This window comes from Sporosarcina sp. NPDC096371 (assembly GCF_044762865.1).
In the GTDB taxonomy this organism is placed as follows: Bacteria; Bacillota; Bacilli; order Bacillales_A; family Planococcaceae; genus Sporosarcina.
In genome coordinates, this window is the sequence record NZ_JBIWFE010000007.1 from 173,014 (window position 1) to 219,228 (window position 46,215).

General features: G+C 38.9%; 41 protein-coding genes. 35 read left to right on the top strand and 6 right to left on the bottom strand.

From position 1 onward, the window contains the following. Window positions 1-362 precede the first annotated feature (362 nt). From ACIQ0H_RS17485 to ACIQ0H_RS17525, 9 genes are all read left to right on the top strand, one after another. Complete coding sequence (locus ACIQ0H_RS17485; protein WP_403417498.1) at window positions 363-1,178, top strand: phytanoyl-CoA dioxygenase family protein; 816 nt, start codon at window positions 363-365, stop codon at window positions 1,176-1,178. Between the two features lie 300 nt (window positions 1,179-1,478). Next, window positions 1,479-2,498: a Gfo/Idh/MocA family protein gene (locus ACIQ0H_RS17490; RefSeq protein WP_403417500.1), complete on the top strand. Its 1,020-nt coding sequence runs from the start codon at window positions 1,479-1,481 to the stop codon at window positions 2,496-2,498. Window positions 2,499-2,591: 93 nt separating this feature from the next. Next, entirely contained in the window at window positions 2,592-2,786 is a 195-nt protein-coding gene (locus tag ACIQ0H_RS17495) for an amidohydrolase family protein (RefSeq protein ID WP_403417502.1), read from the top strand. A 387-nt stretch (window positions 2,787-3,173) separates the two neighbouring features. Further along, the gene (locus ACIQ0H_RS17500) at window positions 3,174-3,608 is read left to right on the top strand and encodes a beta-galactosidase small subunit-related protein (protein ID WP_403417504.1); all 435 of its coding nucleotides are present in this window, start codon (window positions 3,174-3,176) and stop codon (window positions 3,606-3,608) included. A 32-nt stretch (window positions 3,609-3,640) separates the two neighbouring features. After that, window positions 3,641-5,377, top strand: a complete 1,737-nt coding sequence (locus ACIQ0H_RS17505) for a phospho-sugar mutase (RefSeq protein ID WP_403417506.1) — start codon at window positions 3,641-3,643, stop codon at window positions 5,375-5,377. 22 nt (window positions 5,378-5,399) lie between these two features. Next, complete coding sequence (locus ACIQ0H_RS17510; RefSeq protein WP_403417509.1) at window positions 5,400-6,695, top strand: glucose-6-phosphate isomerase; 1,296 nt, start codon at window positions 5,400-5,402, stop codon at window positions 6,693-6,695. A 154-nt stretch (window positions 6,696-6,849) separates the two neighbouring features. After that, window positions 6,850-7,740: a PucR family transcriptional regulator gene (locus ACIQ0H_RS17515; RefSeq protein WP_403417511.1), complete on the top strand. Its 891-nt coding sequence runs from the start codon at window positions 6,850-6,852 to the stop codon at window positions 7,738-7,740. Between the two features lie 135 nt (window positions 7,741-7,875). Continuing rightward, the gene (locus ACIQ0H_RS17520) at window positions 7,876-8,973 is read left to right on the top strand and encodes an ABC transporter ATP-binding protein (RefSeq protein ID WP_403417514.1); all 1,098 of its coding nucleotides are present in this window, start codon (window positions 7,876-7,878) and stop codon (window positions 8,971-8,973) included. Between the two features lie 109 nt (window positions 8,974-9,082). Continuing rightward, window positions 9,083-9,835: a hypothetical protein gene (locus ACIQ0H_RS17525; RefSeq protein WP_403417516.1), complete on the top strand. Its 753-nt coding sequence runs from the start codon at window positions 9,083-9,085 to the stop codon at window positions 9,833-9,835. Between the two features lie 45 nt (window positions 9,836-9,880). Here ACIQ0H_RS17525 and ACIQ0H_RS17530 read toward each other — a convergent pair whose 3' ends face one another. The 3 genes from ACIQ0H_RS17530 to ACIQ0H_RS17540 all read right to left on the bottom strand — a co-directional run bounded on the left by ACIQ0H_RS17530 (window position 9,881) and on the right by ACIQ0H_RS17540 (window position 12,843). Beyond that, window positions 9,881-10,678 carry a S1C family serine protease gene (locus tag ACIQ0H_RS17530; RefSeq protein WP_403417519.1) on the bottom strand — a complete coding sequence of 266 codons (798 nt, stop codon included), beginning with the start codon at window positions 10,676-10,678 and terminating at the stop codon, window positions 9,881-9,883. Window positions 10,679-10,870: 192 nt separating this feature from the next. Further along, a complete protein-coding gene (locus ACIQ0H_RS17535; protein WP_403417522.1) occupies window positions 10,871-12,070 on the bottom strand; it encodes an ABC transporter permease in 1,200 nt (399 codons plus the stop codon). 155 nt (window positions 12,071-12,225) lie between these two features. Next, on the bottom strand, window positions 12,226-12,843 hold the full coding sequence (locus ACIQ0H_RS17540; RefSeq protein WP_403417524.1) for a YesL family protein: 618 nt from the start codon (window positions 12,841-12,843) through the stop codon (window positions 12,226-12,228). Window positions 12,844-13,234: 391 nt separating this feature from the next. On the opposite strand from ACIQ0H_RS17540, the gene ACIQ0H_RS17545 reads away from it, so the two are divergent. The 4 genes from ACIQ0H_RS17545 (at window position 13,235) to ACIQ0H_RS17560 (ending at window position 17,496) form a co-directional block, all read left to right on the top strand. Next, entirely contained in the window at window positions 13,235-14,530 is a 1,296-nt protein-coding gene (locus tag ACIQ0H_RS17545) for a sugar ABC transporter substrate-binding protein (RefSeq protein ID WP_403417527.1), read from the top strand. 273 nt (window positions 14,531-14,803) lie between these two features. Beyond that, window positions 14,804-15,733: a carbohydrate ABC transporter permease gene (locus ACIQ0H_RS17550; protein ID WP_403417529.1), complete on the top strand. Its 930-nt coding sequence runs from the start codon at window positions 14,804-14,806 to the stop codon at window positions 15,731-15,733. Window positions 15,734-15,765: 32 nt separating this feature from the next. Continuing rightward, a complete protein-coding gene (locus ACIQ0H_RS17555; protein WP_403417532.1) occupies window positions 15,766-16,572 on the top strand; it encodes a carbohydrate ABC transporter permease in 807 nt (268 codons plus the stop codon). A 42-nt stretch (window positions 16,573-16,614) separates the two neighbouring features. Next, window positions 16,615-17,496, top strand: coding sequence for a Gfo/Idh/MocA family protein (locus ACIQ0H_RS17560; RefSeq protein WP_403417535.1), 882 nt, complete (start codon window positions 16,615-16,617; stop codon window positions 17,494-17,496). Window positions 17,497-17,548: 52 nt separating this feature from the next. Here the strand turns inward: ACIQ0H_RS17560 and ACIQ0H_RS17565 are convergent, their stop codons facing one another. Next, window positions 17,549-18,907, bottom strand: a complete 1,359-nt coding sequence (locus ACIQ0H_RS17565) for a hypothetical protein (RefSeq protein WP_403417538.1) — start codon at window positions 18,905-18,907, stop codon at window positions 17,549-17,551. Window positions 18,908-19,143: 236 nt separating this feature from the next. On the opposite strand from ACIQ0H_RS17565, the gene ACIQ0H_RS17570 reads away from it, so the two are divergent. The 13 genes from ACIQ0H_RS17570 (at window position 19,144) to ACIQ0H_RS17630 (ending at window position 34,409) form a co-directional block, all read left to right on the top strand. Beyond that, window positions 19,144-20,160, top strand: a complete 1,017-nt coding sequence (locus tag ACIQ0H_RS17570) for an NAD-dependent epimerase/dehydratase family protein (protein WP_403417540.1) — start codon at window positions 19,144-19,146, stop codon at window positions 20,158-20,160. Beyond that, window positions 20,161-21,216: a dihydrodipicolinate synthase family protein gene (locus ACIQ0H_RS17575; protein WP_403417543.1), complete on the top strand. Its 1,056-nt coding sequence runs from the start codon at window positions 20,161-20,163 to the stop codon at window positions 21,214-21,216. 12 nt (window positions 21,217-21,228) lie between these two features. Beyond that, window positions 21,229-22,227, top strand: a complete 999-nt coding sequence (locus tag ACIQ0H_RS17580; protein ID WP_403417544.1) for a zinc-dependent alcohol dehydrogenase — start codon at window positions 21,229-21,231, stop codon at window positions 22,225-22,227. A gap of 61 nt (window positions 22,228-22,288) precedes the next feature. Beyond that, window positions 22,289-23,341 (top strand): Gfo/Idh/MocA family protein, encoded by a 1,053-nt coding sequence (locus tag ACIQ0H_RS17585; RefSeq protein WP_403417547.1) that lies wholly within the window; start codon window positions 22,289-22,291, stop codon window positions 23,339-23,341. Continuing rightward, a complete protein-coding gene (locus ACIQ0H_RS17590) occupies window positions 23,342-24,916 on the top strand; it encodes an FAD-dependent oxidoreductase (protein WP_403417549.1) in 1,575 nt (524 codons plus the stop codon). It begins immediately after the preceding gene. Then, window positions 24,913-25,755, top strand: a complete 843-nt coding sequence (locus ACIQ0H_RS17595) for a sugar phosphate isomerase/epimerase family protein (protein WP_403417552.1) — start codon at window positions 24,913-24,915, stop codon at window positions 25,753-25,755. Before ACIQ0H_RS17590 ends, ACIQ0H_RS17595 begins: the two co-directional genes overlap by 4 nt. Before the next feature lie 13 nt (window positions 25,756-25,768). Continuing rightward, entirely contained in the window at window positions 25,769-26,479 is a 711-nt protein-coding gene (locus tag ACIQ0H_RS17600) for a hypothetical protein (RefSeq protein ID WP_403417554.1), read from the top strand. Then, a complete protein-coding gene (locus tag ACIQ0H_RS17605) occupies window positions 26,476-27,450 on the top strand; it encodes a Gfo/Idh/MocA family protein (protein WP_403417557.1) in 975 nt (324 codons plus the stop codon). Before ACIQ0H_RS17600 ends, ACIQ0H_RS17605 begins: the two co-directional genes overlap by 4 nt. A gap of 50 nt (window positions 27,451-27,500) precedes the next feature. Then, window positions 27,501-29,207, top strand: a complete 1,707-nt coding sequence (locus tag ACIQ0H_RS17610; RefSeq protein WP_403417559.1) for an alpha-glucuronidase family glycosyl hydrolase — start codon at window positions 27,501-27,503, stop codon at window positions 29,205-29,207. Beyond that, complete coding sequence (locus tag ACIQ0H_RS17615) at window positions 29,197-30,792, top strand: FAD-dependent oxidoreductase (protein ID WP_403417561.1); 1,596 nt, start codon at window positions 29,197-29,199, stop codon at window positions 30,790-30,792. The genes ACIQ0H_RS17610 and ACIQ0H_RS17615 overlap by 11 nt, the downstream gene beginning before the upstream one ends. 17 nt (window positions 30,793-30,809) lie before the next feature. Beyond that, the gene (locus tag ACIQ0H_RS17620) at window positions 30,810-31,760 is read left to right on the top strand and encodes a GNAT family N-acetyltransferase (protein ID WP_403417564.1); all 951 of its coding nucleotides are present in this window, start codon (window positions 30,810-30,812) and stop codon (window positions 31,758-31,760) included. Between the two features lie 14 nt (window positions 31,761-31,774). After that, complete coding sequence (locus ACIQ0H_RS17625) at window positions 31,775-32,878, top strand: GNAT family N-acetyltransferase (RefSeq protein ID WP_403417566.1); 1,104 nt, start codon at window positions 31,775-31,777, stop codon at window positions 32,876-32,878. Between the two features lie 106 nt (window positions 32,879-32,984). Continuing rightward, entirely contained in the window at window positions 32,985-34,409 is a 1,425-nt protein-coding gene (locus tag ACIQ0H_RS17630; RefSeq protein ID WP_403417568.1) for an MATE family efflux transporter, read from the top strand. Between the two features lie 79 nt (window positions 34,410-34,488). On the opposite strand, the gene ACIQ0H_RS17635 is transcribed toward ACIQ0H_RS17630, so the two are convergent. Together ACIQ0H_RS17635 and ACIQ0H_RS17640 are read right to left on the bottom strand one after the other, a co-directional pair. Beyond that, entirely contained in the window at window positions 34,489-34,785 is a 297-nt protein-coding gene (locus ACIQ0H_RS17635; RefSeq protein ID WP_403417571.1) for a YxcD family protein, read from the bottom strand. Window positions 34,786-34,788: 3 nt separating this feature from the next. Then, the gene (locus ACIQ0H_RS17640; RefSeq protein ID WP_403417574.1) at window positions 34,789-35,217 is read right to left on the bottom strand and encodes a hypothetical protein; all 429 of its coding nucleotides are present in this window, start codon (window positions 35,215-35,217) and stop codon (window positions 34,789-34,791) included. A gap of 427 nt (window positions 35,218-35,644) precedes the next feature. Here ACIQ0H_RS17640 and ACIQ0H_RS17645 point away from each other — a divergent pair, with 427 nt between their 5' ends. The 9 genes from ACIQ0H_RS17645 to ACIQ0H_RS17685 all read left to right on the top strand — a co-directional run bounded on the left by ACIQ0H_RS17645 (window position 35,645) and on the right by ACIQ0H_RS17685 (window position 46,126). After that, window positions 35,645-37,747, top strand: a complete 2,103-nt coding sequence (locus ACIQ0H_RS17645) for a transglycosylase domain-containing protein (RefSeq protein ID WP_403417576.1) — start codon at window positions 35,645-35,647, stop codon at window positions 37,745-37,747. Window positions 37,748-37,851: 104 nt separating this feature from the next. Then, window positions 37,852-38,154 (top strand): YunC family protein, encoded by a 303-nt coding sequence (locus tag ACIQ0H_RS17650; RefSeq protein ID WP_403417579.1) that lies wholly within the window; start codon window positions 37,852-37,854, stop codon window positions 38,152-38,154. Between the two features lie 256 nt (window positions 38,155-38,410). Next, a complete protein-coding gene (locus ACIQ0H_RS17655) occupies window positions 38,411-39,277 on the top strand; it encodes a YitT family protein (RefSeq protein WP_403417581.1) in 867 nt (288 codons plus the stop codon). A gap of 65 nt (window positions 39,278-39,342) precedes the next feature. Further along, the gene (locus tag ACIQ0H_RS17660; protein WP_403417583.1) at window positions 39,343-39,498 is read left to right on the top strand and encodes a DUF1540 domain-containing protein; all 156 of its coding nucleotides are present in this window, start codon (window positions 39,343-39,345) and stop codon (window positions 39,496-39,498) included. Window positions 39,499-39,772: 274 nt separating this feature from the next. Continuing rightward, window positions 39,773-40,759 (top strand): YecA family protein, encoded by a 987-nt coding sequence (locus ACIQ0H_RS17665; RefSeq protein WP_403417585.1) that lies wholly within the window; start codon window positions 39,773-39,775, stop codon window positions 40,757-40,759. Between the two features lie 147 nt (window positions 40,760-40,906). Further along, window positions 40,907-41,473: an RNA polymerase sigma factor gene (locus tag ACIQ0H_RS17670; RefSeq protein WP_403417586.1), complete on the top strand. Its 567-nt coding sequence runs from the start codon at window positions 40,907-40,909 to the stop codon at window positions 41,471-41,473. Beyond that, window positions 41,451-43,070 (top strand): DUF4179 domain-containing protein, encoded by a 1,620-nt coding sequence (locus tag ACIQ0H_RS17675; RefSeq protein WP_403417589.1) that lies wholly within the window; start codon window positions 41,451-41,453, stop codon window positions 43,068-43,070. Before ACIQ0H_RS17670 ends, ACIQ0H_RS17675 begins: the two co-directional genes overlap by 23 nt. A gap of 514 nt (window positions 43,071-43,584) precedes the next feature. Beyond that, window positions 43,585-45,387: a glutamine--fructose-6-phosphate transaminase (isomerizing) gene (gene glmS, locus ACIQ0H_RS17680; RefSeq protein WP_403417591.1), complete on the top strand. Its 1,803-nt coding sequence runs from the start codon at window positions 43,585-43,587 to the stop codon at window positions 45,385-45,387. Window positions 45,388-45,730: 343 nt separating this feature from the next. Then, window positions 45,731-46,126, top strand: a complete 396-nt coding sequence (locus tag ACIQ0H_RS17685; RefSeq protein WP_403417594.1) for an NUDIX hydrolase — start codon at window positions 45,731-45,733, stop codon at window positions 46,124-46,126. The last annotated feature ends 89 nt before the right edge of the window (window positions 46,127-46,215 follow it).

A 46,215-nucleotide genomic window follows, 5' to 3' on the forward strand; every position in this document is an offset into this window, starting at 1 on the left:
AAACGATAAGGTAACATCTTCAGGCGTAGTAAAACATTGATTGTTGTAAGGAACGGGCTGATTGATGATATATTATGAAACTTGAAGTTGTTTGATGGTTTTACTTACTATATTTAGAGAACTTTGATGATACGCTTCAACAATTTTGATAGTCAAGACGGAATTCCTGTCATCCGAATAAAAGAGGTAAATAGCGGTTGGTAAATCCCTTTTTTGAGTAGGAGAAGGGTGCGAAATATGAGGTTATTAGCAAGATCGTTATAGTTTTCAGCTATTTTGTTACTTCAACTATTTGTTAGAGACTCATATAATAATACTATGGAATTGATTTAGATATATCGGAGGAAAGGAAGATGAACATAATGTTAACTGGTTTAAAAACAGTTTCTAAGAAGCAAAAAGATCAATTTGAAAAAGAAGGATATTTAATAATTAAAGGATTGTTTTCTAAACAAGAGATAGCAGAAATCGACCAAACCTTTATGGAGATGAGTAAAAAGACGATTAAAGGTTGTTTTGAACCGATTATGGATCAATCATCAGAAGTTGAGGACCCTCTCAAACGATATCCAAGAATGATGCATCCGCACCGTGTAAATGATGTGGCTATGAAATACATGCTTCATCCGAAAGTTATGCTCATCTTGTCGGATTTGTTTAATGAAAATGCATTAGCTGCTCAAAGCATGTTTTACTTTAAGCCACCACTTGCAAGGGGGCAAGCTTTGCATCAGGACAATTTTTACTTAAAAGTAGAGCCGGGAACGTGTATTGCTGCATGGACGGCAGTAGACAAAGCTGATCTAGAAAATGGTACGTTACTTGTTGTTCCGAAAACGAATAATGATGAAATTTACTGCCCGGAATTAGCTGACTCTAAAGAATCGTTTACAAATCAATACGTTAAAGTGCCAAAAGGTTTGAAAGCGGTACCAGCTATTATGAATCAAGGAGATGTCTTGTTTTTTAATGGGAATTTAATTCATGGTTCTTATCGAAATAAAACGAAAGATCGATTTCGAAAAGCATTTATTTGTCATTATGCAGGAGAATCAACTACAAAAATAAGCGGTTTTTACAGCCCTTTGTTCAGGGAGGATGGGAGTAAGGTTGAACCAGAATTAAATCCAGATTCTGGTCCATGTGGAAATGAGTTTGACACAGTTTACCCACATTAATCTTTTAAAGTAAGTGTAAAATAAGCGCCAACTTATCAGGAGGCGCTTATTTTATGCTTTATTTGGTTTTATTTGGGGTGTGGCAATCTATCAGAAGAGTCTTCGAGGATGACCCCTTGCTGTAATAAATGCACATTAGATAGCAATAACTTACCCTTCTTTTTTGTTTTATTCCTATTGTGCTACCTCATTATTCAGACTATGATGATTATATTGCCATTTATAAATGATAATTCGTCTAAACAACCGATTAAAGTTAGCGGCATATGAATAAGTAGGAAAAAGTAAGAAGTTCAGGGCATGACAATGGATCATCTGATAGCGGGAAAGTGGGGATTCACATTGACCATAAAAATAGGGATGATAGGAACAGGTTACTTCAGTATGTTCCATGCGAAGATTTTATCGGAATTAGTCGATGTTAGGGTAACAGCCATATATGGTACAAGTTTAGAAAAAGCAAAATCAATGGCATCAAGGTTTACATACGCAACTGGATATGGTGACTTAGATGAAATGCTAGACGCCGATTCCTTGGATGCTGTCTATATTTGCGTCCCACCAATGGCACATGGGCAGATAGAGTTGGAGTTAATTAAGCGAGGAATTCCATTTTTTGTAGAGAAACCCTTGAGTCAAGATAATGATATCCCTTTAAACATATTAAACGAGATTAAGAAAAAGTCATTGCTCACATCAGTGGGCTATCATTACCGCTACAGTGAGTCGATAGCACAACTGAAAAGCATGCTAACTGACCAAAATATTGGTATTGTGCTTGGACAATACATGAGCAGTATGCCTAGAGTGCCTTGGTGGAGAAACCAAGGTAGTTCAGGTGGACAATTTATTGAACAGACAACCCATATTGTCGATTTACTGCGCTATATTTGTGGAGATGTAGAAGAAGTTTACGCAGCATTTGCTAACCGTATTCTTTCTACGCGGGATGAATCGATTACAGTAGCAGATGTAGGAACTGTAACGATGAAGCTTCGTAATGGCATTGTCGCTAATATATCAAATACTTGTATTCTCCCTGATGGTATCGGGAAAACTGGAATCACTTTATATACAGATCAGGGTATGCTTGATTGGACACCAAAGCGTTTAGAACTTACAAAAAGCGGTGTATTATCAGAGTTTAACGACGTGAATAATCCTTACCAACTAGAAAATGCAGTATTTATCAATGCGGTACGCACGGGCGACTCATCAGGGATTTTATCTGATTATGAGGATGCCTATCAGACACATAAAGTGACTTTGGCTGCATTAGAATCGGCAATGAAAGGTTCTCTTATCAAATTGGACCTATGAAATCAGGAGAGTTGTCATTTGTTAGGGAAGTACTAGAGTGATGGCAAATATCTATTAACATCTACTCGTTCGTTAGCCGGAAGTATCGAAATAATGAATAATGCTCGCTTACATCTTGACAAGTGTCTTAACTTTTCTATCCATGAACAACTACAAATTACTTCGATCAATCAGGCAAAGCGATTAGGACAGTGCGACCGAAAAGGGACCATTCAAGCTGGGAAAAATCCGGATATTGTTGTAATTGGTCAAGATGGTGAAGAAGAGTTGACGACGTATATACGCTAAGGTCAATTTGATTGTTTGAGAAGGAAATCATAACAAATGAAATATCGAGATGTTGAAAAATAAAGGGATAGTTTGGAAATTGAGATAGCTAGTTATTCGGATTTTGAATAACTAGCTATCTTTTCTTTTACTGCAGTAAGATGACTATGGAGAATTAAAAAATAATTGACACTATTGGAATTGCAGTGGATGTGATATCATTTTATTAAGTTAATTAACTAACTGAATATGTTGGACAATTGACTCTAACTACTCTCCAACGAAGACGCCTTACCGCGGGAGGCATAGGGAAAGGATGCAGTTCAAACTTTCCTGAAGTGCGTAGCGTTGTTGGTAAGATTCTTTATTCAACATATATAAGTTAAGAGTAAGTAAGTCACAGCGTAGATGAAAATAGATTGTCACGGAGAAAAATATAACGAATTAATCAAATATGAAAAAGCGGTAGACGAATTGTTTACGAACTATGTTCATCTTCAAGAAAACGGTAATCGAACAGATACGCATTGGGCAAGCTTAGTGAATCGCAATGGTGTAGGTTTACTAGCAGTTGGCCATCCAACTACATTTAATTTTGGGGCTTCTTATTATGAAGTGACGGATCTAGAGAAGGCGAAGCACACAATTGATTTACAAAAAAGGGATTACATCGTCTTGCATTTGGATGAAAAACAGAATGGGTTAGGTTCTAATTCATGTGGCCAAAGTCAGTTAGAAAAGTATCGCTGTAAATTTAAAGCTTTTACCCTTACAATGAAGTTATCCGCATATTCTACGAAAGAGATTAGTGCTAATATTAAGGCAAAAGAGCAAATACAATAGTTTTTCAAACTTATTTTCCGGAGGTAATTCATGTGAAATGGCAACTGGAAGCAGAAAAATGGTTGATGCAAGAGAATTTAGATACAACATTAATGCAACAACTAGTAGCGGCTGAACAAAACAAAGAATTATTGGAAGACAGTTTCTATAGAAATCTAGCATTCGGAACAGCTGGTCTACGTGGCGAACTTGGTTTTGGCACAAATCGGATGAATATTTACACCGTAAGGAAGGCGGCACAGGGGCTTGCTTCTTATATTATAAGCCATGGTGAAGCTGCCAAAAATCGAGGTGTTGTGATTGCATATGATTCTAGACATCAGTCAGCAGAATTTGGCCTTGAAGTCGCAAAAGTCCTTGGGAGTAATGGCATTCGTTCTTATTTGTTTGATGAACTTCAATCCACACCGTTACTATCTTTCTCAATCCGAGAACTGAATTCATTTTCGGGAGTCGTGATAACTGCAAGCCATAATCCTTCAGAATACAACGGCTTGAAAGTATATGGAGAAGACGGTGGTCAAGTCGCATTTGAAGCGGCAAATGCGATTACAGCTCATACGGAAAATATCGAAGATCTTTTTTCGGTAGAGGTCTTGGAGGAGGCTTCTCTTGTAGAAAATGGATTACTCACTTATCTAGGTTATGACATGAGCAACCGTTATTTAAAACAGTTGGATAGCATTCTATTAGGTGGTGAGCTTGATAAACAGTTATCGATTGTCTATTCTCCACTTCACGGTGCGGGTGGAAAACTAGTATCTAAAGGGCTAGAAGTTGCTGGATTCAAGAATGTAACCATTGTGAGTGAACAGGCGATTCCAGATCCTGATTTTACGACGGTCAAGTATCCAAATCCTGAAGAAGCACAAGCTTTCGACATGGCGCTTACATATGGACACAACGTGAATGCAGATATACTTATCGCTACGGATCCAGATGCAGATCGCATGGGTGTGGCTGTTAGGGATAGTCAAAAAAATTATGTTTTTTTAACAGGCAATCAGATTGGTGCATTACTCGTACACGCATTATTGGAAGATAAGTCGAGTAACGGTACCATTCCAGAAAATGGTGTTGTGGTGAAGACGATTGTTACGTCAGAGTTTGGTCGCGCAATTGCAGACAGCTATGGTGTCAAAACGATTGATGTTCTGACAGGGTTCAAATTTATTAGTGAAAAAATATTAGAGTTTGAAGAATCTGCCGCATCTACTTTTTTATTGGGGTATGAGGAGAGCTATGGCTATTTGATTGGTGATTTTGTGCGGGATAAAGACGCTGTCCAAGCTGCTGTCCTTATTGCTGAAGTAGCAGCGCGTTATAAGGTAAACGGCCAAACATTATTAGAAGGCTTGTACGATTTGTTCGAGAAATACGGTTTTTATCAAGAAGGATTAAAGTCTATTGAGCTAAAAGGGCAGACAGGAATGACTAAAATTGATGAAATTTTGAACTATTTCCGTTCTGCATCATTTGTCGGTGACTTTACACAACCGCTTGCTGTCATTGAGGATTATGCAGCTGGTCACGCTGTTGATGTGGAATCAGGACATAAGCAGCCACTTGACTTACCTATCGCTAATGTTCTGAAGTTTAGATTAGTAGACGGTTCATGGTTTGCAATTCGTCCCTCTGGAACTGAACCAAAAATCAAGTTTTACTTTGGTGTCAAGGCCGATACACAAGTGGCAAGTGACGAGCTTTTATTGACAATAAAAGAGGCTGTCATGACAATTGTAGAAAAAATCACAGCTGAATCTTTATGAAGAGGAAATGGGGAATGTTGAAATGGTATCACCTATAATAATCAATCAGTCGATACTGACGGTAAGCGAGTTAGATAGCGTTTTTGGGAAACGAGTGGAAAAAATTCATAATGAAATGGTTAACGGGACATCTATAGGTGCTGACTTTTTAGGATGGCGTAATCTTCCAGAGGAAGTACTAGAGAATGAGCTAGAAAGCGTCTTGGCAGTAGCTGACAAGTTACGGAAATCAGCTGAAATAGTTGTTGTCATCGGAGTAGGTGGTTCTTATTTAGGGGCAAAAGCCATACAAGATGTGCTTTCTCCTTATTTCGGACAAAACACAGGAAATCCCGAAGTCATTTTCGCGGGACATAATTTAAGTGGAACGTATATGAAACAATTGCTCCAGTATATTAGTGATAAAGAAGTTGCGGTTATCGTTATTTCAAAATCTGGAACAACAACGGAACCGGCAATTGCTTTCCGAATCTTGTTGGAATATATGGAGGGACGTTACGGGTCTTCCACTAGTGAAAGAATTGTTGCGATTACGGACAAATCAGTAGGTGCATTGAGAGAATTGGCCAATCGTTCAGAATTTGCCTCCTTTGTTGTGCCAGATGATGTAGGTGGACGTTTTTCAGTACTTACACCTGTAGGACTTCTGCCATTAGCAGTAGCAGGAGTTGATATTGAACAGTTACTAAAAGGTGCTAAGGATGCTGTAGCTGAATTTTCTACTGCGGATATTGCCTCAAATAGTGCTTATCAATACGCTGCATTACGCAATCACTTGTTAAATGAAGGATTTGATATTGAAATCTTAGCAAGCTTTTCTCCACGTTTTGCGACATTCCATGAATGGTGGAAGCAGCTATTTGGAGAAAGTGAAGGCAAGGATGGCAAGGGGATCTTCCCAGCATCCGTTGCATACCCTACGGATTTACATTCTATGGGGCAATTTGTTCAAGATGGAAGACGCGAGCTATTCGAAACGTTCGTTCAATTTATAGAATCCATGGGAGATAATGCAATCCCATCTACTACTGATAATTTAGATGGACTTAACTATCTTTCCGATAAAACAATGAATGAAATTAATGAAGTGACATTGCATGCGACAATGGAAGCACATGAAGCGGGCGGTGTACCTCTTATTTTGCTTAAAGTTGGCAATCATGATGCCTATCATATTGGTTATCTAATTTATTTCTTTGAGATTTCCTGTGCCATGAGCGCGTATTTGCTCGGCGTCAATCCTTTTGATCAGCCGGGTGTTGAGGAATATAAGAAAAATATTTTTAGAATGTTGGAGAAACCAGGGTTTGTTGGGTGAATTTTAATCCAAAAACATCATTGTGATGTTCATACAAAAACGCCAAAGGGAAAAGCCCCCCTGGCGTTTTTACTTTATTATATAAGGTAAACAAAAATAAAAATCCTTGCATCACGATAGATTAAATGGGTTTTTTAGAGGAAGTGCTAGTATAATGATCAATCAATTACGTAAAATCTATCCTTCACTAATAATATATTCCGAAGGGCAGCAACAAATAGATCGTACATATAAATGGTTTATTATGAATGATAATGAGATTATTGGCATTCATCAAGAGGATCTAACGGCTAAAGATACGTCATTATTAGCTACTTTTTTAGTACCCTATAACATCCATTTTCCGATTCCTACTGATGAAGAGCAAAAATGGAGTAACGCCATTCACGCAACTAAATCAACTGCCTCCGTTGCGTTACAATCGGCTAATCCTTATCGATTTGTCTATTTCTCAATTAAAAAAAATGAAATTGATCCTACTGTGTTTAAAAGTGCAATCCATGAGCTTTTCGCTAAACAAGTACCCATCCTATGGGTGAACGGCTATGAAGGGATTATTATTGAAGAACAGACACTAGCAGAAGAGGGTACCTCTTATGAACAGATTATTGATATATTAATGAGTGATTTATATGTCAAGATCAACTTTTTTGTGGGCTCATATAGGGAAGGTTTAGAGGGAATTAGTCAGCATTATCATTCATTAATCCATGCAGCTAGGAGCGTATTTGTCTACTCGAATAAGGCTGTTGTCACCTATATCGAAGCCATTCCTTATTTACTTATTAACCAAACAAAAAAAGATTTCCGCTCTGATATTAGTAAAACCGTTTTACAAGAATTTATCGACGATGAAGAAACATTGAAAATGATTGAAACGTTTGTTCAATGTAATTTAAACTTATCGGAAACGTCAAAAGCATTGCATATGCATCGCAACAGTTTGCAATATCGATTGGATCGTTTTTTGGAGAAAACGGGCATTGATATACGGCAATTTCACCAAGCGATGACAGTGTACTTAGCTCTTTTAGCAAGAAAATAACGCCATTTTTGGTTCATATGTAAATATGCACGAAGACTAACCTAATCTTTGTGCATATTCACCATTACTCAAATAGTTGAACTATTATATACTATTACTAGTTAGTGAAAGCACTTACATACTGGAGGGAATACAATGGCAGATTTGCAACTAAAGAATATTAGAAAAGTCTATGATAAAGATGTTGTTTCCGTAAAAGATTTCAGCTTGGAAATTAGAGATAAAGAGTTTTTAGTACTAGTAGGTCCGTCCGGTTGTGGGAAATCTACGACACTTCGAATGATTGCTGGTTTGGAAGAAATATCTGATGGTGATCTTTTCATTGGTGGCAAAAGAGTGAATGATGTTCCTCCAAAAGATCGCGACATCGCAATGGTATTCCAGAACTATGCACTTTACCCACATATGAACGTTTACGATAATATGGCATTTGGTCTAAAGCTTCGTAAATTGAAAAAAGATGAAATCAAAAAACGTGTGGATAATGCAGCAAAAATTTTAGGATTGGAAGAAATGTTGACGCGTAAACCGAAAGCACTATCAGGTGGTCAACGCCAGCGTGTTGCTTTGGGACGTGCCATTGTTCGGGATGCTGAAGTATTCTTAATGGATGAACCATTATCAAACTTGGATGCGAAGTTACGTGTGCAAATGCGTGCGGAGATTCAAAAATTACACCGTCGCCTACAAACAACAACAGTCTATGTAACGCATGACCAAACGGAAGCGATGACAATGGCTACACGTCTTGTTGTTATGAAAGATGGTATTATCCAGCAAGTTGGGGCTCCTAAAGAAGTGTATGATAAGCCTAATAATGTATTTGTTGGTGGATTTATCGGATCACCAGCTATGAACTTCCTAAATGGTAAATTAGAAGGCGAACATTTTGTCATGGGCAAAGTGAAAGTTCGTGTTCCGGGAGGGAAGTTGAAAGCACTTCGTGATCAAGGCTATATTGGTAAGGAAGTCATCCTAGGTATTCGTCCAGAGGATATTCATGACGAACCATTATTCATCGATTCTTCACCAGAAACAAAGATCACAGTGGCAGTTGAAGTAGCTGAATTAATGGGTGCAGAGATCATTCTTTATTCCAAAGTGGATGACCAAGACTTTGTTGCACGTGTGGATGCGCGTTTCAACGTAGCTGCTGGCGAAACTGTAGACTTAGCATTTAACTTGAATAATGCACATTTCTTTGATAAATCATCTGAATTGCGAATTGAATAACAGCGATCAGTAAATGATAAACCGCTAAGGGAATTGATTTTCCTTAGCGGTTTTGTTTTTGTGATAAAATAATAGGGAAAAGTAAAGGTGAATTGGGGATGATGACTTCATGGAGGAGTTAAAACGACGTTTAACAAGGGAGCTACAGCAAGATATTAATATTAAAATCCTAGATTCTCAGTCGTGGAGTTTTCCCATTCATTCCATTGAAATTGCATATCAGACGGTAATGCGAACTCAAATGGATATCCTGATGAAAATGATGTTGATGGCTTTCCAAACAGGAGCCATTACCGATGCGGAAGAACTAAGTGAAATATTATTAGTTGAACAATTGTTTATCAATGATTTGATCGATAAAATGTCAAGAACCGGCGTCATTGAAAAGCATGGACATTCTTTTGCATTGACTGAGGCTGGGATCCAGCAGCTTGACAGCGGAATTTTTGTCCATGAACCAGAAAACGCTGTCAAAAAGGCTTTATTCAGTCCATGTCATCAAGTATTTCTGAAGGGAGACTTGGAAAGTCTTTCAGCGGAAGAGTACGAAACGTATCGCTATCAACAAAAATTTGCCGATTGGACAGTCAAATCACTTGCGAAAACAGATGCAATCACTGCACTTCAATCGCTTGGGGTGGAATCTAATGAGGGAAATATTCAAATTGTCATATCGAAAATTGTATCCGCTACAACTGTTCAAACGGATGACGTGCCGTGCCTCGAATTTAGGCTGTACAATAACGCGGAAGATGTAGTGTATGCACGGGTTTGGAATACGTTAGTAGGGCATTGGGATGAAACACTAGAAGAACAATTAAATGCCGAGGAACGGAAGAAATGGCGAGAGGATTATTTATGAAAGGGGTAAAGGGGCTTCTCTAAACGAGTTGCCCCTTTTTATTTATTAATCTTCTTGGTGACTGTAATACGCATCTATTGGTACAAACAATCCGACTTTCCCATACGTCTCATGCTCCAATGTTGCAAATACGACTCCGATAACTTGCCCACTGAGATTGAGTACAGGGCTGCCGCTGTTACCACGATAAACGGGCGCTTTCATCATCACAACGGGTTCATCCCAATCTTTTAATTGGAGATAGTCGATAATGGTCCCTTCGTTGGCAATCCCCGTAAATTTTAATGGATTGCCAATAAAATAGATGGACTCATCATCTGTAAAAGTTGTATGATCAGCGAGTTCCAGATAAGGTAAATCTTCTCCTTCTATTTCCAATACAGCAAGATCGATGGAAGGATATGTATGGACAACATTGGCGGTAAAAAGTCCTTTGTCAGGGAAAGAGACTGTTACCTTCTGATTACCTTCGATCACATGATAGTTAGTTAATATGCTTCCGTCACTAGAGATAGAAAATCCAGTGCCCTTGCCATCGGTGGTTGTAATCACGACAATGGATTTTTTATAAGCAGCAATGTCTTCTTGTGCTGACAATCTCGCTGAAGTTTTTACAAATTCAATAGCGGGGATTGAAAAGACTTCGAAAAATACAGCAAAAGTATTGACGATCATCATGCTAGCAATTAGCCAGAAGAGCCACTTTGGAAAAGGGTGTTTAGCTTTTTGTTGGTCTTGCTGCGACTGAGATAGCGCCTGTCGTTGTGCTTCTAAGACAAGTTCCTGTAGTTCATCATCATCTATTTCTTCAATTATATCATTCTGTTTATCATTTGGATTCATAGGCACACATCCTAACTGTCAAACTTATGGTGTACTCTTCCATTATACACGAGCTTTACCTCAATTGGTTTAGTATGTTAGGGTGAAAGATTAAAGGAATGTAAGATTGCGGAAAATCTAGATCAGTCGACTAGCTGATTACCCATACTCCCCTAGGGAACGCAGCAATCCTTCACTAGCGTCGAAATAGATTCAATGGAATGCCTCAGAATTTTTATTGAAAATACGGTTCGCTGCAAAAATATAAACGAACCAATACATATATAGTATTTCAATAGAAATCATACCGACAACTTTTAAAGGGCTGACATGAATAAGTAAAGCCGAATTCAACAAAACCAATTGTATCAATGATAGAATGACCAGCATTTTTTTGAAAGAGTTCCTCATCGTAGCAACTGAAATAGGGTACGTACGAGAAGTGTCAGTGAGTGAATGTTGTAAAGGTAGCAACTGATAACCGGTGAAAAATACTACTGGGAAACTGACTAGCCATCCATAAGCAGGCAAGACATAAATAATCGCGCATCCAATGACGGTTAATCGAACGTACAAATAATAAAATTCATTAAACCGAACAAATAAATGTGAAAATAAATACGTGTAGGTAGAAGATTGTTTATGGAGGATGGCTTTTTTTATAGCCCATCCTAAAGGCTGTCGATGCTTGAACGAATATTTAAGATGGGGAACATCGAAATAAAAATTAATAAATATATAAAATTTTTCTGCAGCTTTTTCCTCTTTCTGTATTAAGAAATCCCAATTCACAGCTGTCGTCTTTTTATTCACTCCAAAGAACCAAAGAATAACTGCAAACAACAGTAAACCTCCTGCAATTTTCCAAAAGCCGTGAAATAAAAAGTAAAGAATGGTACCGAATAATAAAAATCGAAAAGCACTATGCGCAATCCGATGAAATGGAGTTGCTAGCCATTGTTCAATCCAAGTCAGGCGAATATTCAGGAAGATTAAGCCTAAAAAAGTAATAAGGTAAGTAATGGTGGATATCTCGGTTTGTCGAATCATAGGACTAATGATGATGAATAAAATAACTATTTGTATTGCGGTGATACACGCGCTATACAGCATCGCTTTCTTAAAGTATAAAGATAATCTAGCTTCTGCTGGCATTAAAAAAATTAGATCTGCTTTTTTCAAAAACGTTCGAATGCCCGTAGCTAAAAATAGTAAAGAGACAGAAAGTGCTGCAACTAGTTCAGCGGGAAAAGACGAAGGCATCCATTTTAGAAACTTCAGGTAATAATAAAGGAAAATACTACCGAAGATAATAATGGAATATAACACACTCATCGTAATGACAGAATAGTACCTAACGATTTCACTGTAAAACGCCTTTAAACGTTTGTCCCAAATTGAGTTAATATCCATTTACTCACCTCGATTTCAATAATAATGGCCAGTACGGCAATTATTTATCACTTTCTCGAAATACACTTCGCGATTTGAACTTTGTTTTCATTCAAGTAGTTAAAATAACCCACTGTATGTTTTGATTAAGCATACAGTGGGGTAATTTTGTATGTTCATAATTGCACATTTTGTCGTTTTTCAATCCGCGAAAATGCCCTGTAGCTAAATAATGTTGCCGCATAAGCAAATACACTTCCTGTGAATAAAGGGATAATACCGGGAAAAATTGTTGCAACGAAGTAAATGAATACAGCTAATGTACCTATAGCAATCACTTCAACAGGTGATGTAATGGCTATGAAGAAAGATTGTTTGAAGTACTGAAAGAACCTTAAATTAAAATGCGTATAGACAGGAAAGAAAAATAATAACGTAACAATTCCCGAAATCATTATAAAAATTAAGATAGGAAATAGGAATTCTAATTTACCACTATTTAATTGCAAGAAATAAAAATCAAAATAAAAGAAGTAGGCGATTACGATAAAAATCAGACCAAATCCATTGGCCTTAAAAAAATCGGATCGAAATGACTGCCAAAACGTAGGGTAAATTTTGAAGTTCTCCTCTTTTTTAATTAGTTTACGAATGACTGTAAACATTGCTGTCGTCGCCGGGAAAACCCCGAAGGCGACTAATCCAATCAGTGTGAATAATAGCCAGAGAATATTAATATAAGCAAGCTCTATCATTCTATATGCAATTCTATTAAATTTTTCCCACCCTATCAAATGTCTCACCTCATAAAAGTAACTATATATTGAAAATGACTAAAATTGCAACTACAGAATTTAAAGAAATGAAAAGAAGCTACAAAATGGATAATTGCTTGTCTCTAATTAAAGACACTTTAGAGACTTGTCTCTTGATAAGGAATAATGTAATCTGAAAACAGGCAATTTAAAGAATTTATAATTTTTGTGTGTTGAGTAAGTTATTGATTGGGTTGGGAAATAGAAGAAATGACAGCGCTTCAATTCACTTGGTACCAAAGTTTAAAAATATAGTATAAAAGATGAAAAAGGAAAGATTGTCTACTAGTTAGGGAGGTGCAAGTCCTATAGTACTAGTTCAGCAGATTGGTGGCAGTCAAATTCATAACAGTTGAGAGGGGTCATGTAGATGAAAAAGTTTTGGTTTTTTCTTGTACTTATTTTACTTGGAGCTTTAATAGCGGGATGCACAGCTAGTGAAACAGGAACTGAAGTAGATGAGACCGAAGGAGGTGGCACAGAAGAGCAGGGGAAAGAGGATGGAGCAAAAGAAGGGGAACTTTCTGGAGAAATAACGGTTTGGGCACATCCGTTCACAGGAGATCAAGAAGTTGAAGGGGCTATGTGGAAAGAAATCATTGCTTCTTATGAAGAACAAACAGGGGTCAAAGTAAACTTTGAACAAATTCCATGGGCGAACCGCGATCAAAAAGTACTGACAGCTTTAGCTGCGAATAATGGTCCGGATGTTTTCTATGTAATTCCTGATCAAATGCCACAGTATGCGGACGCAGGTATGCTTTTAGCGCTAGATCCTTATTTAGAAGGCTTCGATATTGATGACTTCGTCGATACAGCATTGGTGTCTACTACTTGGAAGGATGAGTTATATGGACTTCCAATTTTACAAGAAGCATACACGTATATTTATAATGTTGATGTAATTAAAGCAATTGGTGAAGATCCAGAAAAATTACCAGCAACTTGGGAAGAGTTTGAACAATGGGCTAAAAAAGCAAAAGATAAAGGTTATTATGCAACAAGTTTCCAAGGTGGGGGCTCTATGAATGGAACATTATATCCATTCTTATGGCAAGCTGGTGGAGATGTAGTAACGGATAATAACGAAGTTTTAATCAATAATGAAGCTGGTGTAGAAGCATTCACATTTATCAAAAAAATGTATGATGAAGGTTGGATTCCAGCGGATTCAATTACTGCAATGGAGCATGATGCGATTTGGGACAGCGGAAAGATGTTAGCTGTTCAAGGATCGGGTATTTCAGTTAGTCGGTTATTGAGCAATGAACTTTTTGATTTTGTCATTGCACCGCCGATGAAAAATAAAGAGCAATTGACATACGGTACAACGGGCATGTTCGTTGCGCCGATCAATACGGATAATCCAGCCGCAGCTGCAGAATTTATCAAGGTGATGACAAATGCAGAAAATCAAAAGAAATTTAATACAGTTACTCAATATATCCCAACTCGGGAATCTGCCAAAGATATCTTTACTGATCAAAAATATCTTGACCAGTTGGCTGGTTATACACAATACGCATTACCAGGTGTAATCCATCCGGAAGGTCGTACGATTATGCCATTAATTCAAGCGGAACTTCAAGCAATGCTAGAAGGCAAAAAAACACCTCAAGAAGCAGCAGATGCAGCTGCAGAAGCTATTCAGTCCAAGATGAAATAACCAAAGCACAAGCCGTAATTGATAAATGGAGTAGTCCAGCAAAGAGCTTGATCATTAACGATCAAGCTCTTTGTTACTAATGCACCGAATCAATTACGTCTCGGCGTAATCGCGTCCGAATTTTGAATTGCGTTTGCGCAATTAATTCCCTTCAAAATTTGTGAAATCCGCCGGAGGCTTCACTTGAATCAGTAGGGTGCTTAGGTACCCTCTGATTTATAAGAATCAGCCTAATAATAGAAGTGGGGGACTTCTGCAGAATCAAGTGAAAGGGTGAGTAAGCTGACTAAAGCAATCAAAAGTAAACTACCTCTCGGTGAACGATTGAAGCGCGAATGGAAGCGCAATGCGATTGTCTATATTGTTTTAGTACCCATTATTATTCATTTTATTATTTTTCAAGTCTATCCGTTTTTATTAAGTTTTTATTTAACTTTTATGGACTGGAAAGTGATTGGTGATCCTGAATTTGTCGGACTAAAACATTGGAAGTATTTATTGACTGATAAATTAGCTTGGAAGGCTATTTGGAATACAGTCATGTTTTCGATCTATTATATTGTGCCAACGATGGCTCTGGGGCTTATTCTCGCACTTGTTATTAATTCGGGGGTTAAATTGGCAGGTTTTTTTAAGGGGATCTTCTTCTTACCAGTGGTTACGTCATTTGTTATTGTTGCGGGAATCTGGGGCTGGTTATTTAGGGGTACAGAAGCAGGAATGATTAACTACATGCTTAGCTTTATAGGAATCGAACCGCAATTGTTCTTATCGAATTCTAGCCAAGCCTTAGCAGTTTTAGCGGGTTTAAGTATTTTTAAAGTTGCTGGAACGACGATGATCTATTATTTTGCGGGCCTTCAGTCCATTGATCGTGGATTATATGAGGCGGCTCGGATAGATGGTGCTTCGTCGTTTAAGATATTTTGGAATATAACATTTCCACTATTAAAGCCGATTCACTTTTATGTCGCGATTACAACTACGATTGGTTCTTTTCAAATTTTCGATTCGGCCTATTTATTAACAGGTGGTGGACCAAGTTACGCTACGACGACAATCGTCTATTATTTATATGAACAAGGGTTTACTAGCCTGAATTTAAGTTATGCTGCTGTACTATCGTATGTATTGTTTTCTATTATTTTGGTTATTTCATTGGTTCAGCGAAAATATCTAGGTCAGGAATCCAAACATTATTAAATTGCAAATGTGCGTAGAAGGGAGACTGAAAAATGATTAAAAAAGTACTTACGTATATAGTGTTATTCGCTTTAGGATTCTGTTTCTTGTTACCATTTGCAATTATGATTCTCGGCTCGTTTAAAGATGTTCAATTTGCACAATTAGACCCTCTATTTTGGATACCTGACAATCCAACGATGAAAAACTATATCTATATTATGAGAGATGGCATGTTTTTAAGATGGATTCTCAACTCTGTCATTATCACAGTTATTCCAGTAGCTACTCAAATGCTTTTTTGTGCAGTTTTGGGCTACATTTTTGCGAAGAAAAAATTTATGGGAAGAGAAACTATATTTTGGATTTTTATGGCGGTCATCATGATTCCACAACAGCTTTTGATCATTCCGAAATATATTATGTTCTCTGATTTCGGTTGGATCAATACATATTGGGCATTGATCGTTCCTGAATTATGGGGAATTATGGGCGTATTTTTAGTGCGTCAATTTTTACAAAGTATACCAAATGATTTAGAGGAAGCCGCTTATATCGATGGTGCAAATGATATTCAAATCTTTTTCAAGGTTATTTTACCACTTGCCGTTCCGGTTGTTGCAACGGTCGGCACATTCTCATTTATTTCAAACTGGAATGATTTATTTCAGCCATTAATCTATTTAACGCAAGAGAAAATGTTTCCAATCACTCTTGGTTTAGCGTCAATGCTTGGGAAGGAAGGCAATTTTGGTGTGGAGATGGCAGGTTCCGCAGTGTCATTCATCCCGACTTTTCTCATATTCTTGTTCTTCCAACGCTATTTTACGGAGGGAATCCAGATGTCTGGTATGAAATAATAACAGCCAATATTAAAGGAGTGGTGGGGTCTGAAAATCGGTATGATAGGACTCGATTCGTCGCACGCATTTGCTTTTACTAACCTATTAAATAATTCAAATGAAGCCTATCATGTGCCAGGTGGAAAGGTTGTTGTAGCTTTTCCAGGCGGATCACCTGATTTTGAGCTTAGTATTTCACGTGTCGAGGACTATACGAGGAAACTTAGAAATAACTATAATGTGAAAATCGTTGACTCTATTGAGCAAGTAGCTGAGGAGAGTGACGCAATCTTATTAGAATCGGCAGATGGGGCAATTCATCGTGAGCAATTACGTAAGATTATTGCATACAAAAAACCTGTCTTTATCGATAAACCTTTCTGTCTGAGTGTAAAAGTAGCGGGCGAGATGATTCAGTTATCTAAGCATTATCAGACACCCATTATGAGTACATCTGCGCTTCGTTATGCCGAAAGTTTAACGACTGCCTTGCAAAATACGAAGAAAGGGAAGGTGATAGGGGCAGACTGTTTTGGTCCAATGGATTTACAAGAAACGCAACCAGGTTTCTTTTGGTATGGCATTCATACGATTGAAATGCTGTTTACGATTCTTGGTCAAGGTGCAAAGTCAGTCACCACCTTATCAAACGATGAACACGATGTTATAACAGCTGTTTGGAAGGATGGGCGTCTAGGGACGATTAGAGGTAATCGGAAAGGGAATACGCAGTTTGGCGCTGTGATTCACTTTGAGCAAGGTAGCGATTATATCAACATTGATGCAGATCGAAAACCTTATTATGCTAGTTTATTGGAGCAGATAGTGGTTTTTTTTCGAGATGGAAGTTCTAGGGTCTCTGTAAGTGAGACGAAAGAAGTGATTCGTTTCATTGAGGCAGCTAATGAAAGTAGCCGTGATGGGAAAACGATCAATCTCTAGCTAAATGCCGATAGGAAAAAATAACTGTATTCCCATCGGCGCGTTGCAGTGTTTATGACATGAGCTCCTCTTCAATGAAACTGAGGCGATAAATACGCCGTGGTCTTCCTTTATGAGTTACTTTTTCTTCGCCAATAATATCAACCAGTTCAGCATCCATCCATTTTAATAGAATCCGGTTGGCGCTTCTAATGGTGACGTTGAGTGTTGAAGCTAATTCTTGCGCTGTATAATCAATTTTTTTATGCCTAGATACACGCGCCATTAATTTTGTCATGTAGGATGCGGACATTCCTGCTTTTTCGGCTTTATCTAACAGATGGGGATCAGTAATCGCTAAATTGTATCTTTCATATTGTGTATGTGTCGCTATATCGACGGGACCTAACACACTGCGGTCTTCCCGAACAATATAGCACACATTGCCGCCTGAATCTTTTGATTGGCGAAGGGCTAGTCGTGCATGATTGCCTGCTTCCGCAGCGGTACGGCCAAAGCCAACACCTAGACTAATCGTAATGCCAAGTTCACTTTTGACATCTTGGAGTAAAGGGATGAATTTATAGCCCCTGGTTTCGCGTTCAAAAATGCCGCGAGTCGTAATGAATGAATATTCTTCACCGCCTGAATTGATGAGATGACCATCCAGCAATTTAATGTAATCGAGAAGCATTTGTTGAATGTTTAATTTTAATAATTGAACATCATGTTCGGAAGAATACTTTTCCGTTACGCCTTTAAAATTATCGATATCGATTAAGCCGAAGACAATTTGCGATTCTTTGTTTCTTCGTGTGTTCGTTGCTAGTAGGGCCCGTTCCAATGAAACAATCATGTCTTGCTGAGTCGGTGTTACCCATTCATGAGGAATATCGAGTTCGGATAATCGGTTAGCGACATCCTGTATCCCGGTAAGTGCAATGGCATTATGTTGTTGGAAGTTGTGTAGATGGAATTGTACAACATCCTCGATGATGGTATTTTGTGAGGGGTTTTTAGAGACAAGGAGTTCATAGTTATCTTCTTCAAGCTCGGATAAAATTTGTTCGACATACTTCTCTTCAACTGTATCAATGGATAGGCATTTTAAACTGTGTCTATTTTTAATAATAAATAAAGATCTGTAAAGTCCAGTGCCCATTAATGGCATATGATGCACCGGGATAGTGAAATCTAGGACTTGTTGAACGCTATAGTACGAGTGATATTCAGTGAACATTAATACTTCTACATCATTCATTATTTTTTTTGTAATATCTGGTAGTAGACTGCTTGACTCGATAACTTGAAAAAACGGCTTGAAATTGGGAAAAGCTTTCAATGTTTGCCGTGTTTGATCAATAAGCACTTTTGGTCCAATAATCCCGATGTTGATATCTGAATTACCTTGCATTTTATTTGTTTTTAACATAAACAGTTACCTCCTTATCAATGTCTTTTAATCTGTTATTTTGTCCATCATACTTTCTTCTGATAACTCTGTCAAAAGTGTGGAATGATAACGTTGAATAAAGATAAGCGTCTTCCTTGATTAAAAGACCTAATTAAGACTTGTCTTTTAATGGCACTCTACATACAATGTGAATGAATGATAGTTTGGAAATATCTGATAATATTTTCTGTATAAAAACAAATAGGAGTGAGGAAATGAAGACACTTACAGAGCTTGAGGAATTTATGACAAAACCATCTTCGGAACTAATCGATGATTTAAGGTTGCTAGATGGCGATATTTTAATTTTAGGTGTTGGTGGGAAAATGGGGCCCACATTAGCGAAGATGACGAAACGAGCGATTGATCTAGCCGGTTTAGATAAAAAGGTGATTGGGGTTTCTCGATTTTCTTCTGGAAGTTTACAAAAAGAGTTGGAGGACTTTGGCATCGAAACCATTGCTGTTGATTTATTAAACGATGAACAACTGCAATCACTACCGGATGTTAAAAATATAATTTTTATGGCAGGCAATAAATTTGGAACTGCTGGCAATGAACATTTTACTTGGGCGATGAATGCTTATGTACCTGGGCGAATCGCAGATAAGTTTAAAAAATCTCGAATTGTTGCATTTTCTTCAGGGAATATCTATCCACTAACAAATGTGGTGAGTGGCAATTGTTCAGAAGAGACAGCACCGAGTCCAATCGGCGAGTATGCACAGTCTTGCTTGGGAAGAGAGCGTGTCCTGACAAATTTCTCGCGTACCAATGACACCCCTATGGTGCTATTCCGACTCAATTATGCAATCGATATGAGGTACGGGGTGTTATTAGAAATCGCTCGACATGTGTTAGAAGGGAAAGCTATTGATCTCACAATGGGAAGCGTAAACGTTATTTGGCAAGGTGATGCGAACGAATACGCCGTGCGATCATTACTATACTGTGCAACGCCGCCAAAAATCGTAAATGTCACTGGACCAGAAACCATTTCAGTCCGTTGGTTGGCTGAGGAATTCGGGTTGCGATTTGATAAGAAACCACTATTTGTCAATGAAGAACAACCGACAGCATTATTAAATAATGCTTCCAAAGCGCATCAATTATTCGACTATCCAAAAGTAACCCTACAACAAATGATTGATATGACGGCAGATTGGTTAATCCATGATGGTGAAACGTATAATAAACCAACTCATTTCCAAGAGCGTAAAGGGGCATTTTAAATGTTGAATCCTACTGTGAAAAAACAATTACATGAGGGAGTAGTTATTCCAGCACATCCACTTGCGTTAACAGAAACTCGACAGTTGGATGAAGCAAGTCAGCGTGCACTGACTCGCTATTATATAGATGCTGGAGTGGGTGGAATTGCTGTCGGTGTCCATACAACTCAGTTTGAAATTCGTGATCCAGAGTTTAACTTATTTGAAAAGGTATTAACCCTTGCGATAGAGGAGATGGAGAAAGCACAAGTTGGTGATTCATTTATCAAAATTGGTGGGATTAGTGGACCTACTGAACAGGCGATCAAAGAGGCGAAATTTATCAAAGCGGTTGGCTACGACTTCGGGTTGTTGAGTATGGGAGGTTTGCAAAATGCCTCCGAGCAAGAATTGCTGACTCGGACTAAAAAAGTGGCTGAGATAATTCCAGTAATAGGTTTTTACTTGCAGCCAGCTGTAGGGGGGCGCAAGCTATCTTATGATTTTTGGAGACAGCTTGCGGATATGCCAAATGTCCATGGGATTAAAGTCGCACCTTTCAACCGCTATCAAACGCTTGATGTGGTTCGGGCGGTTTGCCATTCATCAAGAAACGAAGAGATTGCTATCTATACGGGAAATGATGACAATATTGTGAGTGATTTGCTAACGACCTATCGTATAAACGTAAACGGTGAAAAGGTTGAGAAACAAATTGTTGGTGGATTACTTGGGCATTGGTCCGTATGGACAAAAAAAACAGTGGATATCTTTAATCAAATAAAAGACGCTCGAACCGCCGGTCAAATTCCATGTGAACTCTTAACATTGGGGCAAGAAATAACGGATGCCAACGCTGCATTTTTTGATTCGAATAATCAATTCAAAGGCAGCATCGCAGGTATTAATGAGGTATTAGCAAGACAAGGACTTTTGAAGGGACGCTGGTGTTTACTTGATAAGGAAACATTAAGCCCAAATCAAATGGAAGAAATCGATCGTGTCTATGCTGAATATCCTCATTTGCACGATGATGCATTTGTCAAAAAAAACTTAGCCAAATGGTTCAGTAAGTAAGGAGTGAGTGATTTGAAAACCATTGTGGCAAGCGGTCAAAAAGTCCATATTATAGAATCGGAAAAACCAGCAATTAGACCATCTTCTCTACTCATAAAGAACCTTCATTCGGCCATTTCGCCTGGGACTGAACTAAGCCTGATTAGAATAAGTGATGATCGAGAAATCACTTTAGGCTACAGTGCAGTCGGAGTTGTGATGGAGTGTGGTGAAGGCGTTGATGATTATTTACAAGGCGATCTCGTTGCTTGTTACGGTGCCCCTTATGTCGGACACTCAAAATATCTAGTAGTGCCAACTACGTTATGTGCAAAAGTTCCTGCTGGCGTAGAGCCCAAGGAAGCTGCGTTAGCAGGTATAGGCGCGATTGCGATTCATGCACTAAGGGTCGCCAAACTTGAGTTTGGGGAGACGGTGGTGATCGTTGGACTAGGCTTACTGGGTCAAATGATTGCAAAAATAGCTAATGCCGCTGCCTATAATGTGGTGGCTTTTGATATTGATTCAGCACGAGTAACAATGCTACAGAAGGACGAACATATTCGTTCGTTTTCTACGATTTCAGAGATGGAAAGCGAAATAGCAAAATGCACGAACAATCGAGGGGCGGATGCAGTTCTATTGTGTGCAGGTGGTAAACGTTCAACATTGACGCATCAAAGTTTAATATGGATTCGACCTCAGGGGAAAGTGGTGATTGTCGGTGATATAGAACCAGACTTCCCAAGGGATTTACTGTTTACTAAGGAAGCGCAAATTTTGATATCACGAGCGGGTGGTCCCGGGCGCTATGACCCCGTGTATGAGAGGCAAGCAATCGATTATCCATATGGCTATGTACGCTGGACAGAGGGAAGAAATGTAGCGGAATATTTACGTTTAGTTAATGACAAACGGATCAATGTCCAATCATTTTTAACTGATGAAGTTGATTTTTATGATGCGCCGGCCGCTTATGACGGGTTGATCAATACGAAGTCAACGTCCTTGACGAAAATTATTAACTATTAATTCGTAATTGAAATCAACCTATACACGTATGGTATCTATCATATAGAAGGGAGTGTTACAGATGTTGAAAGTTGGCGTTATCGGTGGAGGATCTATATCGGAGTTTCACATTAAGCCCTATTTGAAAAATGTCGGTGTGAAATTGCTTGCGCTATGTGATAGCAATGAGCAACGACTAGCCGAGGCGGGTGAGTGCTATGGTGTCACAGTGCTGTATAGCAGTTATGAAGAACTGTTGAAGAATGAGGACATAGATGCAGTGAGTATTTGTACTTGGAACAATACCCATGCAGAGATTGCTATTGCGGCATTAGAAGCAGGAAAGCATGTTTTAGTAGAGAAACCATTAAGTATGACTGTCGATCAAGCATTAGCTGTCCAAGCGGCAGTTGAGAAATCAGGGAAGTTATTACAGGTCGGTTTTGTCAGACGTCATGGGGATAATACAAAAATTCTCAAGGAATTTATCGACCAAGATGAATTTGGTGAAATCTATTATGCCAAGGCTTCTTGTTTAAGAAGACTGGGTAATCCAGGAGGCTGGTTTAGTGATAAATCTAAATCGGGTGGAGGACCTCTCATTGATTTAGGGGTGCATATGATTGATATTAGTTGGTATTTGATGGGGAAACCGCGTCCTGTCTCTGTTAGCGGAAATACGTATTCAAAGCTCGGCAATCGCAGTCATATTGAATGCTTATCCTTCTATCAGGCAGCTGACTATAATCCAACAGTCAATAATGTAGAGGATTTAGCAAATGCTCTCATTCGGTTCGACAATGGTGCATCTTTGTATGTGGATGTTAGTTTTACACTTCATGCGAAAAAAGATGAGTTATCCGTTAAATTATTTGGTGAAAAAGGTGGCGCTGAAATCGAACCGGAATTAGCAATGGTGACTGAAAAAAACAATACGATTTTAAATATAACCCCACAAATTGATAGTCTTAGCTTTGATTTTGAAGGAGCCTTTAGAAATGAAATCAACCACTTCGTGGACTGCTGTATAGAAGGAAAAGAAACGATTGCACCTGTTGCAGACGGTGTGCAAGTCATGAAAATGTTGAATGCCGTCTACGAATCTGCAAAAACAGGTAAAGAGGTTTATTTGTAAATGGACATGGTGGATAAGGATGTTGTCATTATCGGTGGTGGTCTTGGCGGGTGTGCGGCCGCATTATCGGCATGTGCTAAGGGTCTACATGTATTGCTTACTGAAGAAACCGACTGGATTGGTGGTCAAGTTACTTCACAAGGTGTACCACCTGATGAGCATCCATGGATTGAAGCCTGTGGTTCAACACGGAGGTATCAGGAGTACCGTCAGAAAGTCCGGGAAACGTATTTACGCATAATGGATGTAAAGATGACGACAACCCTGTGTAATCCGGGGAATGGTTTGGTTAGCAGCATTTGTCATGATCCAAGGGTGAGCCTACATGTATTAGAAGAAATGCTCATGCCGTATGCCTTAACAGGGCAGCTGACGATCAAATTAAACACCTCGGCTACTTCAATTAAAAAGAGTGACAGGACGTTAAATAGTGTCACCTATAAGAATTCAGTGACAGGAAAAGAGGAAACGGTTACTGCGTCCTATTTCATCGATGCAACAGAAACTGGAGATCTTTTACCATTAGCGGATGTGGAATATGTAACAGGGGCGGAAGCAAAAGTGGATACAAATGAACCGCATGCATTGGAAATCGCGGATCCTAATGATATTCAAGCATTCACCTATGTACTTGGGATGGAATATCGGCATGGGGAAGACCACTCGATTCCGGAGCCTGAGATGTACCCTTTTTGGAAAAAATTCCAACCGGATATATGGCCAGATAAGTATTTAAGCTTTTTTGCGCCACATCCGATTACGAAGGAGAAAAGAGAATACACGCTTTTTCGTCAAGAGACAGGTTTTCCGTTATGGGAATACCGACGAATTTTTGACCAGCAACAATGGTATACAGCGGTAAATGCAGGCGATGTCAGTCTCATGAATTGGCCGCAAAGTGATTATTTCTTAGGGAACATTTATGATGTCTCAGTAGCTGAAAAAGAGAAAAATAGCTACCAAGCAAAGCAGTTAAGTTTGTCACTTCTTTATTGGCTACAAACCGAAGCACCTCGGCCTGAAGGTGGCATCGGATATCCAGGATTGAAGCTTCGTAAAGATCTCTTTGCAACTGAAGATGGGCTAGCAAAAGCTCCCTATATTAGGGAATCCAGACGGATAAAGGCGGAATATACAATCGTAGAACAGGATGTTTCCCCTCATTTTAATGAAGGGAAAACGGGGAAAATGTATGAAGATCGGATAGGGATAGGTTCATATAGTATCGATTTACATCCAAGCATGGCAGGAAGAACTTATTTGGATATAGAAGCATTACCATTCCATATTCCATTAGGTGCGCTGATTCCAAAAGATACAAATAACCTGTTAGCTGGCTGTAAAAATATTGGAACCACACATATCACAAATGGTTGTTATCGCCTTCATCCAACGGAATGGAATATCGGTGAAGCATGCGGGGCTCTAGTTGCTTTTTGTATAAAAAATAAGGTGGACCCTAAATTAGTTCGTGAAAATAAACAGCTGTTAACAGCGTTTCAAGACCAGCTACGGGCAGATGGCTTTGAATTAGAATGGCCAAAAGAATTTTATGAATCCGGGGGTACCTTATGAAAATTAGTGTAAGTATGTATAGTCTTGCCTCTACTATAAAAAAAGAAAACTGGTCAATTGTCGATTTTATTGACTATGCAAATCGCATCTCATTAGATGGGGTGGAACTGCTCGATTTCTATTGGGCCAATAAAGAAGATAAAGAGCAAGAAATCGAGCAAGTACGAACAGCGTTGAAAAGCTATAACTTACAAGTGTCGGCATACGATGTCACAAATGATTTTGTAAAAGAATCTCGTGAAGAACGTGCGGAAGAAGTCAACAAGGTTCTGAACGGCATTGAAGTGGCAAAAAAATTGGGAACGAATATTGTCCGCGTATTTTGTGGTGATATCCATGGCGATGTAACATATGAAAAAGGGGCGGCTTGGATTATCGAAAGTCTAAAACAATGTGCAGCAGTAGCTGAACAAGAGCAAGTCTATTTGGCGATTGAAAATCATGGTTTATTAGCGGGTAAAAGTCAGCAAGTAAGCGAGATTATAAAAATAGTGAATAGTCCATACGTAAGATCAACATTTGATTCAGGGAATTTTTTGCTTGTTCATGAAAAGCCGACAGTTGCATTTGAGGTGTTGAAAAATGACATCGTTCATGTTCATTTTAAAGATTTTCGTGAAAAAGTGGGAGAGGAGCTCCTACGTGGATTCCGTTCAACAGAAGGATTGGAATTAATTGACGTGATTCCTGGAGATGGTGAAGTCGACCTAGCTTACATTGTAGGCGGATTAGTAGGCATACACTATGATGGTTGGTTATCAATTGAGTACGAAGGTCACGATGATGCGAAAAAGGCAAATGAAGTAGCTATTCATCGTTTAAGAAACCTATTGGAATAGGGGGATTGACGTAATGACGAAAATTATAATTGCTAGCCTAGAGAAGATAGACATTCGGAGTACATTAGAAAATGTACGCGTAATAGAGTCTGTTGACCAACTGAAAAATGCGGCAAGCGATGGGATTACATATGTGTTAGCGACTTCAGAGGAACAGATGAAAGTGCTAGAAAGTAGTGACCATGAAGTATATATACCCGCTTTTGCGTTAACAGCTGCTCATCAGCATATGGGACAGTATGTGTATTTTGATTTAGAAAGCTATCCATTTTATCAAAAAGTAAAAGAAGTTATCGGGAAAGAACAGAAACCTAAAGGGGTTCTTCGATTTAGGCGAATCGTTAAGCATGGTGGAAAACGATCATTGCTTGCAGGTGATTTATATGTTTTGTCTTCCTTGCTAGGCAAGCCTCAGGATGTTCAAGTAAAACAGACCAATCTATCTGTAACACCATCACATACCATTATTATGATAAATTTTGGTGGTGGAACGATGGCTCATATTGAATATACAGTAGCGGATCAAGAGAAGATTGAGCTTGAATGGAGTGGTATTCTACAGATACTTGAATTTGATAGTGAGCAAATGAAGCCAATCCAGTCAACTTTTCAACTACGCTACTCGGTCGATGCTATTTTAGCATCTGCACGAAAAGTAAACCAGGAGCTCATTGTTCAATTGAATGATTATAGCAAGCTTATCAATGGAGGTGCTCCTGTTTGAAGATTGGCATAATGAGTTTTGCGCATATGCATGCATATAGTTATGCGGATAGTCTGAAGAAATTACCTGACGTTGAGTTAGTCGGAATTTTTGATGACAATGAAGAAAGAGGACAGGAGGTTGCAAACCGATATGAGACGGTTCATTACAGTGATCAAGCAGCATTTCTAGCATTAGATATGGATGCGGTCATTATTTGTAGTGAAAACAATTGCCATAAAGAACTGGTTATTCAGGCTGCGAAGGCTAAGAAGCATATTTTATGTGAGAAGCCGATTGCTACTAATTTGGCAGACGCCCAAGAAATGATTCAAGTCTGCCAAGAACAAAGTGTTATTTTGCAAATTGCGTATCCAGTGCGCTTCAGCTCACCGATTCAACAGTTAAAAGGAATGATTGATAAAGGTGAACTAGGGGATATTGTCGCATTTCGGACGACAAATCGTGGGCAAAATCCCGGTGGTTGGTTCATTGATGAACAACAATCAGGTGGCGGGGCTGTATTAGATCATACCGTACATATGGTTGATATAATGCGTTGGTATTTACAGGAAGAAGTAACAGAGGTCAAGGCCATTGTCGATTCCTATTTTCATAATATAGCGATTGATGATGCAGGTATTCTCACATTGGAATTTGCAAATGGGGTTATCGCTTCACATGATGCAAGTTGGTCTCGTTTTGCACAATACCCAACATGGGGTGATGCAACAATCGAAGTGATTGGGACGAAACAAACAGTGAAAGTCGATGCTTTTAGTGAATACTTCAGAATGTTCGTCAGTGGGGAGAAATCATTGGAACATGTCTTTTATGGCAATGATATGGACTTTGGATTAATCAAAGACTTTGTTCATTGTGTAAAAGAAGGAAGAGAACCATCTATCACCGGCTATGATGGGCTGAAATCATTGGAAGTTTCATTGGCAGCGTATGAGTCAAATGAATTGCAAAAGGTTATTGAACTGTAAGTCGATAGGGCACGAATATGTGTCCTTTTATTGTTGAATCAAGAAAGGCGTTGATCATCATAGATAAAATTATTTATTGGGATACTCACGAAACCATTTTGTTTGCCGTAGAAGAATTAACAAGGTTAATGAGAGCAGCTGGATGTGAAAGTAAGATTGGTGATCAAGTTGCTTACACTGAAACCACTGAAAATCATAATAGAATCATATTGATAACAACCAATGGCTACCATGCATCGGTAGATATGAAAAAAACAATCACGGTAAATGATGATGGTTTTGCATTTGTTAGATCAGACAAAGATCTGTGGATCATTGGGAATGAGGTCCGTTCAATTCTATATGGGGTTTATATGTATTGTAGACAGCGATTTGGCTATCAGTGGATTCAGCTAGACAAAGAGACAATCGTTAAACCGAAGTCTCCTATGACAGATAAACTAAATGTGCACGAGCCATTGTTTGCTAGGCGCGGTAATATTATTGAAACGATTAATGATCCGGATTACATCCTATCCCTCATTGATTGGGGCGTTAAAAATGGCCAGAACGAGTATTTCTTTACGTTTTTCTTATGGGATGACATAAAATCGTATGTGACCCCTGCCTTGCGAAAACGGGGTGTTCATGTCACTTTAGGTGGGCATAGTTTAAGTTACTTGCTTAAGGAGATCCAAAAAGACACGAATGGTGACATGCTAAAGAAAGACGAAAAACTAAAGTTTTTTGCTGAAAATACATACCTTCAAGAAAAAGTCATCGATAAAATTGTTGCAATCTGTTTGGAGAATAAAGTAATTACTAGAATCTCATTGTGGCCAGAAGACATCGGAATTGATGAGAAAAATGCCAGCGGATTTTTACCAACTTATATTCGATTCACAGAAAAATTGAAGTCAGCGCTTCATAAGGAAGAGCTAGCTGTAGAGGTAGAATATATTGTCTACAATGCCGGTCTGTCTTGGAACATGTTAGAAAGGGAAAATCAAACCAAGGCCTCCGACCAAGTCGATGTTTTGTATGCTTATTGGGGAAGAGATTATTCATCGGCAATTGATGGAAAAGAACCTCGACAAGAAAGGGCTTACGTAGCGTTACAGGACTGGAGCAAGGAAACTGAAAAAAAGAGGAAGTCACTGACTGTTATTGAGTATTACAGCGATCATTTCATGTTATCGGAACTTTTTCCTCCGCTCCTTATGAGAATTCAGCAGGATTTACATGATTATAAACAGTTGCCTATTAACGGCGTGTTAAATTTGATTGTTCCACCGCATCCAAAACAACCTGATCGAATGGTTAACTACCCTTGGAAATGGATTCATCATTTGAATAATTATATGTACACCAGGATTTCCTGGGGAGAAGAGTATGAAGTAATTGCGGAAGAATATTTCGCAATATTCAATGATCATAATGTGGCGTTCTACGAGATGATTTTAGAACTAGAGAGACTTGTTTCTCTTCATACCAAATGGAATGCGCAATTATTTCCGGCTAGAGTTATCGATCCTGAAAAAATACAAGAATCAGTGCATGCCAAAGTGATATGTACATTTTTGGACACAGTTTATGAACGCTTGAACAAATGGGAATTAGCAGGAATTGAGCCTTTATTAGAAATTCAAATGAAGGAACATGATCTTGTATGTGCGGCGCAAGAAATGATGTGGATTTACTTTTATTATCTAAAAAAGATTGTTAAAAACTCTAGTACTGAATGGGCTTTAAAGGGAGGTTTCGAGAATGGGTTTTAGTCAATTACATTATTATATACCAACGGAAAAGCTGGAAAACGCCATCATTATTGAAAAAAATCTTATCATTTACGGGGGGACACCTGCCGGAATCACAGCAGCTATTCAAGCAACAAGAATGGGTCTAACAGTTGCAATCGTTGAGTTCAGTCATCATATCGGTGGGATGACAGCGAGTGGATTGGGTGCTACGGATCTTGGTGCAGAAGATGCGGTTGGTGGACTTTCTAAAGAATTTTATCAAGAAATTGCGAAATACTACAAAAAAGAAAAACAATGTACATTCGAACCGAAGGCGGCCCAGCATGTGTTTAATCAATGGATGAAAGACTATAATATTCCTGTTTATCTTAACCAGCATTTAGCGGAAGTTGTCAAAGAAGAGGGGGAGATAATAGAAATTCGAGTGGAAGATGGCAATCGTTATAAAGGAAAGTTCTTTTTGGATTGTAGTTACGAAGGTGATTTATTAGCTAAATCTGATGTTAGCTATTTTGTGGGGCGGGAGTCGAATGTAACGTATCAAGAAATTTATAATGGGATTCAGTTTGGTGCGCCTCATCATAAATTCGAGAAGTGGATAGATCCTTATGTTGTTGAAGGGCAGCCAGCTAGCGGACTATTACCTGGAATTACAGAGGATAATCCTAAACAATTGGGCTATCAAGGGCAAGGAGATCGTCGGATTCAGGCATATAATTTCAGGATTTGCTTGACACAGGAAAAAGAAATTCGTGTTCCTTTCCCAAAGCCACCACAGTATGATGCAGAACGATATCAACTGTTACTACGCTATATTCATGCGGGTGTTTGGGATGCAATGAACCTTCATACAATGCTGCCAAACGGAAAATCAGATTTAAATAATTATGGTGCCATTTCGACCGATAATTTGGGGAGGAATTATGATTGGCCGGAAGGTAGTTATGAAAGACGTGAGGAAATCTTTCAAGACCATCTAAACTATGATCTCGGTATGTTGTACTTTTTAGCGAATGATGCACGTGTTCCAGATGCTATACGTGAGGAGATGGCTACCTGGGGCTTACCGAAAGATGAGTTTGAGGAGACAGGGCACTGGCCACATCAGCTCTATATTCGTGAAGGACGGAGAATGATTTCTGATTATGTCATGACAGATCGCAATTGCCTGCAACAGACCTTCGTAAAAGACTCAATTGGTTTAGCATCGTTTCATATGGATTCACATAATTGCAGGCGTGTAGTCATTGATGGCAGATGCGTAAATGAGGGAGACGTTCAGGTAGCCATTGGTCCTTATGAGATTTCATATCGCTCGATTCGACCAAAGGCTGAGGAATGTACAAATCTACTAGTCCCAGTTTGTCTATCCTGTTCACATATTGCTTATGGTTCGATTCGAATGGAACCGGTATTTATGATTCTCGGTCAGTCAGCCGCGGCGGCGGCAGCTCTTGCCTATAAACATAAAACTACAGTTCAAGACGTCAAGTACGAAGAATTGAAGAAAGAGTTGTTAAAGGCAAACCAAGTTGTCGAGTGGGGCGCTGATCGACAAGACGATCCGATTAAGCGAATGGCAGCAACGTTTGGGAAAGAATAACGATAGGAGGGTCAAAGATGAAATTGATAGCATGGAATCGAAATCGCTTAGATGAGTTAGTAGCGTTATGGAATAAAGAACTGGCCGTTGATTTTCCGATGCGTGAAGAATTGTTTCAGCAAAATAGTTTTGATGATGTTAACGTTTCCAATAACAGTTCATATATGGCAGTAGACGATCAGGACTATGTGATTGGATTTGTCGTTACTAAACGATGGCAAGAAAAAATAGGTGTGCAGATGGATCCTAAAAGAGGCTGGATCCAAGTGCTGTTAGTAGACAGTGCTCATCGTGGAAAAGGGATTGGAACAAAGCTACTTAAACGTGCAGAAGCAGATTTACAGGGTAATGGTATTGAGGAAGTGCAATTGGCCGGAGATCCTTTTCACTATTTCTCAGGTATACCGGATCAATATCAGGCGACACAAAAATGGGTAGAAAAACATGGCTATGACAAAAGAATAGACACCTACGACTTACTTAATCATTTGGATAAAAAATATGACTTACCCGAGGATGAGTCAGTCACATTTTCAATCCTAAAAAAAGAGGAAGAAGCGGATCTGATTTCATTTCTAGTAAAATGTTTTCCAGGAAGATGGGTCTATGAAACGATGAAATACTTTGAAATGGCTGGGGATGGGCGGGAATTTGTCGTTGCTAAAAAGGAAGGTCGCATTATTGGTTTTTGTAGAATAAATGACAGTCAATCACCGTTCATTGCACAAAATGTCTATTGGAGCCCTCTATTTGGACAGGAAGTTGGCGGAATCGGACCATTAGGCATCGATCCAGAGCAACAAAAGCAAGGCTATGGTTTAGCCATTGTTCAAGCGGCAATGGTTTATCTACAACGACGACATATCGAAACAATCATTATTGATTGGACCATTTTGGTAGACTTCTATCAAAAGCTAGATTTTAATCCGTGGAAAAAGTATGGGGTTTATTTAAAAAACATTACTTGAAAAGGCTGTGTAGAATGGAAATTCGACGACTGGAAGCAAAGGAATTTGAACAAGCAATTCGCTTAGCTGATGATACATTTCGTGAAGAAGGACATCTCTCAATGGGGCAGGCATTCCCGCATGTTTTTTCAACGGTGCTTAAGCAATCTTATGGTGCTTTTGATGGAGAAAAATTAGTGAGCTTTATCGGACTAGTGCCTGGAACCATTCGGGTTGGTGAAGCTACGTTATCTGTTTTTTCACTAGGATCTGTTTGTACGCATGAAGCCTATCGACAACAAGGCATATCGACAATGATTTTACAAGAAATTTATCACAATGTCGATGAAGCGACTGCATCATTAATACTTGTCTCTGGTGATCGTGGCATGTATTTACGAAATCAATGTTATCGGTTTGGCAAAACCTATGCCTATACAATTGGTAAAACGAGTGAACATAAAGGGGAGTATGAAGGAGAAGTACGCAAGGGTCAGCCAAGTGATATTCTTCAGATAGATTGTCTTAGGCGAGCAACGAATGTTCGGTTTGATAGTAGTATTTGGGAATGGCAGGTCCTGATAAAGGCTGGGGGCTATTCGAGTATATTTAAGATGGATCAGGCGTTATATGTAGCCTGTAATGGTGTGGTAGAAGGGTATGCGGTGATTGCTATGCCTACCCCGGCTAGTACAAAAGACCATGCGATTGTAATCGAGTGGGGCGGTAATTCTAAAGCAGTTTATGGAATTTTACAAAACATGTTAGAAGCTAATCCTGTGAAAGAAATCAAACTGACGATTCCATGGCATGAGAAATTCTTCGAAGAAGTAAGCGAGTATCCATGTGAGGAGCTACAGAATGCTGGAACCATTCATATTGTGAATGCAGTAAGACTGATTGAACAGTTGAAGCCTTATTTATGCGCGAGAAATCCTGCATTAGCCCACAGTCTCTCCGTCGAACAAGTGGATGACCATCATGTAATTCTTCATTATAATCATGAATCAAAAATAGTACTGACGCTAGAAGATTTAGTGAGACTATTGTTTGATCCACAGGGGGAAAACTTGGATGAAGAGCTACAAACGATTTTTCCGATTCCATTGCCATATACAGAGGGTATGTATTTTGTTTAAGTATCATAAATCGGCACCTACTTCATCATAGAAGAGGATGCTGATTTTTTTTATAATAAAATGAAAGCGTTTTAAGTATATTCAATATAGTTTGTATTCAAAAACTATGGTAAACTATGTCTTGTTTGAAACTGGATATAGAAAAGAAGGTATTTTAATGACAGAAACCAACACGAAAAAAAGTTCCATGAAGCAACTAAATTTATTTCATCTTACTTGGCCTATTTTTTTAGAAGTTTTTCTTTTTATGTTAATGGGTATAGCAGACACTTTCATGTTGAGTGCATTATCAGATGATGCCGTGTCGGGTGTAGGGGCAGCCAATCAGTATGTGCACATTGCTATTCTAATCCTTGAAGTTGTTGGGAACGGGGCGGCGATTGTTGTCGCACAATATCTTGGATCGAAAAGGTATCTCGAAGCCTCAAAGATTTCTGCATTAGCGGTTACGTTGAATTTAATTGTTGGGCTTCTCATGAGTGTTATTTTTATCATGTTCTCAAGGCATATGATGATCGCGATGAATTTACAAGGCGATGTGTTAGAACATGCTTCAAAGTATTTAGTCATCGTTGGTGGAGCAATTTTCTTACAAGCCATCATCAACTCATTGTCAGCTATTATTCGTGTGCATGGCTTTACGAAACAAACGATGTTTGTGTCATTAGGTATGAATATTTTTCACGTAGTGGGTAACTATGCACTGATTTTCGGGAAATTTGGATTTCCAGAATTAGGTGTGCAGGGGGCGGCCATTTCTTCTGTTGTTAGCCGTTTTCTAGCGTTACTTGTGTTCTTTTGGTTGCTTTATCGGGTGATGGAGTACCGAGTTGAGTGGCGTTATTATATAACATTGTCCAAGGAATACATTCGAAAAATATTACAGATTGGTATTCCTTCTGCGTTTGAGCAAGTCATGTATCAAGGTTGTCAAATTGTCTTTTTGTATTATGTAACGTACTTAGGCGCAGAATCATTAGCTGCTAGGCAGTACGCGGTGAATATTTCTATGTTTACATATTTGTTCGCTATTGCGATCGGTATGGGGACCGCGATTATTGTTGGACGGTTTGTTGGTGGGAATGAGAAAGATCAGGCGTATACAAGCGTTTGGTCAAGTGTCAAATGGGCACTACTATTCACGGTGTCTATGGTAACACTCGTGATCCTATTCCGCTATCCATTAATGGGGCTATTTACAGACAATGAGGACATTATTAATATAGGGGCTTCTGTTTTATTGCTAAGTATTTTACTTGAGACAGGGCGTACGATTAATATTATTGTTATTTCCTCATTACGTGCAGCTGGAGATGCAAAATATCCGGTCATTATTGGGGCTTTTTCGATGGTTGCTATGAGTTTGCCATTAGGCTACTTTTTAGTGTTTGAATTAAACATGGGGCTCGTCGGTGTATGGCTAGCCATTGCGGCAGATGAATGGACACGAGCAGTCATAATGTACTTTAGATGGAAAAGCAGAAGATGGGAAAGATATGCCCTGGTATCGCCGAATAAGGATGTCGGGTGACATGTCCACATAATTGTATACAGTTATAAAGAAAAGCAGCCATATAAGTGAATGGCTGCTTTTCTCTGTATGAATGGGCTTAATAAATTGCCGCGGTAATTCCTTCATCATTATCAAACAGTAATTCAATCCTTGCTGCGAAGGGATCTCTGTTCAAAAATTCATCAATCCATAGACGCAGTGCTGCAATCAGGTCGGGCGTCATGAACACCTGTTGCTGTCCATTTACCGAGGCTTCTGCAGAAAAACCTTGCTCTTCTTCATCGTCGTAGAAAAGCTCTACTTCCACTTGTTCAGGTATGACATATTTTTTGCGAGCATGATAAAAACAGATTGCATTAATAATATTTTGCTCAGAAAGGATTAATCTCTCCATGGATTAATAATCTCTTCTTTCTTTTTTAGCCTTCAAGAGGACAAAGATTTTCCGTATGATAACGACTAAGAAGATGATCGCTAACGCATTGATGGCGAAGCCAAGTATAGATCCCAATATGCCCATGTTGGCAAAAAGACTACCGAATAGCAAACCAGCCAACCCGCCTATAAATAGACCTTTCATAAGACCGCCAGACATAAAACCACCTTTTTTGTCTTTAGTCGTTGTCGATTTGTTTGTTGTTGAGGAGTTATCTTCTTTCTTTTGAACATTCGAATTAGTAGTTTTACTATCATTCGTTGTATTATAGCTCTTTTTTCCTGATTTGTACTTTTTCGCCTCAGCAGTCGGATGGTCGTTGAAAACATAGTTTCCAATCGGTGATACGAGTAGCGTGATGACAAGTAAAGCTGCGAATAATTTTTTCACTTTCTAAACCCTCCATTGATTAGGTATGCGATTTTTACAACTAGTACATACCTTCATTTCTAGTCTATACTATTTTACGATATAAACCAAAGAAAGTTTCACTTTATTATGTAATTAGATTTTGAATGATTTTTACGTAATAGGGGATAACCGTAGGATTTGAAGTGATTGTTCTGTAAGTAAAAGGCAAACGATCTAACTAATATTATTCTGACAATTTAGGGATAATTACATAAAACGCTTTGGATAAAAGGATACTGTTAACGAAGACATAATTATTGTGTTAAAATTTAGGTTTGTATTGATTGATGATGTGACCATCTCTATTTTTGCATATTTTTATTAAAAGCTTTTAGGTAGACATTAGAATTAGGATGGTTTATGTAATTATGTTTTGTTTAATTTCAATAAAAAAGGTGGCATTCATTTGGGGAGACTAGAACACAGACAACAACAGAAACGGTTTACAGCATTTAGGAAATGGTGTAAATCAAGAAAACTACTAAAGAAACTTTTATTCGGTATTATTGGTGCTGTCATATGCGGTCTGTTAGTAGTTAATATGCTAATCGCATCAAGTGATGTGAGTAAATTAGAAGAACCCGAACCAAGACCAACATTTATTTATGATCAAAATGGAGAGGTTGCCAGTAAAATTTCTAATTCAAACATAGAGGGAGTTCATATTGAACAAATTCCTAAAGAACTAATTGAAGCGGTTATCTCTACAGAGGACCAACAATTTTACAAACATAGCGGTATTAATTACTTTGGCATTGCACGGGCATTGACTCAAAACCTACTAAAAGGAGAAGTTGTCGCCGGAGGGAGTACGATCACTCAACAGCTTTCGAAAAATGTATTCCTAACCCAAGAACGTACCTATACACGTAAGTTTAAAGAAGTTATTCTAACAAAAAAAATTGAAAGAGACTATTCAAAGAATGAAATTATGGAACGCTACTTAAATCAAATCTATTTTGGTGAAGGAGCATGGGGCGTTCAACGAGCAGCACAAGTCTATTTTGGAAAAGATGTAAGCGAACTAACATTAAATGAATCTGCTACATTAGCGGGGATCATAAAGGCTCCGACACACTTTTCGCCTTATAAAAGCATGGAAAAGTCAGTTAAACGACGGAACATTGTACTTTCTTTAATGAAAAGCGAAGGGTATATTACTCAAACTGATTTTGATCAGGCAATCGAACAAAAAATTGTGTTAACAGATAACACGAATGTGGATTATAAAGGAAAATATCCGTATTATGTTGACCATATTATTGATGAGGCAGTAAAAAAGTATCATTTAACTAAAAATGAAGTGCTATCTGGAGGACTTCACATTTATACAGAATTGAATCCTGTACTTCAAGATGCGATTGAAGAAGTGTATCAGGATGAAAACAATTTTCCGGCTAGTAAGCCAGATCAACTAATTCAAAGCGGGTCAATCTTCCTTAATCCTAAAACGGGTGGAATTAGTGCACTGGTTGGTGGAAGGGGAGAATATACGTATGGGCGTTTTAATAATGCTACGCAGTTAATTAGACAACCGGGATCGACATTAAAACCTATCGCCGTCTACACTCCTGCATTGGAGCAAGGCTATGAAATCTCTGATATGTTGGCAGATGAACCAATAAATATAAATGGGTATACACCCCGAAATTATGATAGACAATATCGTGGACAAGTTACCATGTATGATGCACTAGTAAATTCCTACAACATACCACCAGTCTGGCTGTTACATAAAATTGGGATTGAAAATGGTGTGCGTAGTGTTGAACGATTTGGAATACCATTAGAAAAAAATGATCAAAATCTTGGTCTAGCGTTAGGTGGCTTGCAACAAGGCACATCCCCCCTGTTAATGGCTCAGGCCTTTTCTGCTTTTCCAAACGATGGATTAATGATGGAAGCCCATGCCATTACGGAAATAAAAGATTCAGAAGGTAAAGTGATTGGAAAATGGAGTGAAAAGTCTATTCAAGTAACTGAACCTAAAATTGCACAGAAAATCACCTTTATGCTGAAAGGTGCTGTAGAACAAGGGACAGCTAAGAGGGCACAAATTTCCGGTTTAGAGGTAGCTGGAAAAACGGGTACCACGCAGCTCCCTTTCTCCGGCTCAGATGGATCGAAGGATCATTGGTTTATCGGATATACACCAGATATCGTTGGTGCAATTTGGTTAGGGTATGATAAAACCGATACCGAACACTACCTGACATCGACTAGTAGTTTCACAGCACCATCTATTTTCCAACAAATCCTATCTAAATCCATGAGTGAATTACCTACGAAAGAATTTAGTATGCCATTGATTGAGAAGCAGAAAAAGGAACTAGAAAAAAAGAAAGAGCAGAGAAAAGAGAAAGAAAAGATGAAAGATAAAGAGAAGAAGAAAGAAAAAGGAATAGAAAAGGAGAAAAGGGAGCAAGAGAAAGAAAAAAGGGAGCAAGAGAAAGAAAAGAAGAAAAGAGAGAAAGAGAAAGAGAAAGAGAAAGAGGGGGGAAATAGCTGATAAATAGAAAAGTCAACTGCTCACCGCTTATTAACCCTTTCTTAAGATTTTTTAACATCTTCCCTTCTTCCCCCATATGTATAGAGAAGGAAGGGGTGGGTAAGATGGTTTCAATGGAGCCAATTGTACTTGGGGACTATTCGTATACGGCAGTAACTGTTCGTTTACCGAAAACGACATTGTTAACGGTTTCGAATGACAAAGGTTACATTATGTGTGGTGCACTAGATGTAGGACTTCTAAATACACAATTACAAGATCGGAAAATAGTTGCGGGTCGAGCGGTCGGTGTGAAGACCATTGAGCAATTGCTAAAAGCGCCACTTGAATCGGTTACACTTGAAGCGGAACAACTTGGTATTTATGCGGGGATGAGTGGAGAACAAGCTTTGTTGAAAATGGTGTAACTTTATACAGCAGATGTGTCTCACTTCTATAGTTGGTTTAAGAAGGGCGGCCTCCGACTGATCATAGAGAATGATTAGACATCCAGGAGGGCGTCTCTTTCTTTCCATAAAGTATTTCATGTACACAAAGCTTTCTTTCATTCGTAACTGTACCAATTCAACGAGAAATTAGGTAAAATGAGCCTTAAACTATTTTCGGGCTGGATGAGCGAGGTCGTTATGATTCACTTTCATTCATACTATCGGGGAGGTACATATGTTTTTTATCGAAGCAAAACGGATTATGGTAGTGATTTTCGGTTCTTTATTAGTCGCTATATCTCTTAACTTTTTCTTAATCAATGCAAATGTCTATGCAAGTGGATTTGCCGGTGCTGCACAGTTGACGTCTAGTGTCTTTGAAGATTATGTAGGCATTCGTATCAGCACTGGTATTTTATTGTTGGTATTTAATATTCCGGTCTTTATATTAGGATGGTTTAAGGTAGGAAAAGGATTTACCATCTATAGTATTGTTTCCGTTATTTTTGCAACTCTTTTTATGGAAATCCTGCCTGTTCTGTCCGTATCCGAGGATATTATTTTAAATGCCGTATTTGGTGGCGTAATCGCTGGAGTGGGTATAGGGTTATCATTAAAATTAGGTGCTTCTACAGGCGGTATGGATATTGTTGCGATGGTCTTATCACGTTTACAAGATAAACCGATTGGCATGTACTTTTTATTACTTAACGGCGTTATTATCGTGTTGGCCGGAATCGTCTATGAACCCGAAAACGCATTGTATACGATGTTAACATTGTATGTTACGACGGCAGTCATCGATATGATTCATACACGCCATGAAAAGGTGACAGCAATGATTGTGACACACAAAGCAGAAGAATTACAACAAGCCATTCACAACAAAATGGTACGAGGGATAACGATTCTTCCTGCGAAAGGTGCTTATTCAAAAGAAGATAAAAGTATGCTGTATCTGGTGATCACACGTTATGAACTATATGATTTAGAAACGATTATTAAGGAAGTCGATCCACATGCCTTTACGAATGTGGTTCAAACGGTAGGGATTTTTGGCTTCTTTCGACGAGAAGGCGAAGTCGTCAGCAAAAAACATTGATTATCTAGAAAAAAGTATCATTCCCTTCAATTTTGTTCATCCTAACAAAAAGGAGGTGTGATACGATGGCTCAAGAAATTTTATGTGAAGTGAATAACTGTAAATTTTGGAGTGCTGGAGACAAATGTAGTGCGAAATCGATTTATGTCGTAAGCCAAAAGGGAAAAAAGGCAGCGAGTAGCGAAGAAACGGATTGTAAAACATTTGCCCCAAGGGATTAAAACCTAAGTAGTTAACACTTTGCAGGGCCTAGAATCATGCCTGTGACCCCCTTTTATGGTGAGGGTATTTTCATAATAAAAATATCCTCGAACCTCCTTCCACGTTCAATCGCGGAAGGAGGTTTTTTGTCGAATAATTGGTTTTTATATAAAGCGAAATGGTGAATATTTTGACTGTTTAGGGGGGATAAAAAAAGTGTAATAACCCTTATTTTTCACGTATATTCATGATAGACTTAGAATATATCATGAATAGAAAAAGGACGTGTTTTGTATGGTAGGACGTAATGAGCCATGCCCATGTGGCAGCGGAAAGAAATATAAGAAATGTTGTGTTTCGAAAGCAACAGTTTCAATAGAGGAAGTACAAGTAGAAGAGTTAGAAAGAGTTTTGCAAGCTTTTTATGAAGAGTATCCAGAAAGACGTGACATAGGAGACTATCTACAGGTAGCGAACAAGTGGAAAGACGCGCTACAGTCCAATTTGGTTGAAGAGATGATAGAAGCAATTGCAGTGGATGAATTTTTCTTCCACCATAAACCACAAATTTGGACAGGTTATTTAGACAAGCAACGTAAGAAGATTGTTCGCCCATCTGTTGTAAAAGTTTTAGAGACCTGGAACAATCCACGTGCCTTTATCGGAGAGGTCGTTGCAGTTGACGAAGCTTACCTATCAGTTAAGAGTATTTTTGCAGATGAAACGATACAGTTAAGACGCGAAAGTGAAAAACCAGTCCCAGTAGGGGTACATCTATATTGCTTCCTCTTGCCGGATGGAACGGCTAAAAACGATCATTATCTGGCCGTGTCTAGCCTGGTATTCTTCCCAACGGATCATCATAAAGTGTTCGGGCAGTTTGTAAAGCAGTTTGAGGCACAACAGTTGCCAGTTGCTACGTTTATGAAAGAGAATGGTATGGAGTTTTGGAAACTGATTGGTGAAGATGGTTATGGTGGTGAAGAATTCACCAATTTTGAATCAGGTGTTCTACTCCGAGCAAAAGAATTTCTAGATAAAAATGAGCGCGAATCTGATAAGCTAGTTGAAGTATTAGAAGATTATTTAGTAGAGCAGCAGCCTAAAGCTCGAAAAGAGGTTGCCATTGCAGCAGGTGCCATTCGATTTGGCCAGGAAAACGGATTATTCGAGCCACTTCAGCTGACGATTAAAGAAATCGCAGAGTGGTTTGAAATCTCAACGTCTTCTTTGAATAAATATTATAATGATTTAAATGCCTATTACACGAGCAAGGTATAATTGAAGATATCTCACTCACTGGAGAAAATCCGGTTGAGTGGGATTTTTTTTATCGGAAAATGAAACGAAATGAAAACTCGCCCCGTTATACTGGATGAAAGCCCAAAACGAGACATGCGCATGATCGTTTAAGTAAGGAGGTCAATAATGCAAGAGGATATTCATTGGATTCAAGAAGTGTTAGCTGGCAACAAGCAAGCCTATGCACATCTGATTAATAAATATAAAAACCCATTATATGCAACAATTTTAAGGATGACAAAAAATCCACATGATGCACAAGATTTAGTACAGGAAGCCTTTATCAAAGTGTATGAGCAGCTTAGGAAATATGACGAGACAGGAACATTTGCTAGTTGGATGTATCGTGTTGCCATTAACCATTGTATGGATGAATTCCGCAAAAAACGTTATAAAATGCAGCAGGTTGAAATTGAAGAAGGAAGTATCGTCAGTTCAGATACGCCCGAAATCATTTTCATGAAAAATGAAGAAAGTAGGCGGCTAGAACGACTTGTCGCTACATTGCCGGAGGATGAGCGAATCATTATTTTGTTGCGCTATGTCAATGAACTAAGTTACCAAGAAATTAGTGAGTTAGTAGATACGCCACTGGCAACGGTGCGGAACAAATTGTACCGGGCCAAGAAGAAAATGAGAGCGACGGTTAAACGTGAAGGAGGAAATTTTCATGAAGTGTCCAACTGGCGATAAGCTTTCACAGTATGTAGATGATCGACTGGCGCATGACGATGTAGCAATGCATGTTCACAATTGTACGCAGTGCCAGCAAGTTGTTGCCACTTTTGAGCGCGAGCAACAATTTATCAAAGAAACGTTACAAACGCCGACGTTACCTGATGATTTCACTACCATAGTGCTGAATCAGTTGGAGCCTTATGAGCGGCAGGTTAAGCGTAAAAAACTAGCACCTTGGAAACGGGTTTTATTCGCAGCAGCGGGGGTTGTATTGGCACTTGGGGTAAGTGCAACGCTAAATCCGAGTTTTGCCGAGTGGATAGGTGGACTGTTCTCAACCGAACAAGTGGATGATGGTTTAAAAATGGCTATGGAAGCTGGTTTAACGGAGCGGGTTAATCTCGAGGTGGTAGATAACGGGATGACTTTAAAAGTGGAGGATGTTCTCGCTGACTCCTCTAGAGTAGCAGTATCCTACCAAATTTTAAATAGGGACGGAGAGCCACAAGATGCAGATTTGAGATGGGGGGAATCTGGGAATGAAATCATAGTAATTGATCAGAATGGAACTGAACTTAGTCAAATGGGTGTGGGGTGGCAACAGGGAACTGACTACGGATTAATCGAAATTCCACTGAATGATAAGGAGTCATTGGAGAAAATGATAGTGAAATTTGATTTAGCCGAGTTGGGTGGCGTAAAGGGCAGTTGGAAACTGGAGGTTCCCATCGATTTAACGAAAAAAAGGAATTTAACAACTACTGTTTCATTGCAGGGGGCGAAAACAAGCCAACAGGGTGTGGTTGTCAAAATGAAGGAAGTGCAATACGCCCCGTCTTCTACCAAATTATTTTATGAAACGGGTTTTACGAAAGAAGAACAAGCAAGTTTGACAAAAGATATACAAAAATTAGAGTCGCAATTCGGCATAAAATATGATCGTTTTAGAAATCCATTTGAGAGCTATAAGACAGACATACAATATCATATCGAAAATGGCGACGGTAAAGTAATTGCCTCTAATAATGCTTTTACAGAAGGGAAAGGACACCCCATCGATGTTGGTCTACTAGATGGCTCAAATAATGATACTGGACAAATGGGTCAACTTGCGGTCACTCGATCATTTATCCCGCAAAAAGAAGATGACAAACTAACATTTGTGTTGGATGGCATTTTTAAAACGGTGCCTTCTGACTTTTCCATTAAAATAAAACCGGAAGAATTGAAAAAAAATCCGCTTACCTTTGACTACGAAGGTAACTATATGACGATAAAGAAAGTGGAAAAACAAAGGGAGAATGTCTATTCTAGGTCTTCTACCCCGGTTGAACCGAAAATGGTTTGGGGTATCGAAATGGAAGGCGGAATAGAAGTACCTGCCTCAAGACTTGAGACCTGGATTTTAACGGATGATAAGGGGAACTCATATCCTACAGTTAACAATTGGTCCATTTTGGATGAGAAAGATAAGAACGGCCGTTACAAGACAACTATTCATCTTGCAGTCCCTGATTTAGATGAAGAACCAGAAGAATTGACGTTGCATTTGGTTTCTGTGACACGTTATGAGGAGATTGAAGACGTGTGGGCTGTACCATTATATAAATAAATATAAACAAATTATGACGTCAGCCATCTCTTATAGATGGCTGATTTTTCATGATAGGTAACCATTTTGCTGACTTTTTGCATAGTTTAGAGAGTGGTGCTTGCTGTTATAGATAAGCAATAATTATCTCATTTTTGAAAGTTTTTTATTGACAATAAAATAGCGAGTTCAGTAGAATAATAAAGTTGATGCATAGCTAGAGGCAAGCATTCACCGCGTGGACAGGAGTGAAAAACACGCGATAAACATAAATCGGAAAACAGTTAAAGCGCCAGTGCTGAAGAAATCGAAAGCTGCATAGCTTCAGCAGACGAGGTGGAGGAGTATCGAATTTTCGGCGGGAGCCTCCCGATCGCAATTGCCCGGTTGTAATTTTGCTAGCAAATCGTTTGAGTGATCGAGCGGACAAAGGAGCAAAAAGGCAAAATTCTTAAGTAATAGGCAAGTACGCTTCGCTCATGCAGCTGAGGTGTAGTTAAGTGTTGCTAATTTTGCAAACATCGGAGGAAACGAAATGTGTGGAATTGTTGGTTATATTGGAGAAGTAGATGCAAAGGAAATCCTATTAAAGGGTCTTGAAAAATTAGAATATCGTGGCTATGATTCAGCAGGCCTTGCTCTTCGCGATGAAAAAGGCATCACAGTAATAAAGGAAAAAGGGCGTATTGCAGATCTTCGTACAGCTGTCGATACTACAATCTCGGCGACGGTAGGTATCGGCCATACACGCTGGGCCACGCATGGCGTACCGAATCGTACGAACGCGCATCCCCATCAAAGTGCAACAAGCCGGTTTAGCCTTGTGCACAATGGTGTGATTGAGAATTATAACATCTTACAAAAACAATATTTGCAAGGTGTTTCAATGAGCTCTGATACAGATACAGAAGTCATCGTGCAGCTCATTGAAAAATTTGTGGGAGATGGCATGGCAACAGAAGTAGCCTTCCGCCATACGTTATCTTTACTTCATGGATCCTACGCGATTGCCATGCTGGATACTGAAGAAACAAATACTATATTCGTTGCCAAGAATAGAAGTCCGTTGCTAATCGGCGTAGGCGAAAATTTCAATGTTGTTGCCTCTGATGCAATGGCGATGCTGCAAGTAACGGATCAATATATAGAACTACATGATAAGGAAGTCGTCATTGTTCGACAAGACGCGATTGACATCATGACATTGGATGGTACGAAAATAGAACGTTCGCCTTATGTAGCAGAGCTTGACATGAGCGACATTGAGAAAGGTACCTACCCGCACTATATGCTAAAAGAAATAGACGAACAGCCAGTTGTTGTCAGGAAGATTATTCAAGCATATGAAAATGAGCGGGGCGAGCTGACTGTGGATGCGGCTATTGTAAATGCATGTAAGGAAGCTGACCGTCTATACATTATTGCAGCAGGTACCAGTTATCATGCGGGCTTGATTGGCAAGCATTATTTTGAAAAAATCGCTGGCATTCCAGTAGAAGTGCATATTTCAAGCGAATTTGGCTATAACATGCCTCTGCTATCGGAAAAACCTTTATTCCTGTTCATTACCCAATCAGGTGAAACAGCCGACAGCCGACAAGTATTAGTAAAAATGAAAGCACTTGGCCATCCAACTATCACGCTGACCAACGTTCCAGGTTCAACACTTTCTCGCGAAGCAGACCATACATTACTGCTTCACGCAGGTCCTGAAATTGCGGTTGCTTCGACAAAAGCCTACATTGCTCAAGTAGCAGTTCTTGCTATCGTCGCTTATGTAGTAGCGCAGGGAAGAGGCAGAACTGTAGAGGTTGAGTTGAAGAAAGAGCTTGCGATTGCTGCAAACGCTATTCAAGCACTTGTAGATTCAAAAGAAGAAATGGCACAAATCGCACATGAATTTTTAGCAGAGTCACGAAATGCATTCTTCATCGGCAGAAGTCTCGATTTCTACGTTAGCTTGGAAGGTGCACTGAAGGTCAAAGAAATCTCCTATATTCAAGCAGAAGGCTTTGCTGGTGGAGAATTAAAGCACGGGACGATTGCCCTGATTGAACAAGGCACCCCCGTTATTGCATTGGCTACACAACAGGCATTAAGTCCGAATATCCGTGGAAATGTCAAAGAAGTCGTTGCAAGGGGAGCAATTCCTTGCATCCTGTCAATGGAAGGCATAGAAGAGGAGGGCGATCGTTTTGTCGTGCCTCCAGTCCATGAATTATTAACGCCACTTGTAGCAGTAATCCCTATGCAACTGATTAGTTATTACGCTGCACTTCAAAGAGGTTGTGACGTCGATAAACCGCGAAATCTTGCCAAGTCTGTTACGGTAGAATAAGGTTGGGATTGAATTTATAAACATTGTCCAGTTACATTATAGTTGGTAACTTTACATTATAGTTGGTAACCTGACATTATAGATGGTAACTTTACATTATAGTCGGTTACTCCTTGCAATAAGTGGTATACAAAATAAACGTCTTCTAGAGATCCATTTCTCCAGAAGACGTTTTTTCTTTTATTTAGGCTTTGTTAAAGGACAAGGTTGAATAATCAAATGATGAATGTGGAGAATGGGTTCCCTATATTATACTGGGCATATATGTTAAAATAAATATAATGTTGTGAAAGTTTTCACTTAAACTAACGAAGCAGGTTAATTCAATAAAGGAGGATAATTTGTGAGAGATAGAGGTTCGGTTGTGCTTGTAGAAGATAACAAGGTTGGACTGATTAAAAGAATTAGGAACGGTTCTGTTTACTATGTTTTTCCTGGTGGTGGAATTGAAGAAGGTGAAAATCCCGAAGCAGGGGCAAAAAGAGAAGCCTTTGAGGAATTAGGTGTAAAAGTCAATATTAATGAGTGCTTTGCAAAGGTTGAGTTTAACGGTACACAATACTTTTTCTTAGCTGAAATTGTTGATGGTACTTTTGGTACTGGACAAGGTGAAGAATACACCAATGAAAATAGAGATAGAGGTACATATTTGCCAATACGGGTAGATATAGAAAAACTATCAATCCTTGACGTTAAACCGAAAGAAGTTGCTCTAAAAGTACAATCTATCTTCAACTAACGGGTGCTTTCTTACGTCCAGTCAAGTGTTTTCTTTAACTTTATTTGCTCATATTATTTATGTAGGTTGGGGGCAAATGAAAATCTAAC

Excerpts from the sequence above, each read along its gene's own strand:
- ACIQ0H_RS17535 (WP_403417522.1), bottom strand. The coding sequence starts at position 12,070 with ATGGATATTAACTCAATTTGGGACAAACGTTTAAAGGCGTTTTACAGT.
- ACIQ0H_RS17625 (WP_403417566.1), top strand. The coding sequence starts at position 31,775 with ATGGAAATTCGACGACTGGAAGCAAAGGAATTTGAACAAGCAATTCGC.
- ACIQ0H_RS17590 (WP_403417549.1), top strand. The coding sequence starts at position 23,342 with ATGGACATGGTGGATAAGGATGTTGTCATTATCGGTGGTGGTCTTGGC.
- ACIQ0H_RS17655 (WP_403417581.1), top strand. The coding sequence starts at position 38,411 with ATGTTTTTTATCGAAGCAAAACGGATTATGGTAGTGATTTTCGGTTCT.
- ACIQ0H_RS17635 (WP_403417571.1), bottom strand. The coding sequence starts at position 34,785 with ATGGAGAGATTAATCCTTTCTGAGCAAAATATTATTAATGCAATCTGT.
- ACIQ0H_RS17600 (WP_403417554.1), top strand. The coding sequence starts at position 25,769 with ATGACGAAAATTATAATTGCTAGCCTAGAGAAGATAGACATTCGGAGT.
- ACIQ0H_RS17650 (WP_403417579.1), top strand. The coding sequence starts at position 37,852 with ATGGTTTCAATGGAGCCAATTGTACTTGGGGACTATTCGTATACGGCA.
- ACIQ0H_RS17520 (WP_403417514.1), top strand. The coding sequence starts at position 7,876 with ATGGCAGATTTGCAACTAAAGAATATTAGAAAAGTCTATGATAAAGAT.
- ACIQ0H_RS17620 (WP_403417564.1), top strand. The coding sequence starts at position 30,810 with ATGAAATTGATAGCATGGAATCGAAATCGCTTAGATGAGTTAGTAGCG.
- glmS (WP_403417591.1), top strand. The coding sequence starts at position 43,585 with ATGTGTGGAATTGTTGGTTATATTGGAGAAGTAGATGCAAAGGAAATC.
- ACIQ0H_RS17615 (WP_403417561.1), top strand. The coding sequence starts at position 29,197 with ATGGGTTTTAGTCAATTACATTATTATATACCAACGGAAAAGCTGGAA.
- ACIQ0H_RS17490 (WP_403417500.1), top strand. The coding sequence starts at position 1,479 with ATGACAATGGATCATCTGATAGCGGGAAAGTGGGGATTCACATTGACC.
- ACIQ0H_RS17545 (WP_403417527.1), top strand. The coding sequence starts at position 13,235 with ATGAAAAAGTTTTGGTTTTTTCTTGTACTTATTTTACTTGGAGCTTTA.
- ACIQ0H_RS17560 (WP_403417535.1), top strand. The coding sequence starts at position 16,615 with ATGATAGGACTCGATTCGTCGCACGCATTTGCTTTTACTAACCTATTA.
- ACIQ0H_RS17555 (WP_403417532.1), top strand. The coding sequence starts at position 15,766 with ATGATTAAAAAAGTACTTACGTATATAGTGTTATTCGCTTTAGGATTC.
- ACIQ0H_RS17665 (WP_403417585.1), top strand. The coding sequence starts at position 39,773 with ATGGTAGGACGTAATGAGCCATGCCCATGTGGCAGCGGAAAGAAATAT.
- ACIQ0H_RS17595 (WP_403417552.1), top strand. The coding sequence starts at position 24,913 with ATGAAAATTAGTGTAAGTATGTATAGTCTTGCCTCTACTATAAAAAAA.
- ACIQ0H_RS17510 (WP_403417509.1), top strand. The coding sequence starts at position 5,400 with ATGGTATCACCTATAATAATCAATCAGTCGATACTGACGGTAAGCGAG.
- ACIQ0H_RS17585 (WP_403417547.1), top strand. The coding sequence starts at position 22,289 with ATGTTGAAAGTTGGCGTTATCGGTGGAGGATCTATATCGGAGTTTCAC.
- ACIQ0H_RS17525 (WP_403417516.1), top strand. The coding sequence starts at position 9,083 with ATGGAGGAGTTAAAACGACGTTTAACAAGGGAGCTACAGCAAGATATT.
- ACIQ0H_RS17495 (WP_403417502.1), top strand. The coding sequence starts at position 2,592 with ATGAATAATGCTCGCTTACATCTTGACAAGTGTCTTAACTTTTCTATC.
- ACIQ0H_RS17660 (WP_403417583.1), top strand. The coding sequence starts at position 39,343 with ATGGCTCAAGAAATTTTATGTGAAGTGAATAACTGTAAATTTTGGAGT.
- ACIQ0H_RS17670 (WP_403417586.1), top strand. The coding sequence starts at position 40,907 with ATGCAAGAGGATATTCATTGGATTCAAGAAGTGTTAGCTGGCAACAAG.
- ACIQ0H_RS17565 (WP_403417538.1), bottom strand. The coding sequence starts at position 18,907 with ATGTTAAAAACAAATAAAATGCAAGGTAATTCAGATATCAACATCGGG.
- ACIQ0H_RS17630 (WP_403417568.1), top strand. The coding sequence starts at position 32,985 with ATGGTAAACTATGTCTTGTTTGAAACTGGATATAGAAAAGAAGGTATT.
- ACIQ0H_RS17515 (WP_403417511.1), top strand. The coding sequence starts at position 6,850 with ATGATCAATCAATTACGTAAAATCTATCCTTCACTAATAATATATTCC.
- ACIQ0H_RS17485 (WP_403417498.1), top strand. The coding sequence starts at position 363 with ATGTTAACTGGTTTAAAAACAGTTTCTAAGAAGCAAAAAGATCAATTT.
- ACIQ0H_RS17500 (WP_403417504.1), top strand. The coding sequence starts at position 3,174 with ATGAAAATAGATTGTCACGGAGAAAAATATAACGAATTAATCAAATAT.
- ACIQ0H_RS17575 (WP_403417543.1), top strand. The coding sequence starts at position 20,161 with ATGTTGAATCCTACTGTGAAAAAACAATTACATGAGGGAGTAGTTATT.
- ACIQ0H_RS17530 (WP_403417519.1), bottom strand. The coding sequence starts at position 10,678 with ATGAATCCAAATGATAAACAGAATGATATAATTGAAGAAATAGATGAT.
- ACIQ0H_RS17675 (WP_403417589.1), top strand. The coding sequence starts at position 41,451 with ATGAAGTGTCCAACTGGCGATAAGCTTTCACAGTATGTAGATGATCGA.
- ACIQ0H_RS17570 (WP_403417540.1), top strand. The coding sequence starts at position 19,144 with ATGAAGACACTTACAGAGCTTGAGGAATTTATGACAAAACCATCTTCG.